Origin of the sequence: Comamonas brasiliensis (assembly GCF_018292285.1) — a bacterium.
In the GTDB taxonomy this organism is placed as follows: domain Bacteria; phylum Pseudomonadota; class Gammaproteobacteria; order Burkholderiales; family Burkholderiaceae_C; genus Comamonas; species Comamonas brasiliensis.
Genome location: NZ_JAANES010000005.1, coordinates 285,564 through 341,747, shown reverse-complemented (window position 1 = coordinate 341,747; position 56,184 = coordinate 285,564). Strand labels below are relative to the sequence as shown.

At 63.0% G+C, this 56,184-nt stretch carries 50 protein-coding genes, 1 tRNA gene and 2 riboswitches (2 of these 53 running past the window's edge); of the genes, 28 read left to right on the top strand and 23 right to left on the bottom strand.

Annotated elements, in window-relative coordinates; genetic code table 11:
• Both DJFAAGMI_RS20675 and DJFAAGMI_RS20670 read left to right on the top strand, forming a co-directional pair.
• On the top strand, positions 1–416 hold the 3' portion of the coding sequence (locus DJFAAGMI_RS20675) for a superoxide dismutase (protein ID WP_003053531.1). The gene continues 220 nt to the left of window position 1, outside the view; only the last 416 of its 636 coding nucleotides appear in the window; the start codon falls outside the window, past its left edge; the stop codon is at positions 414–416.
• A 3-nt stretch (positions 417–419) separates the two neighbouring features.
• Positions 420–1,337 carry a ZIP family metal transporter gene (locus tag DJFAAGMI_RS20670; protein WP_211458769.1) on the top strand — a complete coding sequence of 306 codons (918 nt, stop codon included), beginning with the start codon at positions 420–422 and terminating at the stop codon, positions 1,335–1,337.
• A gap of 37 nt (positions 1,338–1,374) precedes the next feature.
• On the opposite strand, the gene rlmD is transcribed toward DJFAAGMI_RS20670, so the two are convergent.
• Positions 1,375–2,874: a 23S rRNA (uracil(1939)-C(5))-methyltransferase RlmD gene (gene rlmD, locus DJFAAGMI_RS20665; RefSeq protein ID WP_211458768.1), complete on the bottom strand. Its 1,500-nt coding sequence runs from the start codon at positions 2,872–2,874 to the stop codon at positions 1,375–1,377.
• A gap of 163 nt (positions 2,875–3,037) precedes the next feature.
• On the bottom strand, positions 3,038–3,349 hold the full coding sequence (locus tag DJFAAGMI_RS20660) for a hypothetical protein (RefSeq protein ID WP_003053526.1): 312 nt from the start codon (positions 3,347–3,349) through the stop codon (positions 3,038–3,040).
• A 232-nt stretch (positions 3,350–3,581) separates the two neighbouring features.
• Between DJFAAGMI_RS20660 and DJFAAGMI_RS20655 the strand changes: the two genes are divergently transcribed.
• Genes DJFAAGMI_RS20655 through DJFAAGMI_RS20640 form a run of 4 tightly spaced genes read left to right on the top strand, consistent with a single transcriptional unit; the run spans position 3,582 to position 5,962 of the window.
• Positions 3,582–4,133 carry a GbsR/MarR family transcriptional regulator gene (locus DJFAAGMI_RS20655; RefSeq protein ID WP_003053524.1) on the top strand — a complete coding sequence of 184 codons (552 nt, stop codon included), beginning with the start codon at positions 3,582–3,584 and terminating at the stop codon, positions 4,131–4,133.
• Positions 4,134–4,180: 47 nt separating this feature from the next.
• Entirely contained in the window at positions 4,181–5,065 is an 885-nt protein-coding gene (locus DJFAAGMI_RS20650; RefSeq protein ID WP_211458766.1) for an NAD-dependent epimerase/dehydratase family protein, read from the top strand.
• Entirely contained in the window at positions 5,058–5,489 is a 432-nt protein-coding gene (locus DJFAAGMI_RS20645) for a DoxX-like family protein (RefSeq protein ID WP_211458764.1), read from the top strand. Before DJFAAGMI_RS20650 ends, DJFAAGMI_RS20645 begins: the two co-directional genes overlap by 8 nt.
• Positions 5,486–5,962, top strand: a complete 477-nt coding sequence (locus tag DJFAAGMI_RS20640) for a DUF2269 family protein (RefSeq protein WP_211458761.1) — start codon at positions 5,486–5,488, stop codon at positions 5,960–5,962. Before DJFAAGMI_RS20645 ends, DJFAAGMI_RS20640 begins: the two co-directional genes overlap by 4 nt.
• Before the next feature lie 90 nt (positions 5,963–6,052).
• On the opposite strand, the gene DJFAAGMI_RS20635 is transcribed toward DJFAAGMI_RS20640, so the two are convergent.
• Complete coding sequence (locus tag DJFAAGMI_RS20635) at positions 6,053–7,597, bottom strand: methyl-accepting chemotaxis protein (RefSeq protein ID WP_211458759.1); 1,545 nt, start codon at positions 7,595–7,597, stop codon at positions 6,053–6,055.
• Between the two features lie 198 nt (positions 7,598–7,795).
• Positions 7,796–8,272: an Lrp/AsnC ligand binding domain-containing protein gene (locus DJFAAGMI_RS20630; protein WP_211458757.1), complete on the bottom strand. Its 477-nt coding sequence runs from the start codon at positions 8,270–8,272 to the stop codon at positions 7,796–7,798.
• A 115-nt stretch (positions 8,273–8,387) separates the two neighbouring features.
• On the opposite strand from DJFAAGMI_RS20630, the gene putA reads away from it, so the two are divergent.
• Positions 8,388–12,221 (top strand): trifunctional transcriptional regulator/proline dehydrogenase/L-glutamate gamma-semialdehyde dehydrogenase, encoded by a 3,834-nt coding sequence (gene putA, locus DJFAAGMI_RS20625; protein WP_211458756.1) that lies wholly within the window; start codon positions 8,388–8,390, stop codon positions 12,219–12,221.
• 96 nt (positions 12,222–12,317) lie between these two features.
• Here putA and DJFAAGMI_RS20620 read toward each other — a convergent pair whose 3' ends face one another.
• Positions 12,318–12,533 (bottom strand): TOBE domain-containing protein, encoded by a 216-nt coding sequence (locus DJFAAGMI_RS20620; RefSeq protein ID WP_003053517.1) that lies wholly within the window; start codon positions 12,531–12,533, stop codon positions 12,318–12,320.
• 31 nt (positions 12,534–12,564) lie between these two features.
• On the opposite strand from DJFAAGMI_RS20620, the gene DJFAAGMI_RS20615 reads away from it, so the two are divergent.
• On the top strand, positions 12,565–12,828 hold the full coding sequence (locus DJFAAGMI_RS20615) for a hypothetical protein (protein ID WP_211458755.1): 264 nt from the start codon (positions 12,565–12,567) through the stop codon (positions 12,826–12,828).
• A 168-nt stretch (positions 12,829–12,996) separates the two neighbouring features.
• Here the strand turns inward: DJFAAGMI_RS20615 and DJFAAGMI_RS20610 are convergent, their stop codons facing one another.
• From DJFAAGMI_RS20610 to DJFAAGMI_RS20575, 8 genes are all read right to left on the bottom strand, one after another.
• Entirely contained in the window at positions 12,997–13,929 is a 933-nt protein-coding gene (locus tag DJFAAGMI_RS20610) for a CysB family HTH-type transcriptional regulator (protein ID WP_003053515.1), read from the bottom strand.
• Between the two features lie 69 nt (positions 13,930–13,998).
• On the bottom strand, positions 13,999–14,985 hold the full coding sequence (locus DJFAAGMI_RS20605) for an ATP-binding cassette domain-containing protein (RefSeq protein ID WP_211458754.1): 987 nt from the start codon (positions 14,983–14,985) through the stop codon (positions 13,999–14,001).
• 143 nt (positions 14,986–15,128) lie between these two features.
• The gene (gene ssuC, locus DJFAAGMI_RS20600; RefSeq protein WP_211458753.1) at positions 15,129–15,971 is read right to left on the bottom strand and encodes an aliphatic sulfonate ABC transporter permease SsuC; all 843 of its coding nucleotides are present in this window, start codon (positions 15,969–15,971) and stop codon (positions 15,129–15,131) included.
• A 10-nt stretch (positions 15,972–15,981) separates the two neighbouring features.
• Positions 15,982–17,193 (bottom strand): FMNH2-dependent alkanesulfonate monooxygenase, encoded by a 1,212-nt coding sequence (ssuD, locus tag DJFAAGMI_RS20595; protein ID WP_211458752.1) that lies wholly within the window; start codon positions 17,191–17,193, stop codon positions 15,982–15,984.
• A gap of 23 nt (positions 17,194–17,216) precedes the next feature.
• Positions 17,217–18,299 (bottom strand): aliphatic sulfonate ABC transporter substrate-binding protein, encoded by a 1,083-nt coding sequence (locus DJFAAGMI_RS20590; RefSeq protein ID WP_211458751.1) that lies wholly within the window; start codon positions 18,297–18,299, stop codon positions 17,217–17,219.
• Positions 18,300–18,316: 17 nt separating this feature from the next.
• Positions 18,317–19,339, bottom strand: a complete 1,023-nt coding sequence (locus DJFAAGMI_RS20585; RefSeq protein WP_052223843.1) for a sulfonate ABC transporter substrate-binding protein — start codon at positions 19,337–19,339, stop codon at positions 18,317–18,319.
• A gap of 220 nt (positions 19,340–19,559) precedes the next feature.
• Entirely contained in the window at positions 19,560–20,156 is a 597-nt protein-coding gene (gene ssuE, locus DJFAAGMI_RS20580) for an NADPH-dependent FMN reductase (RefSeq protein WP_211458750.1), read from the bottom strand.
• A gap of 68 nt (positions 20,157–20,224) precedes the next feature.
• Positions 20,225–21,256, bottom strand: a complete 1,032-nt coding sequence (locus tag DJFAAGMI_RS20575) for a sulfate ABC transporter substrate-binding protein (protein WP_003053504.1) — start codon at positions 21,254–21,256, stop codon at positions 20,225–20,227.
• Between the two features lie 143 nt (positions 21,257–21,399).
• On the opposite strand from DJFAAGMI_RS20575, the gene DJFAAGMI_RS20570 reads away from it, so the two are divergent.
• From DJFAAGMI_RS20570 to mnmC, 3 genes are all read left to right on the top strand, one after another.
• Positions 21,400–21,675 (top strand): oxidative damage protection protein, encoded by a 276-nt coding sequence (locus DJFAAGMI_RS20570; RefSeq protein ID WP_003053502.1) that lies wholly within the window; start codon positions 21,400–21,402, stop codon positions 21,673–21,675.
• A 191-nt stretch (positions 21,676–21,866) separates the two neighbouring features.
• Positions 21,867–21,959, top strand: a riboswitch (glycine riboswitch).
• 13 nt (positions 21,960–21,972) lie between these two features.
• A riboswitch (glycine riboswitch) is annotated at positions 21,973–22,092 on the top strand.
• A gap of 52 nt (positions 22,093–22,144) precedes the next feature.
• Positions 22,145–22,810 carry a trimeric intracellular cation channel family protein gene (locus DJFAAGMI_RS20565; protein ID WP_211458748.1) on the top strand — a complete coding sequence of 222 codons (666 nt, stop codon included), beginning with the start codon at positions 22,145–22,147 and terminating at the stop codon, positions 22,808–22,810.
• A 141-nt stretch (positions 22,811–22,951) separates the two neighbouring features.
• Positions 22,952–24,919, top strand: a complete 1,968-nt coding sequence (gene mnmC, locus DJFAAGMI_RS20560) for a bifunctional tRNA (5-methylaminomethyl-2-thiouridine)(34)-methyltransferase MnmC2/FAD-dependent 5-carboxymethylaminomethyl-2-thiouridine(34) oxidoreductase MnmC1 (protein WP_472924648.1) — start codon at positions 22,952–22,954, stop codon at positions 24,917–24,919.
• 80 nt (positions 24,920–24,999) lie between these two features.
• On the opposite strand, the gene DJFAAGMI_RS20555 is transcribed toward mnmC, so the two are convergent.
• Positions 25,000–26,319 (bottom strand): hemolysin family protein, encoded by a 1,320-nt coding sequence (locus DJFAAGMI_RS20555; RefSeq protein ID WP_211458746.1) that lies wholly within the window; start codon positions 26,317–26,319, stop codon positions 25,000–25,002.
• Between the two features lie 285 nt (positions 26,320–26,604).
• Between DJFAAGMI_RS20555 and DJFAAGMI_RS20550 the strand changes: the two genes are divergently transcribed.
• The 7 genes from DJFAAGMI_RS20550 (at position 26,605) to DJFAAGMI_RS20520 (ending at position 33,532) form a co-directional block, all read left to right on the top strand.
• Complete coding sequence (locus tag DJFAAGMI_RS20550) at positions 26,605–28,389, top strand: nitrite/sulfite reductase (protein ID WP_211458744.1); 1,785 nt, start codon at positions 26,605–26,607, stop codon at positions 28,387–28,389.
• A 24-nt stretch (positions 28,390–28,413) separates the two neighbouring features.
• A complete protein-coding gene (locus tag DJFAAGMI_RS20545) occupies positions 28,414–28,800 on the top strand; it encodes a DUF934 domain-containing protein (RefSeq protein ID WP_043004098.1) in 387 nt (128 codons plus the stop codon).
• Entirely contained in the window at positions 28,797–29,444 is a 648-nt protein-coding gene (locus DJFAAGMI_RS20540) for a phosphoadenosine phosphosulfate reductase domain-containing protein (protein WP_211458742.1), read from the top strand. Before DJFAAGMI_RS20545 ends, DJFAAGMI_RS20540 begins: the two co-directional genes overlap by 4 nt.
• A gap of 62 nt (positions 29,445–29,506) precedes the next feature.
• A complete protein-coding gene (gene cysD, locus DJFAAGMI_RS20535; protein WP_211458740.1) occupies positions 29,507–30,439 on the top strand; it encodes a sulfate adenylyltransferase subunit CysD in 933 nt (310 codons plus the stop codon).
• A gap of 138 nt (positions 30,440–30,577) precedes the next feature.
• Positions 30,578–31,951, top strand: a complete 1,374-nt coding sequence (locus tag DJFAAGMI_RS20530; RefSeq protein ID WP_211458739.1) for a sulfate adenylyltransferase subunit 1 — start codon at positions 30,578–30,580, stop codon at positions 31,949–31,951.
• A 144-nt stretch (positions 31,952–32,095) separates the two neighbouring features.
• Positions 32,096–32,425 (top strand): ferredoxin FdxA, encoded by a 330-nt coding sequence (fdxA, locus tag DJFAAGMI_RS20525; RefSeq protein ID WP_003053491.1) that lies wholly within the window; start codon positions 32,096–32,098, stop codon positions 32,423–32,425.
• Positions 32,426–32,461: 36 nt separating this feature from the next.
• On the top strand, positions 32,462–33,532 hold the full coding sequence (locus DJFAAGMI_RS20520; RefSeq protein ID WP_211458737.1) for an NAD(P)/FAD-dependent oxidoreductase: 1,071 nt from the start codon (positions 32,462–32,464) through the stop codon (positions 33,530–33,532).
• Between the two features lie 141 nt (positions 33,533–33,673).
• Here DJFAAGMI_RS20520 and DJFAAGMI_RS20515 read toward each other — a convergent pair whose 3' ends face one another.
• The gene (locus DJFAAGMI_RS20515; protein WP_019043982.1) at positions 33,674–35,164 is read right to left on the bottom strand and encodes a nucleobase:cation symporter-2 family protein; all 1,491 of its coding nucleotides are present in this window, start codon (positions 35,162–35,164) and stop codon (positions 33,674–33,676) included.
• A gap of 527 nt (positions 35,165–35,691) precedes the next feature.
• The gene (gene def / locus DJFAAGMI_RS20510) at positions 35,692–36,231 is read right to left on the bottom strand and encodes a peptide deformylase (RefSeq protein WP_003053486.1); all 540 of its coding nucleotides are present in this window, start codon (positions 36,229–36,231) and stop codon (positions 35,692–35,694) included.
• Between the two features lie 182 nt (positions 36,232–36,413).
• On the opposite strand from def, the gene DJFAAGMI_RS20505 reads away from it, so the two are divergent.
• Positions 36,414–36,489, top strand: a tRNA-Asn gene (locus tag DJFAAGMI_RS20505).
• A 44-nt stretch (positions 36,490–36,533) separates the two neighbouring features.
• Here DJFAAGMI_RS20505 and DJFAAGMI_RS20500 read toward each other — a convergent pair.
• Complete coding sequence (locus DJFAAGMI_RS20500) at positions 36,534–36,851, bottom strand: hypothetical protein (RefSeq protein ID WP_211458735.1); 318 nt, start codon at positions 36,849–36,851, stop codon at positions 36,534–36,536.
• A 477-nt stretch (positions 36,852–37,328) separates the two neighbouring features.
• Positions 37,329–38,621, bottom strand: a complete 1,293-nt coding sequence (locus DJFAAGMI_RS20495; protein ID WP_211458733.1) for a TIGR03862 family flavoprotein — start codon at positions 38,619–38,621, stop codon at positions 37,329–37,331.
• Positions 38,622–38,835: 214 nt separating this feature from the next.
• On the opposite strand from DJFAAGMI_RS20495, the gene trxA reads away from it, so the two are divergent.
• From trxA to DJFAAGMI_RS20460, 7 genes are all read left to right on the top strand, one after another.
• Positions 38,836–39,165 carry a thioredoxin TrxA gene (gene trxA / locus DJFAAGMI_RS20490; protein ID WP_003053480.1) on the top strand — a complete coding sequence of 110 codons (330 nt, stop codon included), beginning with the start codon at positions 38,836–38,838 and terminating at the stop codon, positions 39,163–39,165.
• 276 nt (positions 39,166–39,441) lie between these two features.
• The gene (gene rho, locus DJFAAGMI_RS20485; RefSeq protein WP_003053478.1) at positions 39,442–40,704 is read left to right on the top strand and encodes a transcription termination factor Rho; all 1,263 of its coding nucleotides are present in this window, start codon (positions 39,442–39,444) and stop codon (positions 40,702–40,704) included.
• 227 nt (positions 40,705–40,931) lie between these two features.
• Complete coding sequence (locus DJFAAGMI_RS20480; RefSeq protein WP_211458817.1) at positions 40,932–42,359, top strand: efflux transporter outer membrane subunit; 1,428 nt, start codon at positions 40,932–40,934, stop codon at positions 42,357–42,359.
• 11 nt (positions 42,360–42,370) lie between these two features.
• A complete protein-coding gene (locus DJFAAGMI_RS20475; protein ID WP_167003511.1) occupies positions 42,371–43,450 on the top strand; it encodes an HlyD family secretion protein in 1,080 nt (359 codons plus the stop codon).
• A 20-nt stretch (positions 43,451–43,470) separates the two neighbouring features.
• Positions 43,471–46,260 (top strand): ribosome-associated ATPase/putative transporter RbbA, encoded by a 2,790-nt coding sequence (gene rbbA / locus DJFAAGMI_RS20470; RefSeq protein ID WP_211458731.1) that lies wholly within the window; start codon positions 43,471–43,473, stop codon positions 46,258–46,260.
• 159 nt (positions 46,261–46,419) lie between these two features.
• Positions 46,420–47,547 (top strand): ABC transporter permease, encoded by a 1,128-nt coding sequence (locus tag DJFAAGMI_RS20465; RefSeq protein WP_043005440.1) that lies wholly within the window; start codon positions 46,420–46,422, stop codon positions 47,545–47,547.
• 110 nt (positions 47,548–47,657) lie between these two features.
• On the top strand, positions 47,658–47,906 hold the full coding sequence (locus DJFAAGMI_RS20460) for a helix-hairpin-helix domain-containing protein (protein ID WP_211458723.1): 249 nt from the start codon (positions 47,658–47,660) through the stop codon (positions 47,904–47,906).
• A gap of 86 nt (positions 47,907–47,992) precedes the next feature.
• Here DJFAAGMI_RS20460 and DJFAAGMI_RS20455 read toward each other — a convergent pair whose 3' ends face one another.
• From DJFAAGMI_RS20455 to DJFAAGMI_RS20435, 5 genes are all read right to left on the bottom strand, one after another.
• On the bottom strand, positions 47,993–49,198 hold the full coding sequence (locus DJFAAGMI_RS20455) for an acetate/propionate family kinase (protein WP_211458721.1): 1,206 nt from the start codon (positions 49,196–49,198) through the stop codon (positions 47,993–47,995).
• Between the two features lie 71 nt (positions 49,199–49,269).
• Positions 49,270–50,397, bottom strand: a complete 1,128-nt coding sequence (locus DJFAAGMI_RS20450) for a bifunctional enoyl-CoA hydratase/phosphate acetyltransferase (RefSeq protein WP_211458719.1) — start codon at positions 50,395–50,397, stop codon at positions 49,270–49,272.
• Positions 50,394–52,712 (bottom strand): DUF3141 domain-containing protein, encoded by a 2,319-nt coding sequence (locus DJFAAGMI_RS20445; RefSeq protein ID WP_211458717.1) that lies wholly within the window; start codon positions 52,710–52,712, stop codon positions 50,394–50,396. Before DJFAAGMI_RS20445 ends, DJFAAGMI_RS20450 begins: the two co-directional genes overlap by 4 nt.
• Before the next feature lie 170 nt (positions 52,713–52,882).
• The gene (locus DJFAAGMI_RS20440; protein WP_043005437.1) at positions 52,883–53,356 is read right to left on the bottom strand and encodes a phasin family protein; all 474 of its coding nucleotides are present in this window, start codon (positions 53,354–53,356) and stop codon (positions 52,883–52,885) included.
• Between the two features lie 174 nt (positions 53,357–53,530).
• Positions 53,531–55,234: a PHA/PHB synthase family protein gene (locus tag DJFAAGMI_RS20435; RefSeq protein WP_211458715.1), complete on the bottom strand. Its 1,704-nt coding sequence runs from the start codon at positions 55,232–55,234 to the stop codon at positions 53,531–53,533.
• A 342-nt stretch (positions 55,235–55,576) separates the two neighbouring features.
• Here DJFAAGMI_RS20435 and DJFAAGMI_RS20430 point away from each other — a divergent pair, with 342 nt between their 5' ends.
• Positions 55,577–55,822 carry a type B 50S ribosomal protein L31 gene (locus DJFAAGMI_RS20430; protein ID WP_003053459.1) on the top strand — a complete coding sequence of 82 codons (246 nt, stop codon included), beginning with the start codon at positions 55,577–55,579 and terminating at the stop codon, positions 55,820–55,822.
• Positions 55,823–55,995: 173 nt separating this feature from the next.
• Positions 55,996–56,184, top strand: the 5' portion of a protein-coding gene (locus tag DJFAAGMI_RS20425; RefSeq protein ID WP_211458713.1) for a hypothetical protein. Its footprint extends 1,539 nt past the window's final position; only the first 189 of its 1,728 coding nucleotides appear in the window; it begins with the start codon at positions 55,996–55,998; its stop codon lies off the right edge, out of view.

Below are 56,184 nucleotides of genomic sequence, written 5' to 3'. Positions count from 1 at the left end.
ACGGCGGCGGCCATGCCAATCACAGCCTGTTCTGGCAAGTCATGTCTCCGGGCGGAGGAGGTCTGCCGCAGAACGCTCTTGCAGCAGCCATTGACAAGGACCTTGGCGGCTTCGAGAACTTCAAGACCGAATTCACCAAGGCTGCCATCAGCCGCTTTGGCAGCGGCTGGGCCTGGCTCAGCGTGGACCGCAGCGGCAAGCTGCATGTGGAAAGCAGCGCCAACCAGGACAACCCTTTGATGCTTGGCATTGGCAGCGGCAACACGCCGATTCTGGGCCTGGACGTCTGGGAGCATGCCTATTACCTGAAGTACCAGAACCGCCGCCCCGAATACATCGCCGCCTTCTACAACGTGGTGGACTGGAATGAAGTGGCGCGCCGCTTCGCTGCCGCCACCCAGGCTGTCAGGAGCTGAACCATGGGCCCGGACGGACTGCAGACCGCCTCCTCCAGCCAGACGCCCCTGCCGCTCAGGACCAGGCTCGGGCTGCTGATCTCTGCGGCCGGTGCTCTGGTGCTGGCATCCATGGTCTGGAAGCAGCTGCAGACCAATCCCGCAGCACTGAATGCACTGCTGGGCGGCAGCGTGGCGGCGCTGGCGACTGCGCTGGGCGCTTTGCCGGTGCTGCTGACCCAACATCCGTCCGAGCGCACACAGGACACGCTGTTTGGCTTTGGCGCAGGCGTGATGCTGGCTGCCTGCGCCTTTTCACTAATCCTCCCAGGACTGGAAGCCGCCAAGGCAGCGACCTCGCCCGCCAGTAGCGAATGGCTGAGCGGTGGCTTGATCGGCGCAGCCATCTTGCTCGGAGGTGCAGCCCTGCTGGTCATGGATCGCCTGCTGCCGCACGAGCACTTCATCAAAGGCCGTGAAGGCGCCGATGCCAAGCAGTTGCGGCGCACCTGGCTGTTTGTCATTGCCATCACCCTGCACAATCTTCCGGAGGGTCTGGCCATAGGCGTGGGTTATGCCGCCAACGAGGGGCTGCGTGCCAGCTCGCTGACACTGGGCATTGCCATACAGGATGTGCCCGAGGGTTTTGTCGTCGCTGCCTCTTTGCTGGCGGCCGGCTATACCCGTGGTTTTGCAGTGGTGCTGGGGGCTCTGACAGGGTTGATCGAGCCCCTGGGCGCCGTGATAGGCGCCATCGTGGTCAGCAGCTCCACCATGCTGCTGCCCTGGGGTCTTGGCTTCGCCGCTGGTGCCATGCTGTTTGTCATCAGCCACGAAATCATTCCCGAATCGCATCGCAAAGGCCATGAAGCCTGGGCCACCACAGGGCTCATGCTGGGCTTTGTCTTGATGATGATTCTGGACACCACCCTGGGCGGCTGAACTGCGCCATGCCGGCGCAGTTCATGCGCTTGCGCTCTTATACGCGCTCGAAAACGGCCATGGACTCCACATGCGCCGTATGCGGGAACATATTCACCACACCCGCTGCCACGCAGCGATAGCCCGCCTGATACACCAGCAAGCCCGCATCGCGCGCCAGCGTGGCCGGGTTGCAGCTCACATAGACAATGCGCTTGGGGAACTGCCAGTTTTCCTGACCCTCGGGCAGCGGCGGTAGCAAATCAGGCTGCTCTTCGGAGGCCACACCGGTCTGCTTGGCGCCGATGCGAATCTGATGGATATCGGCCAGTGCCTTGGACAGGGCAAACGCACCTTCACGCGGGGGATCAACCAGCCATTTATCGGAGTTGCCGTCGGCAATCAGCATGGCAGGCGTCATCTCGAACAGATTTCGCGCCACGAAGCTGGTGGGAGCCAGCTTGTCGTCTTCGCTGCGCGTGGCATTGTTGCCAGCGTAGTTTTCGTGCGAACGCTTGACCAGGGTTTCCGAGCCTTCGATGCCCAGCACCTCGCGCGCCATGGTGGCGATCGGCAGCGTGAAATTGCCCAGGCCGCAGAACCAGTCGATGACGCGCTCATCCTTTTTCGCATCGAGCAGGCGCAGCGAGCGCGTGACCAGCACGCGGTTGATATGCGGATTGACCTGGGTGAAGTCGGTAGGCTTGAAAGGCATGGTGATGCCGAAGTCCGGCAGACCATAGGACAGCTGTGTGCCGCCTTCTTCCATCAGGTGCACGGTATCCGGACCCTTGGGCTGCAGCCACCATTGCACGTTCTGCGCGGCAGCGAAGTCGCGCAGGCGCTGCTTGTCGGCGTCCGACAGAGGTTCCAGATGGCGCAGCACCAGGGCGGTGACATGGTCACCGCAAGCCACTTCGATCTGCGGGCAGGTTTCGCGGGCATCCATGCTGGCGATCAGAGCGCGCATGGGCATGAGCATGGCATCCACATGGGGCGGCAAAATCTTGCAGACCTCCATGTCGGCGATGTAGCGGCTCTTGCGCTCGTGAAAGCCCACCAGCACCTTGCCCTTCTTGGCCACATAGCGCACCGACAGGCGCGAGCGGAAGCGATAGCCCCAGGCCGGCCCTTCGATGGGGCGCAGCAGCGTCTCGGGCTTGACCTTGGCCAGATGCCAGAGGTTGTCCTCCAGCACACGCTGCTTGATCGCTACCTGGGCCGCCACATGCAGATGCTGCATCTTGCAGCCGCCGCAGGCACCGGCGTGCAGGCCGAAATTAGGGCAGCCAGGCGTCACGCGCTGCGAGGATTCGCGATGGATTTCGGTCAGCGTGGCTGCTTCCCAGTTGTTCTTCTTGCGATGGGTGTTGGCGCTGACGATTTCACCGGTCAGGGCGCCGTCGATGAAGACGACCTTGCCATCGGGCTTGCGGGCTACACCCTGGGCATCCATGTCCATGGACAGCACTTCCAGCCAGCCCTCGGGCAACGCCGGGGCATCAGATGGGACTTCGGGCAGGTTCTCGGGAATTTTGTTGTCGCGGGATTCACTCATGGTGGCCGATTGTCTCAGGCCACCCCATACCCGAGGGCAGACCACGGCAAAAAACTGCACGGGCTGCGGGATGACGCCCTGGCCCCTGCATCTGCCGAGAGTCGAATAGAAAGCATCAAAAGTGCCTCAAACGCTTGTTGGTCAAGCGCTGAAAGCTATGCAATCAGAAGCGCTGCTCTTCGCGCAGGCGACGCTCGCGGTTGTTGCGCGCCGCGGCAATCTGGGCACGCTCGGCAATCAGATTGACCTCGGTGGCGCAGTTGTACTCGTCGAGCGAGAAAAACATGCGCGCTCCGGGGGAGAGCTGCGACACCGTCTGGTGCAGGGGCAGAGAGAGATCGACCGGCGCCACATTGGAGCGATAGATCAACTCGTTATTGGGCGCATAGACAAAATAGCAGGCAGCCGACGCGGCCTGGGCCAAGGCGCAGGCCGACAAAATCAAGGCGGCACGCAAGGCGGATGCAGCGGTCATGAACTCTCCCTTCCCTGACGGGGCTCCATGCCCCTGTAATGCGGCTATTTTACGAGTACGGACACAGCGAGCGAATCTGCTCGAATTTTCTTCAGCCAAAGAAAATTCGTTTTCAATCCTCCCCGCCGGAGTGGGCTGATCACATGGGCATTGCCAGAAGCAGAATAGCGGCTGCTCAAAAATACAAATTTCTGTATTGACAGAAATTTCAAGCAGGACCACACTGCATCTCATGCAACTGAGTCCTATCGCTGAACGCTTTGTGCACCACTGGGGAGACATGGGGAACGCCTGGGGCGTGAACCGCACGGTGGCGCAAATTCATGCACTGCTGTTCTTTCATGGCCGCCCCCTCAATGCCGATGAAATCTGCGAAACCCTGGGCGCGGCCCGCTCCAACGTCAGCAACAGCCTCAAGGAGCTGCTGAACTGGAACCTGATTCGCACCAGCCGCAGGAGCGGCGACCGGCGTGAGTATTTCGAGACTTCGGCCGATGTCTGGGAGTTGTTGCGCACCATTGTGCGAGAGCGCAAGCAGCGCGAGTTCGATCCCACCAGCGCGCTGCTGCGTGAGCTGATCGCCAGGCCCGAATTCGAGCAAGAGACAGCCGATACCCAGGACCGCGTGCACGAGACCTTGCGCCTCATGGATTCGCTGGGCATCTGGACCGACGAAATGCTGCGCCTGTCCCCTGCCACGCTGGACAAGATCCTGCGCCTGGGTGCCAGCGTCCAGCGCTTTGTCCGCGGCAGGGATGGCGGCCAGGGCAAGGACAACGACTGAAACCGAGCTGAATTCTGTCAAGGCAGAAAACTGAAAAGGAGTAGCGTATGCGAGTTCTGATCTGCGGCGGCACCGGTTTTCTGGGCCGACATATCGTGAATGCCCTGGCCCTGCTGGATCACGACCCCGTGGTGCGCAGCCGCCACAGCCAGCCGCCTCTGGATTTCGGCGTCTGCACGACGGCCGAGGCATGGCTTGAGCATTTGCATGGCATCGACGCCGTCATCAATGCCGTAGGCGCCCTGCGCGACAAGCCCGGCCAGGATCTGCAGACCCTGCACTCTCTGGCTCCCATGGCGCTGTTCGATGCCTGTGCCCAGGCTGGCGTGCGCCGCGTGGTTCAGGTCTCGGCACTGGGGGCCGGTCAGGGCGGCACCCAGTACGCGAGCACCAAGCGCGCGGCCGACGAACATCTGCTGGCGCTGGGCAGGCAGTGCCTGCTCAATCCCGTCGTCGTGCGCCCCAGCATCATCTTCGGTGCGGGGGGCGCCAGCAGCCAGCTGTTCATGAATCTGGCCAGGCTGCCCCTGTTGCTGCTGCCCGAGCTCATGCGAAGCAGCCAGATACAGCCCGTGGCCGTGCGTGATCTGGCCGATGTGCTCGCGCATATGGCGACATCCGACGCTCCCGAAGGCATGGTCGAAATCGGCGGCCCCGAGCCGCTTTCGACAGAGGCCTTCATCGCTAGCCTGCGCAGCCAGATGGGTTATGGCCCGGCATCGGTATATGCCCTGCCCGACTGGATGAGCAAGGGCAGCGCCAGAGTCGGCGACCAGATTCCCAACCTGCCCTGGTGCAGTGAAACCATGGCCTTGCTGGAAAACGACAACATCACCGATCCCCGGACCCTGGCCACGTTGCTGGGGCGTGCGCCTGTCGCGCCGGGTGCCATGCTGGGTACCGTGCCGAGAGAGGGCCGCCGTCATGCCTGATCTGCAGAACGGAAACCACGCAAGCGAACAGGCGGCCAGATACATGCACGCCAGCCTGGTCGTCGTCTGGCTGGGTACGGCCCTCGTCAGTGCACTGGACTATTTCGGACTCTCGGGACTCAAGCACGAAGGTGCACGCCTGCTGGCCGACGGTGGCATCCTCGATGCACGCTGGCAGGCACTGCTGATCTGGTCCGGCCTGCTGGCAGATTTGGCTCTGGGCCTGGCCTTGCTGCTGCGCCCGGGGCGAGCCAGCTATCTGACAGCCCTGTTGCTGATGGCTGCCATGACCGTGATCGGCACGGCTCTTCAACCCGCGCTGTGGCTGCATCCGCTCGGGCCGCTGCTCAAGAACCTGCCCATCGCTGCTATGTTGTGGTTTTTGCTGCAGGCACACAACTCTTCCCACAGGCTTGAATCATGAATACCTATCTGCTGCTCAAGACGCTGCACATCCTCTCCAGCGTGCTGCTGGTCGGCACCGGCCTGGGCTCGGCCTTCTATATGTTCTTTGCCAACCGCAGCGGTTCGGTCGCAGCCCAGGCCGTGGTCAGCCGCCTGGTGGTGCGGGCCGACTGGTGGTTCACCACCCCCTGCGTCTTTCTTCAACCGATCACGGGCATTGCCATGGCCTATCTCGCAGGCTGGCCACTCACCACGCCCTGGCTTGCGCTTTCGCTGGGCCTCTATGCGCTGGCCGGCATTTGCTGGCTGCCCGTGGTCTGGCTGCAGATCCGCATGGCAGCGATGGCAAATCAGGCGCATAGCCAGAGCCAGGCCCTGCCGCCGCTTTTCCGGCAGTATCAGCTGCGCTGGGAGGCCCTGGGCTACCCCGCCTTTGTGGCCATGGCCGGTACCTATTATTTGATGGTGAACAAGCCAGTGCTCTGGGGCTGAGGTACTTGTCGCGGGCAGATCGCCCGCATCTGTCCCAAGCAGGGCAGCCCACAGCCCATCGCGGCCATCGGACTGCCCTGAATTCGCCTGCTACCGGAACACGCCAATCGCTTCCACGAGATTTTTCACCTGCCATTGCATGCTGCTGGAGGCCTGCGCGCCCTGAGTCACCAGCTGTGCGTTCTGTTGCGTCAGATAGTCCATGTCCGCCACCGACTTGCCAACCTGGGTGATCTCCTCGCTCTGCTCGCGCGTGGCCTTGCTGATCTCGGCAATGAAGTCCGCCACGCTGCGGGCCTGGGAAACGATATCGCCGATGTTGCGCCCTGCATCGGTCACGACGAGAGAGCCAGCCTCGATATTGGCAGTGCTGGCCTGAATGAGCGCCTTGATCTCCTTGGCGGCATCGGCGCTGCGCTGAGCCAGTGCCCTTACCTCGCCAGCAACCACCGCAAAGCCCCTGCCGTGCTCGCCCGCACGGGCTGCCTCCACGGCCGCATTCAGGGCCAGCAAATTGGTTTGAAACGCAATGCTGTCAATCACTCCGACGATGTCGGCGATACGGCGAGAGTTGGCGGTAATGGAGTCCATGGTGGCGACGATCTGATCCATGGACTGCCCCCCGCGCAGGGCCGCTGCACTGGCTTCGCTGGCAAGCACACCGGCTTTTTGCGCCGTATCGGCGCTGGACTGAACCCGGGCCGTGATCTGCTCCATGGATGCCGAGGTCTGCGCCACATTCACCGCCAGCTGCTCCGTCTGCCCGTGCAGATAGCTGTTGCCTTGCTCGATTTCATTGCAGGCCTGCTGGACATTGAGTGCCTGCTGATTCACATCGTCCACCAGCCAGCGAAACATGAGACCGATCTGGTTGACCGTACGCAGCGTGGTGCCGATTTCATCCGTGCGCTGCAGATATTCCGTCTGCCGGTTGTTGCCGGTTGCCACGTTCAGAGACTGACGCTTGAGCAGCTCCAGCGGCGTGGCGAACTGGCTCTCCAGCAATAGCGTCATGACCATCAGGGCGACCGTCATGAAGGCCGCCATCGACAGAAACTGCATCTGGCTTTGGCCCAGCAGCCAGGCGCCGAGCACCAGGGCGCCCCACAAGGCCAGCAAGTTCAGCCGAATGCGCCGGCGCACCCCCATATGGCGCCAGATCGAAAGCACTTTTCCCAGCCCTTTCTGGGAGACGATGCCCTTGTGCAGCTCGGGGGCGGCAGCGCCCTTGTCGTGCATGGTTTCATACAGCTTTTGCGCCGCTTCCACCTCTTTGCGCTCGGGCTGTGTCCGCACGGACATATAGCCCTTGGCCCGGTCATTGCGGATGATGGGAATGGCATTCGCGCGAACCCAGTAGTGGTCCCCGTTCTTGCGCCGATTCTTGACCAGTGCACTCCAGGGCTCGCCGCTCTTGAGCGTGGCCCACATATCGGCAAAAGCGGCAGCAGGCATGTCCGGGTGGCGCACCAGATTGTGCGTCTGGCCAAGAACCTCTTGCGGCTCGAAACCACTGACCTCCATGAATGCCTGATTGGCATATTTGATGTAGCTCTCCGTGTCCGTGGTGGACATCAGAGTGGCATTCTCATCAAAGCTGTACTCACGCTGTGTCACTGGTGCATTGACTCGCATAGATGCCGCTTTTTGGTCATTGATCGAGAAAGACTGCACAGCCTTGTGCCGCAGCCTGCGCTGCAACAATCACCTCTGTGTGTATCAATTATTTACATGTTTTTTGCGCCCCATCCATTCCTGAAAAAAGCAGTTGTTGCTAGCCCGCGTCAACGCAGATACAGAGCCCTGACCCCCTCATTCAAACGCGCTTTTTTCCTACAAAGGCAGCCGCGCATCGTCCTTGATCTCCTCCATCACCGCGTAGGTTCTGGTCTCGCGCACGCCCGGAAGCTGCCACAGCACCCGGCCCGCAAAGTCGCGGTAGGCGGCCATATCGGCCATGCGGGTCTTGAGCAGATAGTCAAAGCCGCCGGCCACCATATGGCATTCCATGATGGCGGGATAGGCCAGCACGGCGGCCTTGAACTCCTCAAACACGTGGGGAGTGGTGCGATCCAGCAGCACCTCGACAAACACCGTCATGCCCACACCCAGTTTCTGCGGATTCAGACGCGCCTCGTAGCCCAGGATGTAGGCGTCGCGCGTGAGCCGGGCCACGCGAGCCTGTACGGCAGTGGGCGAAAGCGCCACCTGTTCGGCCAGGCGCAGATTTGAGATACGCCCATCAGTTTGCAAAATTGCCAGTATTTTTCGGTCAATCCTGTCTATATCCACTTCTGAAGCGTCATTCATTGGTGAATTCCTCTCTTTAATTCACTCAATATAGTGATTCATTCTTCAGCAAACCAGCAATGATTTTCCCTATGTAGACAGCCGCGTCCGCGCCGCTTGCAATGCAGCTGTGGACATGGTGAAGGCCGCGCACCCGCTCGCGTCCAGGCTCTTAGACACCTGCACCGACATGCCGACCTTCACTGCACTGCCAAGCAGCAAACGCCCTGCCGACACACTGCGCCAGGCCATTACCGCCGCCACCCGCATGGCCGAGACCGATGCCGTGGCACGGCTGCTGCCGGCCGCCACCCTGCCCCCAGGACAGGCTGCCCAGGTCGCAGCCCATGCGCAAAAGCTGGTCGAGCAGCTGCGCGCCCAACCCGCCAGCGCTGGGCGCCAGGGGCTGGTGCAAGGCTTGCTGCAGGAGTTCTCTCTGTCCTCGCAGGAAGGCGTGGCACTGATGTGCCTTGCCGAGGCCTTGCTGCGCATACCGGACGCCGCCACGCGCGACGCACTGATCCGCGACAAGCTGCGCGGCGGCGACTGGCAGGCGCATCTGGGCAAAAGCCCTTCACTCTTTGTCAATGCCGCTGCCTGGGGGCTGGTAGTCACCGGCAAGCTGGTCGATACGCATAGCGAGCCGGGCCTGCTCGCGGCGCTCAAGCGTGTCACGGCCAGAGGGGGTGAGCCGCTGGTGCGCAAGGCCGTGGATATGGCCATGCGCCTGATGGGCGAGCAGTTTGTGATGGGCGAGACCATTGCCCAGGCTCTGGAGCGCGCGCGAGAGTTGCAGGCCAGAGGCTTTCGCTATTCCTACGACATGCTGGGGGAGGCGGCTCTTACCGCCCAGGACGCGCAGCGCTATCTGCAATCCTATGTGGATGCGATTCATGCCATTGGCAAGGCCGCTGGCGGCATGGGTCTCTATGAAGGACCGGGTATTTCCATCAAGCTCAGCGCCCTGCATCCACGCTACAGCCGCGCCCAGTGGCAGCGTGTGATGAGCGAGTTGCTGCCGCGCGTGCTGCAGCTGTGCGAGCTGGCGCGCAGCTACGGCATAGGTCTCAATATCGACGCCGAAGAAGCCGATCGGCTGGAGCTGTCGCTGGACCTGCTGGAGCAGCTGGCCCATGCCCCCAGCCTGGCGGGCTGGAACGGCCTGGGCTTTGTGATTCAGGCCTATCAGAAACGCTGCCCCTATGTGATCGACTATCTGGTCGATCTGGCCCGGCGCAGCGAACGCCGCCTGATGGTGCGCCTGGTCAAGGGCGCTTACTGGGACAGCGAGATCAAGCGCGCCCAAATCGACGGCCTGCGCGACTATCCGGTCTACACCCGTAAACACCACACCGATGTGGCTTACATCGCCTGCGCGCGCAAGCTGCTGGCCGCGCCCGATGCCATTTACCCGCAGTTCGCCACCCACAATGCTCAGACGGTAGCAAGCATCGAATCACTCGCCAGCGCCCTTCCCTACAGCGTAGGCAGCTATGAATTTCAATGTCTGCATGGCATGGGCGAGCCTCTCTACCGCCATGTGGTCGAAGCCGAGGACAAGGCCGCGCGCCGCCCCTGCCGCATCTATGCACCTGTGGGCACGCACGAGACACTGCTGGCCTATCTGGTGCGCCGCTTGCTGGAAAACGGCGCCAACAGCTCGTTCGTGCACCGTATTGCCAACCCCGACTGGCCCATCTCCGACCTGATAGCAGCCCCCGCAGATCAGGTGCTGGCGGAAAGCCAGTTCGATGCTCAGGCTACGGTCGATATGCAGGATGCGGCGCAAGACTTAGGCTTGCCTCACCCTCGCATAGGGCTGCCCCGCGGCCTGCTGGGTGCACAGCGCATCAACTCGGCAAGCCTGGATCTGAGCGATGACGGTGTACTGGGCGCCTTGTCTCAAGCGCTTGTACAAACCCGGCCGGCACTCCGCCCCCAGGACGGCCATGCCGGCGACGCCATCGGTACCGCCATCACCAACCCGGCCAATCATCAGGAACTGCTGGGCCATGTCAGCGATGCCACGCCCGAGCAGATTCAACAGGCACTGCAGACAGCCGTGCAGGCCCAGCCCTCATGGGAGGCGAGCCCGGCCGAACAACGTGCCTGCCTGCTGGAGAGCGCCGCCGACAGCTTCGAGACCCGGATGCTGCCGCTGATGACCCTGCTGATGCGCGAAGCTGGCAAGACCGCCGCCAATGCCGTGGCCGAGGTGCGCGAGGCCGCCGACTTTCTGCGCTATTACGCGGCCCAGATTCGGCGACAGGCCGCTGCGGATCTGCTCGCCCCCGGCATTGGTCCGGTAGTCTGCATCAGCCCCTGGAATTTTCCGCTGGCGATCTTCACCGGACAGGTCGCCGCCGCTCTGGCAGCCGGCAACGCAGTACTTGCCAAGCCCGCCGAGCAGACCCCGCTGATCGCCCAGGAAGCCGTGCGCCTGCTGCATCAGGCCGGCATCGGGCCTGGTGTGCTGCAACTGCTGCCCGGCCGGGGCGAAACCGTGGGTGCAGCGCTGGTGGCCGATGCGCGTGTGGCAGGCGTGCTGTTCACGGGCTCCACCGAGGTTGCCCGCCTGCTGAATATGCAGACCGCCGCCAGGCTGCGGCCCGACGGCCAGCCCGTGGTGCTGGTGGCCGAAACCGGCGGCCAGAACGCCATGCTGGTGGACTCATCCGCACTGGTTGAGCAAGCCGTGCAGGACATTGCTGCATCCGCCTTTGACAGCGCCGGCCAGCGCTGCTCGGCTCTGCGCCTGCTGTGCGTGCAAAGCGACTGCGCTGACCGGCTGCTGCCCATGCTGCGCGGCGCCATGCAGGAGCTCCATTGCGGCGACCCGGCCGAGCTGGCCACCGATGTGGGCCCCGTGATCGATGCCGATGCCAAGGCTGCCATAGAGCGCCATATCGCCAGGCTGGGAGCTCTGGGCCTGCGCATCCATCAATCGCCCCTGAGCCCGGAAACTGCCGCACAAGGGCATTTTGTGGCGCCCACGCTGATCGAGCTACCCGATCTGCAGCCGCTCGAGCGCGAAGTCTTCGGCCCCGTACTCCACGTGCTGCGCTATCAAAGGCGTGAGCTGCCGCAGCTGCTGAAGCACATCAACGCCCTGGGCTATGGCCTGACCATGGGCTTGCACACACGCATTGACGAGACCGTGCAGCAGGTCGCCCAGGCGGCACATGTAGGCAATCTGTATGTGAATCGCAATATGGTGGGGGCCGTGGTCGGTGTTCAGCCCTTTGGCGGCGAAGGGCTGTCGGGCACCGGCCCCAAGGCCGGCGGTCCGCTGTATCTGCCGCGCCTGCAGCAGGCACCCGGCTCGCCGCTACGGCTGCTGAGCCTGCTGCTGCATCAGTGCGGCGAGGCTCAGCTCACTGCCGCACCCGTCATCTCCGCTGCCGCGGCCGCCTTGCAGCAGCTGGGTCATTGGGCCAGGCAGCATGGTGAGGCCATCATCAGCAGTCATTGCGAAGGCCTGCAATCGGCCCTGCCCGATCTACATGCCGCACGCCTGCTGCCAGGCCCCACCGGCGAGCGCAATCTCTACCAACTGCTTGGCAAGCCGCGCACCCTGTGCCTGGCGCAGGACAGAACCATGCTGCTGCTGCAACTGGCCGCCGCACTGGCCTGCGGCTCGCAAACCCTGTGGCCGGCCAGCCCGCTCGGCACTGCAGTGCACCACAAGCTGCCCGAGGCACTACGCCGTCATGTACGGCTATTGCCTGACAAGCTGAGCATCAAGGAAATTGCGCAGACCGAGACCATGGACGCTGCGCTGCTGGAATGCGACGACGCAGACTTTCTGCAATGGTCGCAGGCATTGGCAGGACGACCCGGCCCGCTGGTTCTGCCCACGCGCTGCCAAGCAGGCCAGCCCGTGCGGCTGGAGCGGCTCTGGCACGAGCGTGCGCTGTCACACAACACGGCAGCCGCCGGCGGCAACGCCGCCTTGATGACCCTGGAATGAGGCCTGGGCACTGCGCGACAGCGCATTGCCCGCCCAAAAGAGAACCCCCGGCGCAGACAGCTGCGCCGGGGGTTGTGCGAAAAAAAGGTTTGAGGATTACAGCTTGGCGATGGACACCTCGGTGGACTTGACCAGGGCCACGACCTCGGAGCCCACGGCCAGACCCAGATCGTTGACCGAGCGCGTGGTGATCACGGAAGTGACGATGCCCCAGGGCGTCTCCACATCCACTTCCGAAACCACGTCACCGCGGATGATTTCCTTGACCTTGCCCTTGAACTGATTGCGCACGTTGATGGCTTGAATGGACATGCAAAATTCTCCTGAGAACTCGTGAAAGGTTATGAAAACAGTGTTTGCTGCACTGCATGAAAACAATTCTGAAACCTTCTCCACAAAACTCAAAAGAATAAAAACAAAAATTTTTATACCGAAAACATCTTATGCAGATCAACTGCTCACGAGTCTGCTCAATCGCAGCGGGCAAGAAGACCTTCACCAGGATTTGACTGCAGCAAAGAGGCGGGGCCTGAAACAGCATCAGGCCCCGCTGGGGCCACTGGCATGGTCCGGTTCCACCGCAGTCCAGGACCACGCGCATGGCTGAGCCGCGCCAGGCACCCGCGACAGACCCGAGGATGTGCAAGCATGTTCAGCCCTTGCCAAGTCCCTCAGGGCCGGGAGCGGCAGGCTTGGGGGGCGATCCAGGCCGAGCAGCCCGCAGCGCTGTGACAGCCAGCGCTCGGGCCTTTGCCGATGGAATGCACCTCGGACTTCAGCCTTCGGCTGACTGCAGTGCAGCGCGCACAACCTCGGGCTTCAGCGTGGGCACAAAGCTCTCGATAAAAGCATAGGCATAGCCGCGCAGCCAGGCATCGCGGCGCAGGGCCAGCCGTGTGAGATTGACTTCGAACAGGTGGCGCGCATCGATGGCGCGCAAATGGCGGTCACGCTCGGCATCGAAAGCGATGGAGGCGATGATGCCCACGCCCATGCCTAGCTCCGCATAGGTCTTGATCACGTCAGCATCCATGGCAGTCAGCACCACTTCGGGCACCAGTGCAGCGGCAGCAAACGCCTTGTCGATATGGGCGCGTCCGGTGTAGCCCTGTTCGTAAGTGATGATGGGGTGGCGTGCCAGATCCTCCAGCGTCAGCGGTCCGGAGGCATCTAGCAGTGCATGGCCGGGCGGCACGACCACACTGTGGGACCAGCGATAGCAAGGCAGGGTCACCAGATTCTCGTAACTGCCCAGCGCCTCGGTGGCGACGCCGATATCGGCCTCGCCCGAAAGCAGCATCTCGGCCACTTGGCGCGGCGAGCCCTGATGCAGATGCAGCGAAACCTGGGGGTAGAGCCTGCGGAAATCACGCACCACCTGGGGCAAGGCATAGCGTGCCTGAGAGTGCGTGGCGGCAATCGACAGGCCTCCGCGCTCGCTGGCATGGAAGTCCTCGCCCGCGCGGCGCAGATTGTCGGCCTCGAGCAGCATGCGTTCGACAATGGGCAGCAAGGCCGTGCCGGGAGGCGTCAGCCCCGTCAGACGCTTTCCGGCGCGCACGAATATATCGATGCCCAACTCCTCCTCGAGCTCACGAATCTGCCGGCTCACACCAGGCTGCGAGGTGTGGAGCATGGCCGCCACTTCGGTCAGATTGAAGCCACGCCTTGCCGTTTCCCGGACCGAACGCAGTTGCTGAAAATTCATATCTTGATGGCAGGCGGCACAGCTTGCGGCTGCGCCCGCCGCCTGTTTCTCTGTGTTTTCGTTGGATGCTCAAATCGCCCAGCGCAGGCCCGTAGCCGGCACGCCAGGCCAGCCCTGCAATCCGGGGTCCTGCTCTGGTTCGGGCTTTTGCAGCACACGGTCCAGAATGCGTGTCTCCAGCGCGGCAAAGCGGGCATCTCCATGCACACGCGGACGTGGCAAGTCGATGCGCTCGTCAAGCGCAATGCGCCCGTCCTCGATCAGTACCACGCGATCGGCCAGAGCCACGGCCTCCTGTACATCGTGAGTGACCAGCAAGGCCGTGAAGCCATGGCTGCGCCACAGACCTTCGATGAGGCGGTGCATTTCAATGCGCGTGAGTGCATCGAGAGCACCCAGCGGCTCATCGAGCAACAGCAGCCGTGGCTGGTGCACCAGGGCCCGCGCCAGGGCCACACGCTGGCGCTGACCGCCCGACAGCCTTGCCGGCCATTCGTTTTCACGGTCGGCCAACCCCACCTGCGCCAGCACCTTGCGGCCCTGCTCGCGCGCTGAATCGGGCAGACCCAGAATCACGTTGTCCAGCACCCGCTTCCAGGGCAGCAGACGCGCATCCTGAAACATGATGCGCGTATCGCCGTTCTGCTGGCCCTCGCCCCCATCGATCAGCAACTGACCGGAACTGGCTTTCTCCAGCCCCGCGACAAGGCGCAGCAAGGTGGATTTTCCGCAGCCGCTGCGCCCCACGATGGCGATGAACTCGCCGGGCCGGACATCGAGTTGCACCTGCTTGAGCACTTCACGCTCACCATAGCGCTTGGTCAGCTGCAGCGTCTGCAAATGCACACCCTGGGCCGCTTTCTGCTGCACATCCGGCTGCTTGCTGCTGCCCTGCCGATCTTCTTCCTCATCCTTGGTCCGCTGCCACAGCTTTCCACTCGCCTGCAAGGCCTCGGCCTCGTCCCAGGAGGCCTCCCAGGCCACCAGCGGCTGACGCGCATTCAGCGCACCTGCACCCACCAGCGACTGGGCCAAACGACTCCACAAACTACTCATCGCAAGCTCCTCTCAATCTTTCCACCAAGCCCCAAAAAGCGCACTACACAGGCCAGAGACATCCAGCAAGAGCCGTCTCGCAGCGAGGATGTCGTCCCCCTCCCGAAGAGAGAGGGGGAAGCCGCGCAGCGGCTCAGGGGGAGTCACCCCTGATACCCCGGATGCCAGCGCAGCCACCAGCGCTCCAGCGAACGGGCAAACACATCGGCCAGCTTGCCCAGAATCGCGTAGAGCAGAATGCCCACCAGCACCACATCGGTCTGCAGAAATTCGCGTGCATTCATGGTCAGGTAGCCGATGCCGGCCTGCGCCGAAATCGTCTCGGCCACGATCAGAATCACCCACATCAGTCCCAGCGAAAAGCGCAGGCCCACGAGGATGGAGGACAGAGCCCCCGGCAACACGATGTCGCGGTACAGTTGCCAGCGCGTGAGGCCGTAGCTGCGCCCCATCTCGATCAGACCCGGGTCGACATTGCGGATGCCGTGGAAGGTGTTGAGGTAGATGGGGAAGAACACCGAAATGCTGATCAAGAACAGCTTGGCAGACTCATCGATGCCGAACCACAGAATGACCAGCGGAATCAGCGCCAGCGCAGGGATGTTGCGCACCATCTGGATCGTGGAATCAAGCAGCGTCTCGGCCCAGCGCAGCGAACCCGTGAGCAGGCCCAGCAGCAGGCCCAGGCTGCCGCCTATGGCCAGCCCTGCCAGCGCGCGCCCGGCGCTGACCTTGACATGCGTCCAGAGCTCGCCAGACTCGGCCAGTGTCCAGGCCGCACGCAGCACATCCAGCGGTGCGGGCAGCACCCGCGTGGACAGCCAGCCCCAGGCCGATGCAGCTTGCCAGACCGCGATCAGCGCGACCGGCAGCAGCCAGGGCAACAGCCGCAAGGCGAACTGACGTGCCAGCAGCTCCAGGCGCGGCACCGGCGGGCGTGCAGGCTGAACCGCAGCCTGCAACGTCAGCGTTTGAACATCACTCATGCTCTCTCCTTCAGCTTTGCGATACCCGGATCAGCTCGCGCTCCGCAGCGGCAGCTCCCGAAGCAGCAGCGGCTCGCGGCGAGTACAGATTGGCCACGGTCTCGCCAAACGGACCGCCGGGGTTGCCGCCGCCGAGCTTTTCCTGCACGTTGACGGGCAGCAGCGGGAAGACCAACTCGGCAAAGCGATAGGCTTCCTCGAGATGCGGGTAGCCCGAGAGCACAAAAGTGTCTATGCCCAGATCGGCATATTCCTTGATGCGGTCGGCCACGGTCTGGGCACTGCCCACCAGCGCCGTCCCTGCACCGCCACGCACCAGACCCACACCGGCCCAGAGATTGGGGCTGATTTCCAGATCCTTGCGGCTGCGCTTGGTACCGCCCGCGTGCAGCTGGGCCATGCGGCGCTGGCCTTCGGAGTCCATGCGCGCAAACGCAGCCTGGGCCTGGATCACGGTCTCGTCCTGCAGACGGCTGATCAGTCGCTCGGCATCGGCCCAGGCCTCTTCATCGGTCTCGCGCACGATCACATGCAGACGAATGCCGAACTTGACCTGGCGGCCATGGCGCTCGGCCTTCTGGCGCACATCGGCAATCTTTTTGGCGACTTCGGCTGGCGGCTCGCCCCAGGTCAGATAGGCATCGACCTGCTCTGCCGCCAGCTCATGGGCGGCGGGCGAAGAGCCACCGAAGTAAACGGGCGGATAAGGCTTTTGCAACGGCGGGAACAGCAGCTTGGCGCCTTTGACCTGCAGATGCCGGCCTTCGAAATCCAGCGACTGGCCCTCATGGCTGCGCGCCAGAATTTCGCGCCAGATCTCGATGAACTCGGCCGATTGCTCGTAGCGTGTCGCATGGTCGAGGAACACGCCATCGCCCTCCAGTTCGGCCTGATCGCCGCCTGTAACCAGATTGATCAGCAGACGTCCGCCCGAGAGGCGGTCAAAGCTGGCCGCCATGCGTGCAGCCAGGCTGGGCTGATGCAGTCCGGGACGCACGGCCACCAGGAACTTGAGGCGCTTGGTGACGGGCAGCAGGCTGGACGCCACTACCCAGGGGTCTTCGCAGGAGCGGCCCGTGGGAATCAGCACGCCCTCGTAACCCAGGCTGTCGGCTGCCACGGCCACCTGCTTGACATAGTCATGACTCAGCTGGCGTGCGCCTTCGCTGCTGCCCAGGTAGCGGGCATCACCATGGGTGGGAATGAACCAGAACACTTGCATGACGAAATCTCCTTGAACCTTATTTAGAACCTGGATGCCACGGCGGGCGTGATGGATGAAGTGGCCGGACTTGCCTGGCCATGGCTGGCGTATTCCGCCGCCGTGGGCTGCCAGACGATGTCAGCCACCTTCACCTGGCGCTGAATCACGCCCAGACGAAAAAAGGCGTCGGCCACGCGCTGCTGCTCGACCACCATGGCCGGATTGAGCAGCGTGGTCGGCGAGCTGGGCCTGCGGCCGATGAAGCGGCTGACCACATTCGCGTCCAGACCGCTGAAGGCGGCCAGCAGCTGCACGGCCTCCTTGCGCGAGGCCTGCACCAGTTGGTCGGCACGCGTGAGCTCGTCGAACAAGGCCTTGATGAGCTGTGGATGGTGCTCGACCAGGCCACGCGAGGCCAGATAGAAGGAGTTGTTGCCCGTCAGACCTTCGCCGCTGCTGAGCGCTCGTGTTCGGATGCTCAGCTCGGTGGCCGCGTAGAAGGGGTCCCAGATGGCCCAGGCATCGACGCTGCAGCGCTCGAACGCGGCGCGTGCATCGGCCGGAGCGAGATACACGGGCTGGACGTCGGCCCAGGCAATACCTGCCTTGTCCAGCGCGCGCACCAGCAGGTAGTGGGCGCTTGAGCCTTTTTGCAGTGCCACGCGCCGGCCTTTGAGGTCGGACAGTGACTTCAGCGGCGAGTCGGCCAGCACCAGAATGGCCGAGCTTTCCGGCTTGGGAGGCTCGGCACCGACATAGCGCAGGTCCTTGCCTGCAGCCTGGGCAAACACGGGCGGCGAATCGCCGGTCAGACCGAAGTCCAGGCTGCCGGCCGACAGCGCCTCCAGCAGCTGCGGCCCGGCCGGGAACTCCAGCCAGCTGATCCTGGTGCCCGGAAAGCGCTTTTCCAGCACGCCATGCTGCTTGAGCACGACCAGGTTGACGGCCGACTTCTGATAGCCGATGCGCAGCTGTGCCGGAGCAGCCACGGCCGGCGCAGGCTGGGCCAGCGCATCGTCGGCGTAATAGGCAGCCAGGGTCCAGCTGAAAGCCGTGGTGCCCAGCAGCTGCAGCGCCTGACGGCGACCGCGCCGGAAACGGGGTGAAGTGGATGCAGAACTCATGGCGGTGGCGGCCTGTCTCAGCGGCTGGCCAGCAGATCCACGGGAGCGGCATGCAGCAGATTTAGCTTCTTGGGGATCAGCTTGAGATCGAAGAAGGTGTCGGCAATCTTTTGCTGCTCGCCCAGGATTTCGGCATTCACGGCCTTGGTGCCGAATTCGGTACGGTTCAGATACAGCTCGGTCACGGCGGTGTCCAGGCCCAGGATCTGCGACAGCTCGGCAGCGGCAGCGCTCTTGTTCTTGCTGGCCCAGGCATCGATGGCGGCGATTTCCTCGATCGCGATGCGCAGTACATCGGCATTGCGGCTTGCATAGTCGCGCGAGGTGAAGTAGTAGGCACGGTTGTTGACCACGCCCCTGGCATCGGCCAGCAGGCGCGCATCCAGGGTCTTCTGCGCCGAGGCCAGGAACGGATCCCAGATCACCCAGGCGTCGACCGAGCCCTTCTCGAAGGCGGCCCGCGCATCGGGCGGCGCCAGAAAGACCGACTGCACATCGCCGTACTTGAGACCATGCTTTTCCAGCAGCTTGACCAGGAAGTAATGGACGTTGGAGCCCTTGTTGTAGGCAATGCGCTTGCCCTTGAGATCGGCCACGCTGCGGATCGCCGAGCCCTTGGGCACGATCACGGCTTCCAGGCCCGGACGTGCCACCGTGGCACCCGCATAGACCAGGGGCGCACCGGCGGCCTGGGCGAAGATCGGCGGAGCCTCGCCCACATCGCCGAAGTCGATGGAGCCCACATTGAGCGCCTCCAGCTGTACGGGGCCGGCGTTGAACTCGACCCAGCGCACGGCCACGCCCAGCGGGGTCAGGCGCTTTTCCAGGGTGCCGCGATTCTTGAGAATCGACAGCCAGCCTTTTTGATGGCCCACGCGCAGCACGCGCTGCCCGCCTGCCGTGCCATTGCCTTGCTGCGCATGCAGTCCGCCCGAGGCCAGCGCCAGCGCCGAAGCTGCCGTACCCGCCAGCCACTGACGGCGTGTGGTGTTCAGCAATTGCGACGAAATGACGACAGAAGTGTTGTTGCGATCGGTCATGAGAAATCAATCCTTGGAGCTTGCAGTCCACACACTTCAGGCGCACCTTTGGCCTGATTTCAGGCGCAACTCGGCCTTCGCAGTGCGGGGACTGCTATCAAAAACAGAGACATGGAGAAATGGGCGCCGCCCCATCAGTGAAGCAGCAAGCAAGGGGCGCCCCGCAGCGATGCTGCCGTCCCCTCGGGGGAAGCCGCGTGCGGCTCAGGGGGGCGCTAGTTCAAACGCTACATCGCACGTCGGCAAACGCGATGCTTTCAAAGTCATTGGCGGCAGCCCACTGGGCACTGCGGCGCAGATCGGTGGCCAGCAACTGGGCGGCATCCTCGACGCGTTCGGCAATCTCGGGGGCCAGGCCATAACCGCCTTCGGGCAGCAGGGGTACACCCTGGTCGGTGGCATAGATGCCCGGCAGTATGTGGCGTGCGCCAAGCGACTGCAGCACTGGGCGCAGTGCGTAGTCCAGCGCCAGCATATGGTGGGGGCTGCCGCCCGTGGCCAGGGGCAGGACCAGCTTGCCCTTGAGCGCCGTCTGCGGCAGCACATCGAGAAACACCTTGAGCAGACCGCTGTAGGCTGCCTTGTAGACGGGGGTGGCCACCACCACCGCATCGGCCCGGGCCACGCGCTCGGTCACGGCACGAATCTCGGCATGATCGAAGCGGGCATGCAGCAGGGCCGCGGGGTCCAGCTGGTTGAGCTGCAGCACGGGCTCGGTGTTCAGACCCTGGGCCTGGAGACGCGCGGCCACGGCATTGAGCAGGGCACTGGAGCGCGAGGGCTGCGAGGGACTACCGGCAATCAGCAAAATCGACATGGCTTGGCTCTATCTTTTTGTTATTGCAAAGACAGGAGCACTCATCGCGCTCCCGTCCTGCGTTTCGCTTATTTCTTGGTGTAGATCTGGTCGAAGCTGCCGCCATCGGCGAAGTGAGCCTTGTCTGCCGCGGCCCAGCCGCCAAAAGCCTTGTCGATGGTGAACAGCTCCAGCTTGGGGAACTGGCTCGCGAACTCGGCGGCCACCTTGGCATCGGTCGGACGGTAGAAGTTCTTGCCAGCGATGCGCTGGGCCTCTTCAGAGTACAGATACTTCAGATAGGCCTCGGCCACGGTGCGCGTGCCCTTTTTATCGACCACCTTGTCGACCACGGCCACCGAAGGCTCGGCCAGGATGGACAGCGAAGGCGCGACGATCTGGAACTTTTCTGGGCCGAACTCCTTGAGCGCCAGATAGGCCTCGTTCTCCCAGGCCAGCAGCACATCGCCCAGACCGCGCTGCACAAAGGTCACGGTGGAGCCACGCGCGCCAGTGTCCAGCACGGGCACGTTCTTGTAGAGCTTGGTGATGAAATCCTTGGCCTGTGCATCGCCGCCGTATTTGCGCTTGGCAAATTCCCAGGCCGCCAGATAGTTCCAGCGTGCACCACCCGAGGTCTTGGGGTTGGGCGTGATCACCTGGATGCCGGGCTTGACCAGATCGTCCCAGTCCTTGATGCCCTTGGGATTGCCCTTTTTGACCAGGAAGACGATGGTGGAACTGTAGGGCGCGCTGTTGTGCGGCAGGCGCTTTTGCCAGTCGGCCTTGACATTGCCGTTCTTGACCAGGGCGTCGATATCGCCGGCCAGTGCCAGCGTGGCCACATCGGCCTCGATACCGTCGATGATGGAGCGTGCCTGCTTGCCCGAGCCTCCATGCGACTGCTTGATGGTCACATCCTGGTTCTGCGTGGCCTTCCAGTGCTTGGCGAACGCCTGGTTGTAGTTCACATAGAGCTCACGTGTCGGGTCGTAGGAGACGTTGAGCAGTTGCACGCCAGTCTGCGCAAAAGCGGGCAATGTGGGCAGAGCCGAGAGGGTCAAGCCAGCAATCAGACCGGCAGCCAGAGGAAACTTGATAAAGTTGCGACGATTTTTCATTGGACTGTGTTCTTGGAGTGAATGGATAACGGGCTTCTGCCCCGTTGCTGCGCATTCTTGAGCCGCATTCTTAAAACTCAAACTACTAAGATTTCAGTTTGTTATTACCCAAACATCTGAGATCAACCAAGAGGACCCTACACATGGCACGTACCGTTCACTGCATCAAGCTTGGTCAAGACGCTGAAGGCCTGGATTTCCCTCCTGCTCCCGGCGAACTGGGCAAGCGCATCTATGAAAGCGTGAGCAAGCAGGCCTGGGCCGACTGGCTCAAGCACCAGACCATGCTGATCAATGAAAACCGCCTGAACCTGGCCGATGCCCGTGCCCGCCAATACCTGGCCCGCCAGATGGAAAACCATTTCTTTGGCGGCGGCGCAGATGCCGCAGCAGGCTACGTGCCTCCCAGCGCCGAGTAATTTCGGTCGATCTGGACACCAAGCCCCCTGGCCCAGGCCTCGGGGCTTTTTTCTTGCGGGCTGTCGAACAGCCAACCGGTGAGACCGAGGGCACGCCCAGGGGTGCCCGAGGCCGGCAGTCGCAAAACTGCTCAAACCCAATTGATACAGGTATTAACCCGAATACGGTCGCTGGAACTGGCTAGAATCGCGCCCATCCCGCGGGAGAGCGGAACCTGTCAACGGTTCCCGCCGAAGGCGCAAACTCCCATAATCGCTCAGGCAATAAGTACCGCAGGTGGGTCTGACAGGACCCGGATATCGCCAACTGGAGAGCAGCCCGCGACCACAAGTCTGCAGGGCTCACCGAAGGGGCAAGCATGCGCACCGCGAAGGTGCCCATGTGCAACTCTCAGGTAAAAGGACAGCGGGAGAGGCAAGCCGGACACTCCCGCTGATGCGAGTGGCTGGTCTATTTTCAAATGCCTTCATGCTTCCCTCCATCTCTTTGCTGGACTCGTTCCAGGCCTCCAACTTCACCGTCATGCTGGTCATCTATCTGGTGGCCATTACCGCCGAAGCCATGTCCGGCGCCCTTGCTGCAGGCCGGCGCAATATGGACATCTTTGGCGTCGTGGTCATCGCCTTCGTCACCGCGCTGGGCGGTGGCACCATCCGCGACATGGTGCTGGGCCATTACCCCATAGGCTGGACCCAGCACCCCGAATATGTGTATCTGGTCATCAGCTTCGGCCTGCTGACCACGGTGATCGCGCGCCATATGCACCGCCTCAAGCAGGTGTTTCTGCTGCTGGATGCCATGGGCCTGATCGCCTTTTCACTGATCGGCTGCAACACGGCACTGGAGCTTGGCTACCCGACCATCGTCATCATCATGGCCGGCATGATTACCGGCATCAGCGGCGGCATTTTGCGTGACGTGCTCTGCAACCAGGTCCCCGTGGTGTTCCGCCGTGAGCTGTATGCCAGCGTGTCGCTGTCCGTATGCCTGATGTTCCTGGGCCTGCGCTATCTGGAGGTAAGCTCCAATATCAGCACCCTTGTCTGTTTTGGAGGCGGTCTGGCCTTCCGTCTGGCCGCCATTCGTTTCAAGTGGCGCCTGCCGGTTTTCTCTTACCAGCAGCGCTGGGAGTGATCCAGACTCCCCCTGTGGCGCTGCGCGCCTTCCCCCTCTCTTGCTACGCAGGAGGGGGACGCAGCCATCGCTGCGGGGCGGCCCTTGCTTGGCTGCTCTGAACTAGACTGCGCCTGCATTACCCATGTAGTTTCACTTTCCATGTCTGAACCGATCACATGGATGCCGGATGGCACCCCCTACAACACCCGATTTGGCGACCGCTATCACAGCGAGCTAGGCGGCCTTGACCAAGCCCGACAGGTCTTTCTCGGCGGCTGCGGTCTGCCTGCTGCCTGGGCTGCTGCGGCTCAGTGGCGCATTCTGGAAACCGGCTTCGGCTTGGGCCTGAACTTTCTCGTCACCTGGGCGGCGTGGAAAGCCGACCCGAGACGCCCGCGCATGCTGCATTTTGTCTCGGTGGAAGCCCACCCGGTCTCGCGCGAGGATCTGCTCAAGTCCTTGCCCACCGACGAGACACTGCGTCCGCTTGGCGAGCAACTGGCCGCGCAATGGTGGGGGCTGCTGCCCGGCGTGCACCGCCTCTCCTTCGACGACGGCCAATTGCTGCTGACGCTCTATATAGGCGACGCCAAGACCATGTTGCGCAAGCAGCAGCTGACGGCAGACAGTGTGTACCTGGATGGCTTTTCTCCCCAGCTCAACCCCGAAATGTGGGACGAAGAAGCCATGAAGAACATTGCCCGCCATTGCCGCCGGGGTACCCAACTGGCCACCTGGTGCGTGGCCGGCCATGTACGCCAGGCGCTCAAGGCTCAGGGTTTTGAAGTCAAGAAGCGCGCCGGCGTGCCACCCAAACGCCATAACCTGCATGCCACCTACAACCCGGCCTGGGAACCGCGCCATCGCAGCGACGGCCTGCCTGCGCCGGTGAGCCAGGCCGGTCGCTGTCTGGTGCTGGGTGCGGGTCTGGCCGGTGCCGCCGCCGCCGCCAGCCTGGCCAGGCGCGGCTGGGAAGTGACCGTGCTGGATGCGGCGGCCGCGCCTGCTGCAGGGGCCTCGGGCCTGCCCGCCGGCCTGTTCTGCCCGCATATTTCGCCCGACGACAGCGTCCTGTCGCGCCTGTCCAGAAGCGGCGTGCGCACAACGCTACAGAATCTGCTGCAACTGAGCCAGGCAAACAAACTGCAACCGTCCCGGGACTGGGCTCATGACGGGGTGCTTGAACACGACCTGAACGAGCCTTCCCATCTGCCCAGGTCATGGTTGCAGCCCGCAAGCGATACCTACCCCTGGGGTCTGCACTGGAGCGCACCCGTGCAGCCGGCTCAGCTGGCTGCGGCCCATCTGCCCGCAGACAGTCAGGCCGTCTGGCATGAGCAGGCCGGCTGGGTGCGCCCTGCTCAACTGGTGCATGCGCTGCTGCAATCGCCCGGAATTCATTGGCAAGGTCATGCCTCGGCCTCAAGGCTGCTGCGCGATCCCCTGCGCCAGCTCTGGCAAGTGCAGGATGCCCAGGGCCAGACCCTGGCCGAAGCACCGATGCTGGTGCTGGCCCTGGGCCCGGACTCCAAGCCCTTGCTGCAGGCCAGCGGCCTGGCTGCAGGCGAATGGGAGCTGCAAGCCATACGCGGTCAGGTCAGCGTGGCCGAGCATGATGCAGGGACGCTGGCAGCCATGCCGCCCTTCCCCGTCAACGGGCACGGCAATCTGGTGCCGGACTTTCCCTCGGCCAGCCATGCCGGTGCGCACCAATGGGTCATGGGATCGACCTTCGAGCGCGATGTGACGGAGCTGCCCCCCACCGCTGCCGATCAACAGGCCGCCCATGCCAGCAATGGCGAAAAGCTGGCGGCCCTGCTGCCCGGGTGCAGACAAGCACTGCACGCGTTCTTTGAGGCGGCGCAGCCGCCCGCCACCTGGGCGCGCGTTCGCTGCGCTGCCTATGACCGCCTGCCGCTGGCCGGCCCTGCCGGACAGACGGCCGACGAGCTGCCGGGCCTGTGGGTGCTGACGGGGCTGGGCTCGCGCGGGCTGACGCTGTCGCTGCTGTGCGGCGAGCTGCTGGCGGCACGCCTGCATGGCGAGCCGCTGCCGCTGGATGCCAGGCTGGCGCAGGCCCTGGGCACGCAGCGCCTGTGGAGCCGTGCCCTGCAGCAACCCAAGTAAGAAACTCGCAAAAAAACAGCACGCAACGCTTTGCAGACAAGCGCTGCGTGCTGTTTTTAGTTGGACTTTGCAGCCCGAGCTTATTCGCTGCCCAACGAGGCCACGGTGACCAGTGGCTCCAGCCGGGTCGCCAGCACCTTGTCCAGCGTCTTGCCGTCCATGTCCACGACTTCAAAACGCCAATCTTCCCACTCCACCACATCGGCCTCGGCGGGCACGCGGCCCAGCAGCAGCATGATCATGCCGCTCAGGGTGTGATAGCGACCGCGCTCTTCCTCGGGCACGGCATGCAGGCTCAGCCGGTCCTTGAGTTCGGGTACGGGAATATGGCCGTCCAGCAACCAGCTGCCGTCTTCGCGCTGCACGGCCCAGCTGGTCTCGGGGTCGCGCGGCTGGAATTCACCGGTAATCGCCTCGATCAGGTCCTGCAGCGTGACGATGCCCTGCACTTCGCCGTACTCGTCGATCACAAAGGCCATATGCAGATCGGAGGTGCGGAAGTTGTCCAGCAGCTCCATGCCGGTAATGGTCTCGGGCACATAGAGGGCCGCCTGCAGAGGCTGGTCCTTGAGCGCTTGCTGGCTCTTGTTGCGCAGGGCCTGCGCCAGCCACTGGCGCGCATTGAGCACGCCCACGATGTTGTTCATATCGCCGCGCACGACCGGGAAACGCGCGTGATCGGCCTGCTCGACGCGGGCCAGAGTCTCGTCCAGGCTCTCGTCGATATCCAGGCAGATGACATCGCTGCGCGGCACCATCAGCGAGCCGATCTGGCGATCGTCCAGACGGAACACATTGCGCACCATGGTGTGTTCCTGAGACTCGATCACGCCCGCCGTATGGCCTTCGACCAGAATGGCCTGGATTTCCTCTTCGGTCACCACGCTGCCGTTGCTCTCCTTGACGCCCAGGATCTTGAGCAGGCCGCGCGTCGATGCCGACAGCAGCCAGACAAAGGGCTTGGTGGCCAGGGCCAGGAAGTTGATGGGGCGCGAGATCAGACGCGCCAGGGCCTCGGGATGGGTCTGGCCCAGGCGCTTGGGAACCAGCTCGCCGACCACGATGGAGAAATAGGTGATCAGCACCACCACCAGGCCGGTGGAGACATAGCCTGCGGTCTTGGCCTGCATGCCGGACTCGGTCATCCAGACGGCCAGAGGGCCAGCCAGGGCGGCTTCGCCCACGATGCCGTTGAGCACGCCGATGGAGGTGATACCGATCTGGATGGTGGAGAGGAAGCGCGTCGGGTCCTCTCCCAGTTTGATAGCAGCTGCAGCGCCGCTGTCGCCCTCATCCACCAGTCTCTGCATGCGGCTCTTGCGGGCGGTGACCAGCGCGATTTCCGACATGGCGAACACGCCGTTCAGACAGATGAGAGCGAAAAGTATGGCTATTTCCATAGTCAGGCACCCGCTTTCAATCCAGGCGCCTCAATCATTGAACAAGCCCCGATTCTAGAGAATGCGCGGCGCAGGGCCGCTCACAAAATGCAAGCGCGCAGAAAGGAAATTCGCCGAGGCACCCTGTTCGACCTGTGAAGCAGCCCTCTCACATATTCAATCAGATATATATGAAGCACTAAATAATCGTTTGTTTTTATATAAAGCCTCTCTACAGTTCAGTCCAACGATCCAAGTGCAATGCCACGCGTGGCAGGGCATACGCTCCACGGAAGAACTGAAGACATGTATCAATACACCGATTTCGACAAAGCGTTCGTCAAGCAACGCGCCGACCAGTTCCGTGACCAGCTCCAGCGCTGGCAGGCAGGCAAGCTCACGGAAGACGACTTCCGCCCGCTGCGTCTGCAAAACGGCTGGTATGTGCAGCGCTATGCGCCCATGCTGCGTGTGGCCGTGCCCTACGGTGAAATCAATTCCGCCCAGATCCGCGTACTGGCCAGGGTGGCGCGCGAGTATGACGAGCCCGAGGCCGAAGTCTTCAAACAGGCTCTGGAAGGCCAGGGCAAACTGGGCACCACCTATCTGCCCAAGAACTGCGCCCACTTCACCACGCGCACCAATGTGCAGTTCAACTGGATTCCGCTGAGCAAGTCTGCCGATGTCATGGACCTGCTGGCTTCCGTGAACCTGCACGGCATCCAGACCAGCGGCAACTGCATTCGCAACACCACCACCGATGCACTGGCCGGTATCGCACCTGACGAGATCATCGACCCCCGCCCCTACGCGGAAATCCTGCGCCAGTGGACCACGCTGCACCCCGAGTTCGCGTTTCTGCCACGCAAGTTCAAGATCGCCATCACCGGCGCCAGCGAGGACCGCGCCGCCACGGGCTGGCATGACGTGGGCCTGCACATGGTCAAGAACGAAGCCGGCGAAATCGGCTTCAAGGTCTTCGTGGGTGGCGGCATGGGCCGCACACCCGTGATCGGCACCGTGATCCGTGAGTTCCTGCCCTGGAACCAGATCATGAATTACATCGAGGCCATCGTCCGCGTCTACAACGAGCTGGGCCGCCGCGACAACAAGTACAAGGCGCGCATCAAGATTCTGGTCAAGGCCGAAGGCCAGGCCTATATCGACGCCGTCGAAGAGGAATTCCGCCAGATCGTCGACGTGGATGGAGGCCCTCACACCGTGCCTCAGGCCGAGTTCGATCGCGTGTCTGCGATGTTCACCACGCCCGCTCTGCCCGCGGTGGCCGATGCTGCAGGCGATGAGCAGGCCCTGGTCGAGCAGACTGCCAAGGAACCCGCCTTTGCACGCTGGATTGGCCGTAACGTCCACGCCCACCGCGTGGCCGGTCTGCGCGCCGTGACCCTGTCCTTCAAGCGTGTGGGTCAGGCCCCCGGCGATGCACAAAGCGAACAGCTCGACGCACTGGCCCATCTGGTGGACAAGTTCTCCGCCGGCGAAGCCCGCGTGACGCACGACCAGAACGTGATGCTGCCCTGGGTACAGGTTGGCCAGCTGCATGCGCTGTGGACCGAGGCCAAGGCCCTGGGTCTCGCCAGCACCAATGTGGCCCTGCTCACCGACATGATCGCCTGCCCCGGCGGCGACTTCTGCGCCCTGGCCAATGCCCGCAGCCTGCCGATTGCCGACGCCATCACGGCCCGCTACCAGGATTTGGATGAACTCGATGACATCGGCGAGATCGACCTGCATATCAGCGGCTGCATCAACAGCTGCGGCCACCACCACAGCGGCCACATCGGCATTCTGGGCGTGGATAAGGACGGCAAGGAGTGGTACCAGGTCACGCTGGGCGGCTCCGACGGCTCGACCCTGTCCGGCCAGGCCGTGGCCGGCAAGGTCATCGGCCCCTCGTTCAGCGCAGCCGAAGTGCCCGATGTGATCGAAGCCGTGCTCAGCACCTACCGCGACCTGCGCCAGCCCGGCGAGCACTTCATCGACGCCGTGCGCCGCATCGGCCTGGATCCCTTCAAGGAGGCCGGCAAGGCCGCCCGCCACCCTGTGGAAGCCGAAGAAGAAGCGCTGGCCTGAAGCCATAAGAACAAGGATAGAGTCATGAAAATTCTGGCAAGCAACGAATACCAGGCCCCCAGCGAAAGCACCGGCAATGTGCTGGTGCTGGCCAACGATGTGAACGCCCTCGAAGCGAATCTCGACGGCATCACGCAGGTGGATCTGCATTTCCCCAACTTCACCGACGGCCGCGCCTTCAGCCAGGCCTATCTGCTGCGTCGCCGCCTGAAGTTTGCGGGCGACATCCGCGCCACCGGCGATGTGCTGATCGACCAACTGGTTCAGATGGAGCGCACAGGCTTCAGCAGCGCCGTGCTGCGCGAAGGCGTGGACGCTGCCGATGCCCAGCGCCAGTTCGAGCGCTTTGGCGGTTTCTACCAGGCCGATGCCGTGCACACCCAGCCTCATTTCGCCGAGGTGCAAGCATGAGTCAGCTCGCCCCCGTAAGCACCCTCGACCTGGATCTGGCACCAATCAATGCCGAGCTGGGCCGCGACGCCCAGGCGCTGGTGGACTGGGCCGTGGGCCTGGGTCAATCCACCATAGTCACCACCAACTTCCGTCCCTTCGAGGCGGTGATCCTGCACATGGTGACGCGTGCCAACCCCGACGTGCCGGTGGTCTGGATGGACAACGGCTACAACACCGAAGCCACCTATCGGTTTGCCGATGCGGTGACCAAGCAGCTTGGGCTCAAGCTCAAGATCTACCTGCCGCTGCGCTCACGCGCCCACCGCGAGGCCGTGGAAGGCGCCACGCCAGCGCTGGACGATCCGCGCCATGCGGCCTTCACCGAAGAGGTGAAGCTGGAGCCCTTTGCCCGCGCCCTGCGCGAAACCGCACCCAAGGTCTGGTTCACCGCCCTGCGCGCCACCGACACTGCCGTGCGGGCGCAGATGGATCCCGTGAGCATCAACCCGGACGGTCTGGTCAAGGTTGCACCGCTGCTGCACTGGTCGTCCAAGGAGCTGTACGAATACTGCGAAAAGCACGGCCTGCCCAACAACTTTGACTATGTGGACCCCACAAAGGGCGAAGACAACCGCGAGTGCGGCCTCCATATCGCTCACTAAAAAATAGCAACCAGCGCTTGCTACATATGCGCTAGAGAACTGTTTCGCTTGAAAGTGTATTTATGAACGCCCGTGTGGATACTTCTGTGTTGAGCCATCTCAGCAATCGCCACCTGGATGCGCTGGAAGAAGAAACCATCTTCATCCTGCGCGAAGTGGCCGCCGCTTTTGAACGCCCCACCCTGCTGTTTTCGGGCGGCAAGGATTCGCTGGTCATGCTGCGCTGCGCCGAAAAAGCCTTTGGCGCAGGCCGCATCCCCTACCCTCTGCTGATGATCGACACCGGCCACAACTTCCCCGAAGTGACCGATTTCCGCGACCAGCGAGCCAAGGAGCTGGGCGCCGAGCTCATCGTGCGCAGCGTGGAAGACTCGATGGCACGCGGTACCGTGCGCCTGGCCCACCCCGGCGAATCGCGCAATGTGCACCAGTCCGTGACGCTGCTGGAGGCGATTGACGAGTTCCGCTTCGACGCCCTGATCGGCGGCGCGCGCCGCGACGAGGAAAAGGCCCGCGCCAAGGAACGCATCTTCAGCCACCGAGACAGCTTCGGCCAGTGGCAGCCCAAGGCCCAGCGCCCCGAGCTGTGGACGCTGTTCAACACCCGCATTGCGCAGGGCGAGCATTTCCGCGTCTTCCCGATCAGCAACTGGACCGAGCTGGACGTGTGGCAGTACATCGCCCGTGAAAACATCGCCCTGCCATCGATCTACTACACCCACAAGCGCGATGTTGTGGAGCGCAAGGGCCTGCTGGTGCCCGTGACCGAGCTGACGCCTCCCAAGGACGGCGAAGCAGTGGTGGTGCGCGATGTGCGTTTTCGCACCGTGGGCGACATCACCTGTACCTGCCCCGTGGAAAGCACGGCAGCAACGGCCGAGGACATCGTGATCGAAACCCTGGCCGCCGAAGTCAGCGAACGTGGCGCGACGCGCATGGATGACAAGACCAGCGAAGCGTCCATGGAAAAGCGCAAGAAAGACGGTTACTTCTAAGGCTCCCCGTGAGCGGCTACGCCGCTTCCTCCTCTCTCGCTTCGCTGCGCTTGCGGGAGGGGGACGACGCCACTGCCGCGAGGCGGCTCTTGCTTGGCGTCTTTGAGTTGGGACATGCCTGTTTGAGGAAAGAATGCGATGACTGAAACTATTAATTCCATAGCTGCTAGCGCAAGCCCATCAAGCGTTACAGGCCAATTTGACGCACATACCAGCAGCGCGCTGCGCTTTATCACCTGCGGCTCGGTCGATGACGGCAAGAGCACGCTGATCGGCCGCCTGCTGGTGGACACCCGCGCCGTGCTGCAGGATCAGCTGGCCGGCGTCACCAAGTCCGGCGAAACCGATCTGGCTCTGCTGACCGACGGCCTGGCCGCCGAGCGCGAGCAAGGCATCACCATCGACGTGGCCTACCGCTACTTCGCCACCGAGTCGCGCAAGTTCATCATTGGCGATGCGCCCGGTCACGAGCAGTACACCCGCAATATGGTGACGGCCGCGTCGAGCGCCGATGCTGCAGTGGTGCTGGTCGATGCCACCAAGCTGGACTGGAAGAATGCCGATCTGGAGCTGCTGCCCCAGACCCGCCGCCACAGCCTGCTGGCCCACCTGCTGCGCGTGAACTCGCTGGTGTTTGCCGTCAACAAGCTCGATGCCGTGCAGGACCCGGCCCTGGCCTTTGCCCATATCAGCGCCGCACTGCAGAAGTTCACTGCCTCCGCAGACATCAAGATCACGGCCACCGTGCCCGTGTCCGCGCTCAAGGGCTACAACGTGGTCAACAGCGCCGATGGCTGGGCCGGCTACCAAGGCCCCAGTCTGCTGCAGCTGCTGGAGCAACTGCCCAACACACCCACCGACAGCGATCTGGCATTGGCCTTCCCCGTGCAGTGGGTGGAGAAGTTCTCCTCCTCGTCCGACACCAGCCAGGGCCGTCGCGTGTTCTGGGGCCGCGTCGCCACGGGCCTGGCCCAGGTCGGTGCCCAGGTGCAGATTCTGCCCAGCGGCCAGCTCGCCACCGTGGCCCAGGTCTTAGACCATGCCCGCGCACCCAAGGAAGTGGCTGCCGGCCTGTCCGCCGGCATCACCCTGGACCGTGAGGTCGATGTCTCGCGCGGCGACTGGATCATTGCCGCGCCCGTGCAAGCCGAGGTCGCAGACGATGACTTTGACGCCCCTGCTGCCGCAAGCCCATGGCCCAGCAGCCGCGAGATCACCGCCACCGTGGCCTGGATGGACAACGAACCCCTGGTGCCTGGCCGTGTCTACTGGGCGCTGCATGGCCACCGCTGGGTCAAGGCCAAGGCCCGCCGCCTGGTGCACCGCCTCAACATCAACACGCTGGACAAGGAAGATGCCCAGCAACTGGAGGCCAACGCCATAGGCCAGGTGGAACTGGTGCTGCAGGAACCGATTCCGGCGGCTCCATTCACGCAGGCTCGCCAGCTGGGCTCGCTGATTCTGGTGGACACCGCCAGCAACGCCACAGCCGGCGCCGCGCTGGTGAACTGAGGCAACCGAAGGCAGGGCCGTACCCCGATCTGGCCGTCAAATCGGATCTCCATACGGCCTTATCCGGCCAGGCACTGGCGCTGCGCGGGAAAAAACCTAAAATCAAGGGGTTTTACCAATCCCCACCCAAGAAGAAGATTCTCAATGACTCACGTCGTTACCGAAAACTGCATCAAGTGCAAGTACACCGATTGCGTGGACGTATGCCCCGTGGACTGCTTCCGTGAAGGCCCCAACTTTCTGGTGATCGATCCCGATGAATGCATTGACTGCGCTGTCTGCATTCCCGAATGCCCGGCCAATGCCATCTTTGCCGAAGAAGATGTGCCGGCCGATCAACTGGCCTTCATCAAGCTGAACGTGGACCTGTCCCAACTCAAGAGCTGGAAGAGCATCACCAAGCGCAAGGCTTCGCTGCCCGACGCCGACGAGTGGAATGGCAAGCCGAACAAAGTGGATTTGCTGGAGCGCTAAGCCAGTCAGGGCGTGGACTGCGCTACGCTTGCCCGCATGAGCCTGTCCAACGCAACGACCAACGCTTTTCTCACTCAACAACAACCCGCCGTGGAAACCGACGCCATCATCATTGGCGCAGGTCCGGCGGGTTTGTTTCAGGCCTTCCAGCTCGGCCTTCAGGGCATTCAAGCCCATCTGATAGACGCCCTGCCTCATGTCGGCGGCCAGTGCAGCCAGCTTTACGCGCACAAGCCCATCTACGACATTCCCGGTATTCCTGTCTGCACGGGCCTGGAGCTGGTGCAACTGCTGGAAAAGCAGATCGCGCCCATGCAGGTGACGCGCCACCTGTCACAGCAAGTACAGACCCTGCAGTCCCTTGAGGACGGGCGCTGGCAGCTCGGCACCACGGCTGGAGCCGTCTTTCACACACGCACCGTTTTCATCGCCGCAGGCGTCGGCGCCTTTGTTCCCAAGGCCCTCAAGGCGCCGGGCGTGGATGGACTCGAACCAGGCCAGCTGCACTATCACCCGCAGCAACCGGACATGGCTGCAGGCCGCCAGGCGCTGGTCTATGGCGGCGACGAGGAAGCCGTGGCCGCAGCCATTGCCTGCACTGCCAATGCAGCCAGAACCGTTCTCATGCACCGCCGTGACAGCTTCAATGCCGAGCCCGCGCAACTGGCTCAGCTGCAGCAGCTGCGCGAATCTGGCGCCGTCGAAGTGCTGATTGGCCAGATCACCGAAGTGCAGCACGACAATGGCCGGCTGCAGGCCGTGCAATGGATGGATGGCGAGGGCGAGGAACATGCGCTGCCCGTCGAGCAGTTGCTGGTCTATCAGGGCATCTCGCCCAAGCTGGGCACTTTGACGGACTGGGGCCTGGCGCTGGAGCGCAAGCAGCTGGCGGTGGATCCTGCAACACTTGCCACCAGTACCCCGGGAATCTATGCCATCGGCGACATCGTCAGCTACAGCGGCAAGAAGCGGCTGATCCTCTGCGCCTTTCATGAGGCCACCATGGCCGCGTTCGCGGCCGCAGAATATCTGCAAGGCAGCAAGCCGTTGCTGGAATACACGACAACCAGTGCTCGCCTGCATGCCATCCTGGGCGTGTCGCACTGAAGCGCTTGCGGCGCATTTCTCCCACTCTCGAGGCAGCGCCGCTTCTCAGACAGGCATAAAAAAACCGCTATCCCTCCTATGCGGGATAGCGGTGTAAATCACGACGGGGTCAAACCCCACCGCGCGCACTTTGATCTCGAGTCAATGGCCATGAGCGGGCTTGACCGGAATGATGGGCACTTCCTTGCCTTCCTTGTCGTAGATCTTGCCACCTTCAACGCGGTCGCCATCGGCCAGCGCTTCCAGCACATGCTGGCTCAGGGCACGGCCATAGCCGGCTTCAAAGACGGAAGGCTGATCGGAATTGCCTTGCTTGAAGTGGTTGTAGAGCAGGTTCAGGGTCACGGCAACCAGAGCGGTTGCGCTGATGCCCGAGTGGAAAATCGTGGCAAACCATGCGGGGAACTGGTCATAGAACTTGGGAGCCACCACCGGCAGCAGACCCGCGCTCACCGAGGTGGCAACAATGATCAGATTCATATTGTTGTTGTATTCCACCTTGGCCAGGGTACGGATGCCGCTGGCAGCCACGGTACCGAACAGCACCAGGCCGGCGCCGCCCAGCACGGAGGGAGGCACGCAGGCCACGATACGCCCCATCACCGGCAGCACGCCGAAGACGATCAGGATCAGGCCGGAGAAAGCCACCACAAAGCGGCTCTTGATTCCGGTCACGGCCACCAGACCCACGTTCTGCGCAAAAGCGCTTTGCGTGAAGCCGCCGAAGATGGGAGCCACGATGCTGGACAGCATGTCGGCGCGCAGACCGTCACCGAGTCGACGACCGTCCACGGGGCTGTCCACGATTTCGCCCACGGCCAGCACGTCCGCCGAGGTTTCCACCAGGATCACGAGAATCACGATGAACATCGAGATGGTGGCCGCCATGTCAAAAGTGGGCCAGCCGAAATGCAAAGGCGTGGGCACCGCAAAGATGGGGCCGTTGAACACCTGGGAGAAATCGGCCTTGCCGATGAACACCGCCGTGATGGTGCCCACCACGATCGCCACCAGAATCGACAGGCGCGACAGCATGGCATTGCCCAGCTTGCTGAACAGCAGCACCATGAACAGCGACAGCCCGGCCAGACCGATATTGCCCATGCTGCCGTAATCAGCCGACTTGGCATTGCCGCCCATGGCCCAATGTGCAGCCACTGGCATCAGCGACATGCCGATCACCGTGATCACGCAGCCATTGACCAGCGGCGGGAAGAATTTGGTGATGCGCGAAAAAACCGGTGCAATGATCAGGCCCAGTACCGAGGCGTACATGACAGCCCCCAGCACGCCCTGCATGCCGCCGCCGGTATGCAGAATGCTGACCATCGTGGCAACACCTGCGAATGAAACGCCTTGAACCAGAGGCAGGCGGCAGCCGAAGAAAGGGATACCCAGGGTCTGCAACAAGGTTGCCACACCACCCATGAACAGGCAGGCGGTCACCAACAGGCCGGCGTCGGCAGCGGACATGCCAGCCGCTTCGGCCACGATCAGAGGCACTGCCACGATGCCGCCGTACATGGTCAGCACATGTTGCAAGCCATACATGAGGTTGGCGGTGACGCCAAGATTCTCATCTTCGGGGCGCTTGACGGTCGCATCCCTGGATGCTCCGGTCTGATCGTTCATCTTTGTCTCCTAAATTACCAACTCACCAAGGCTCTTGAGGCCTTTTGCTCTGTCCAGTCGACTTGCAGCGACAGCCCTTGCAGCGATCTGTTTTCCGATCGCCCCAGCGAGGCCTTGTGCTGCAGCCAGTCGCTCTTCTGCGAGAGCGATCCGACCTATAGAAAAGAGCAAACCACTCTTTCATTCACCCAAGTCAGTCGTTCGATCTCCTTTGATTGCATGACATCCGCCGGACGGACTATTCCATTGCGCAATCAAAGCCATACCCAGCAGGGCATGAGTCGAGACTGTACGTCGCCAGGACACCAAAATTGTCTACAGTTTTGTATACAAAGTGCTGACCAGAACCTTTCCAAAGCACAAAAGCAGGCCAATTGCCTGCTTTTGTGCGCGAAAAAATTGACTTAAGTCACAGATACCCGGGCCTCAAAACCCTGCAAGAAACAAAAGATGCAAGCTCCACTCTCATGGAGGCTTGCACCTGATGTAAGTCACAGAAGGAATCGAGAGCGCCTGTCCGTTCAGGCTCAGTCGTCTTCGGCCTGCGCGATGCCGGGAAACAGCACATCGGTAAAGCCGAACTGGCTGAAATCGCGTACACGCATCGGATAGAGCTTGCCCCAGAGGTGATCACACTCATGCTGAACCACGCGCGCGTGGAAACCATCGACCGTACGGTCGATCGGATCGCCATAGAGGTCAAAGCCGGTATAGCGCACCTTGCTCCAGCGCGGCACCATGGCGCGCAGACCGGGAACGGACAGACAACCTTCCCAATCCAGTTGCTCCTCTTCACCGATTGGGGTGATGACCGGATTGATCAGCACGGTGCGAGGCACTATGGGGGCATCGGGGTAGCGAGGATTGGGCTCGCCCGAGCCGAACACCACCATCTGCAGATCCTCACCGATCTGCGGCGCCGCCAGACCTGCGCCGTTGGCGGCATGCATGGTGTCCAGCAAATCCTTGAGCAATAGATGCAGCGCATCGGTATCAAATTCAGTCACCGGCTTGGCAAGCCGCAACAGACGGGGATCACCCATCTTCAAAATGGCACGTACGGTCATAGATCAATATAGCGCGCAGCAACCACCGGGCCACCGCACTGTTTCATTCTTCAAAAGCATAGCGTCAGCCCCAATCCACCTGAACCCTGCGACCTGTTTGGGGCATCAGGCACAGAGAATTTGATGAAATTGTGATGAACTTCCTGCGAGCCTATTTTTACACCCTATAATCTAGGTCTTCTTCCTCAATAGCTCAGTCGGTAGAGCGCCGGACTGTTAATCCGTAGGTCCCTGGTTCGAGCCCAGGTTGAGGAGCCATCAAAAAGCCTGTATGCACGCATACAGGCTTTTCTTTTATCCGCTTAGGCAGCTCTCACCACGCCCACGGACGCACCCACGGGGGGCGCATCTACGGCGACGGCCTTGTGTGCCGTGTGAGGAACATAGGGATAGTGGTGCGGCACGGCCGGAATATGGTGCTGCTCGCCCTCCTCCCAGGCCCGCAACTCCTCTTCCAGTCGCGCAGCGCGTTCGGCATACATCTGCGCAGAGGACTGGTAGTACTCCGCCGCGATGGAGTGCTCAAGAATGGCCATGCGAGCTTCCTGCAGATAGGCACGCGTGCGGCGGATATAGCGTGGTTCGGAACGTCCAAACCCGAAGATCTTGCCGAAAAACATGTCCAACCTCCTTTTCCGGTAACAACGCAAATCCGTCATACCCATCATGCGATGAGGCGCTGCTGTCAGCGTACTGTCTCTGGCACATGGCATCTGTCCCACAGCAAGAGTTCGCCTCGTAGGATGGAGACCCGCTCCCCACGGCAAGCCGCCCCAAGCCGGCTCGCCGCCGCGCGTCGAAGGCCTTTCTGCATCACAAAGACACTACCCAGGAATCAAAGAGACTCATTGCCGACGACTTTTACAGTGTCTTAGGGTGAGTCCTAAGCTTCCAGCCAGCGTCTCACGCCTCCTGTGAAACACTAAAGCGCAATGGCGTTTCCGCCTATACCCATCTCAAGGGCTTGTCCGGCACCTGGAACGGGCCTTTGCAGCTTGAGACACCCTCCACTCGCAAGCCTTACGACCCAGGGGCCGCCGCCACGCCGCAAAACTCCTTAGAAATCAATGCAGCGCGCCTGCTGCCCAGACCATCTATCAGGCCTCGCCGGCCTGCAGAAAGTCCAGAATACCTTGAGCCACATGAACGCCTGATGACAGGCAGGCCGTAAGCAGGTAGCCGCCCGTCGGAGCTTCCCAGTCCAGCATCTCCCCGGCACAGAAGACGCCGGGAAGTGCCGCACACATGCCGCGCGCGTCCAGAGCCTCCAGACGGACCCCGCCGGCCGTGCTGATGGCCTCATCAATGGGGCGTGGCGCGATGGCAGTCAGGGGCACGGCCTTGATCGTGGATGCCAGACGCTTCATGTCCGCCATGCCGTCCTTGCCGAGCACCTCATACAGCAAGCCCGTCTTGATGCCATCCAGCCCCAGACGTCCCTTGAGATGACTGCTGAGACTGCGCGAGCCACGCGGCCGCATCACTTCCTGCTGCACACGCTCCGCACTCCACTGCGGCAGCAGATCCAGCTCGAAGCAAGCTTCGCCCTGGCGGGAAATGCTGTCTCGCAGCAGGGATGAGACTGCATAGACAAGACTGCCTTCCACCCCGCTTTGCGTCGCAACAAACTCCCCCTGGCGCTCAAAGCGGACACCTTGATCATCCACAAACCTCAAAACCACCGACTTGAACGGCTGGCCCGCAAAACGCTGGGCAAACACCTCGCTCCAGCCTGCTTCACGCCCCTGCGACCAACCCACATCAAAGCCGCAATTGGCGGCCTGCAAGGGAGCAATGCCCACCCCTTTGTCCTGCAACAGCGCAACCCAGGCGCCATCCGAGCCCAGACGCGCCCAGCTGCCTCCGCCGGTCGCCAGCACCAGAGCCCTGCAGCCGATCTTGACCCTGGCTCCCTCTGTCTGGAAAACCGGCTGACCATCCTCCGACCAGCCTGTCCAGCGGTGCCGCATATGGAAATGCACACCCTGAGACTTCATGCGCACAAGCCAGGCCCGCAGCAGCGGCGCAGCCTTCATATCCGCCGGAAACACGCGCCCGGATGTACCCACAAAGGTATCAAAGCCCAGCTCCTTGACCCAGGCCCGAAGCTCGTTCGCACCCCATTTTTCAAGCCAAGGGGCCAGATCACCAGAGCGGGAGCCATAACGGGTCACAAAACTGGAGAACTCTTCGGAATGCGTGAGATTGAGGCCGCCCTTGCCGGCCATGAGGAACTTTCGGGCCGCCGAGGCCTTCGCCTCGAAGACCCTGACCGACAGGCCAGCCTTTGCCAGTTGCTCGGCCACCATCAGGCCCGCAGGCCCGGCGCCGACCACAGCCACATCACAGGCCGATTCAACATCGGTCATCAACGGTTCCGGGACACTCATAGTTCTACTACCTCAATCAGCTCGCGGCCAGAGGCCGCCAAAGGGTGCGCAGAATACCATCGACGGCATTTCTGCAATACCGCGGGCACTATTAGCGCGATAGCAGCAAACAACCACCCACACACCATGGCGGGAGATGAGTTTCTGTCACAATCAACTCACTAGGCGAATAGACCGCCTACATTTTTTGATTCAAGAAAATCCAGGACTACAAATGGCCAGCGAATTGATCAAGCACATCACGGATGCCAGCTTTGAATCTGACGTACTGCAACCCGGCACGACCGTGCTGGTGGATTACTGGGCTGAGTGGTGCGGCCCTTGCAAGATGATCGCCCCCATCTTGGACGATGTGGCCGAAGGCTACAAAGGCAAGGTGCAGATCGCCAAGATGAATGTGGATGAAAACCGTGAAATCCCCGCCAAGTTCGGCATTCGCGGCATCCCCACGCTGATGCTGTTCAAGGACGGTCAGCTGGCCGCCACCAAGGTTGGCGCGCTGAACAAGACTCAGCTGTCCGCCTTCCTCGATCAGCACATCTGATGTGTTTGACAAACAGGGCTCCAGATGGAGCTCTGTTTGCTTTCGGGGCTCCCTCTTTCACATCTGCCACAGACCTTGCGCAGGTCGCAGATGACAAGTCCTCGATAAATAGCTTGCAAGCTGCGCCAGTTTTCCTGTCATAATGTACGAACCGCCGGCCACCGCATGGGACCGCGCTGGATTTTCTTCAGGCAAGCCTGCCCACTACTACAGTGTTTCGTTAGGCTCTACGCCTCTCCCCCCTGGTTATTCTCACTCCACGCTTGGAGTCATTTCATGCACCTTAATGAACTCAAGGCACTGCACGTGTCTGAAGTCTTGAAGCAGGCCGAAGCGCTTGAGATCGAAAACGTCGGTCGCATGCGCAAGCAGGAACTGATGTTCGCCATCATCAAAAAGCGCGCGAAAGCCGGTGAACAGGTTTTCGCCGACGGCGTGCTGGAAATCCTGCCCGATGGCTTCGGCTTCCTGCGTAGCCCCGATACCAGCTACACCGCCAGCACCGACGACATCTATATCTCGCCCAGCCAGGTGCGCCGCTTCAACCTGCACACCGGCGACATGATCGAAGGCGAAGTGCGCATCCCCAAGGATGGCGAGCGCTACTTTGCCCTGACCAAGCTCGACAAGGTCAACGGCGGCCCACCCGAGCAAAACAAGCACAAGGTGCTGTTTGAAAATCTGACCCCTCTGTTCCCCAAGGAGCAGATGCGCCTTGAGCGCGACATCAAGGGCGAAGAAAACATCACCGGCCGCATCATCGACATCATCGCCCCCATCGGCCGCGGCCAGCGCGCGTTGATCGTGGCACCGCCCAAGAGCGGCAAGACCATGATGATGCAAAGCATTGCACACGCCATCACCGCCAACCACCCCGATGTGCATCTGATGGTGCTGCTGGTGGACGAGCGCCCTGAAGAAGTGACGGAAATGCAGCGCTCGGTGAAGGGCGAAATCATTGCCTCCACCTTTGACGAGCCAGCCACCCGTCACGTGCACGTGGCCGAAATGGTGATCGAGCGCGCCAAGCGCCTGGTGGAACTGGGCAAGGATGTGGTCATCCTGCTGGACTCCATCACCCGCCTGGCCCGCGCCTACAACAACGTCGTGCCCTCGTCGGGCAAGGTGCTGTCGGGCGGTGTGGACTCCAACGCACTGCAGCGCCCCAAGCGCTTCTTCGGCGCGGCCCGCAACGTGGAAGAAGGCGGCTCGCTGACCATCATCGCCACGGCACTGGTCGACACCGGCAGCCGCATGGACGAAGTGATCTTTGAAGAATTCAAGGGCACCGGCAACAGCGAACTGCACCTGAACCGTCGCCTGTATGAAAAGCGCGTGTTCCCAGCCATCGAACTCACCAAGAGCGGTACACGCCGCGAAGAGCTGCTGCTGGCTCCCGAGATTCTGCAAAAGACTCGTATCCTGCGCCAGTTCATGTACAACATGGACGAGATCGAGTCCATGGAGCTCATGATCAAGAACATGAAGGCCACCAAGAACAATGTGGAGTTCTTCGACATGATGCGCCGCGGCGGCTAAGCTGCTGCGCCATGCAAAACAAAGCCTCGCTTCGCGGGGCTTTGTTGTTTCTGGAGCTTGACTGTCTTACTTGACATAGCTCAAACTGGTTTGCGAGCCGCCCCCCAATACTGGGGTTCACATCTATACAAATCTTGCGCCAAGCGAAAGCCAAAAGCTTTCAAGTCGCAGGTTCTGCATTCATGCCCCCATCAGCGAATCGCCAATCACCCCCTATCCCCACATCGATGCGCCTGCTGGCATCGGCCGCCTTGCTGGCCGCCCTGGCTGCCTGCAGCACCAGCGTGCCGATGCTGCAGCCACAGGCGCAGGCCAGGCTGCCGGGCCAGTGGCCCCAGGCCTGGACGCAGCAGAACAGCACCGCAGCGCCACTTGCCTGGCAGGACTTCTATGCGGACCCGGTATTGCAGCAGCTGATAGAAGCGGCTCTTGCCCACAATCAGGACCAGCGCCTCGCGCTGCTGCGCGTGCAGGAGGCCCAGGCGGCCTACGGCATCCAGAGCGCGGCCAGGCTGCCGACGATCGGGCTTGGCAGCAGCCATGCCAGAGCACGCGTGCCCGCCGACCTCAATGCCAGCGGCCGCTCCGTGGTTGCCGGCGATCAGGAGGTCTTTGTGGGCCTCAACAGCTGGGAGCTCGACCTCTGGGGCCGTGTCAAGAGCCTCAGCGATGCAGCCCTGGGCAACTATCTGGCGCTGGATGCCACACAGCATGCCGTCCAATCCAGTCTCATCAAGCAGGTGGCGCTGAACTATCTGGCCCTGCGCAGCCTCGATGAGCGCCTGGCCCTGACCGAGCGCACGATTGCCAGCCGCGAGGAATCGCTGCGCATCTTCAAGCGGCGCACCGAGGTGGGTTCCACCTCGCGCTATGCGCTCACGCAGGTACAGACGCTCGTCCACCAGGCCAAGCTCATAGGCACTCAACTTGCACAGCAGCGCGCGCTGCAGGCCAATGCGCTGCAGCAGCTCACAGGTCTGGATGCAGAGCGCTTGCCGCAGCAGCTGTCCACACCGGTCAACCTCAAACCCGTGGCCGAAGGCCTGCCCTCGGCTCTGCTCACGCAGCGTCCCGACATCATTGCCGCCGAGTACGGCTTGCAGGCCGCCAAGGCCAATGTGGCCGCCGCGCGCGCCGCATTCCTGCCCCGTATCGCCCTGACCGGCAGCTGGGGCACGGCCAGCGCCGAACTCGACGGCCTGTTCAAAGGCGGCAGTCGTGCCTGGCAGTTCGTTCCCTCGATCTCGCTGCCGATCTTTGACGGCGGCCAGCGCCAGGCCAACCTGGATCTGCAGGCCGTGCGACAGAACATCGCGGTGGTCCAGTACGAGAAAACCATAGAGACGGCGATGCGCGAGGTGCTGGACGCACTGTCCAGCCGCAGCACGCTGGAGCAGCAGCAGTTGGTGCTGACCGAGCAGCGCGCGGCCCTCAAGGAGCGTGCCCGGCTGGCGCGGCTGCGCTATGACCAGGGAGCCTCGCCCTATCTCGATGTGCTGGATGCCGAACGCGACCTGCTGAGCGCAGAGCAGCAACTGGTCCAGGGCCGCGAAGCCCTGCTATCCACCCAGGTCGCGCTCTATGCGGCCCTGGGCGGAGGCTACACCACCCCAAGCCAGAACAGCGCCCCCGCCCCTGCCGCCCTCCAACCCTGATCCGCAAATCCATGCCCATGAACAAGAAACTGACCATCGCCGCGCTCATCGTTGCCGCGGCCGCCCTGGGTGCCTATGGCTGGCAGCAATGGCGCAGCGCCCAGGCTTCCGAAGGCCTGGTCAGCGGCAACGGCCGCATCGAGGCCACCGAGATCGACGTCGCCACCAAGTACGCCGGCCGCATTGCCGAAGTCCTGGTGCAGGAAGGCGAGTTCGTCAAAGCCGGCCAGCCCCTGGCCCGCATGCAGATCGAGAGCCTGCAGGCCCAGCAGCGCGAAGCCATCGCCGGCCGCGAGCGCGCCTCTCATGCAGTGACCTCGGCACGTGCCGAAATCGCGCTGCGCGAAAGCCAGTATGCGGCCACCATCGCCACGGTTGCGCAACGCGAGGCCGAGCTGGATGCAGCGCTGCGCCGCGTCAATCGCTCCGAAACACTGGCGCGCGAAGGTGCATCCTCGGAGCAGGAACTGGACGACGACCGGGCGCGCGTGCGTGGCGCCCGGGCCGCGCTCAAGGCCGCCGAGGCCCAGGCCACCGCCGCCAAGGCAGCCATCGACGCAGCCAAGGCCCAGACCATCGGTGCGGAATCGGCGGTGACGGCCGCCGCCGCCACCGTCCAGCGCATCGATGCCGACGTCAAGGACAGCGAACTCACCGCCCCACGCGATGGTCGCGTGCAATACCGGCTGGCCCAGCCCGGCGAGGTGATCGGCGCTGGCGGCAAGGTGCTCAATATGGTTGATGTCTCGGATGTCTACATCAGCTTCTTCCTGCCCGAGACCGTGGCTGGCCGCGTGGCCCTGGGTACCGAGGTGCGTATCGTGCTGGATGCGGCGCCGCAATATGTGATCCCGGCCCAGGTGTCCTTTGTCGCCAGCACCGCCCAGTTCACGCCCAAGACCGTGGAAACCGCCAGCGAAAGACAGAAGCTGATGTTCCGCGTCAAGGCCCGCATCGCCCCGGATCTGCTGCAAAAGCATCTGACACAGGTCAAGACAGGCCTGCCTGGCGTGGCCTGGATCAAGCTCGATAAGGAGCGCGAATGGCCGGCCCGACTGGAGCTGCGCACCGGCGACGCTTCGGCCTCGTGAATACCGGGACCCGGTTTGCCATGAACCAGCATGTAGCCACCTTGCGTGAAGTGACGCTCGCCTACGGCAAGACGCAGGCGCTGCGCGGCCTGAGCCTAGAAATTCCGGCCGGCCTCATGGTCGGCCTGATCGGCCCCGACGGCGTGGGCAAGTCCAGCCTGCTGTCGCTGATTGCGGGAGCGCGCGCGCTGCAAGGCGGCGAGATACAGGCGCTGGGCGGCGATATGCGCAGCAAAAAGCACCGCGATGCAGTCTGCCCGCGCATTGCCTACATGCCTCAGGGCCTGGGCAAGAACCTCTACCCCACGCTGTCGGTGGAAGAGAATCTGCAGTTCTTCGGGCGCCTTTTCGGGCATGACGCGGCCGAGCGCCGGGCGCGCATCGACGATCTGACCCAGAGCACCGGACTGCAGAAATTCCTCTCCCGCCCAGCCGGCAAGCTCTCGGGCGGCATGAAGCAGAAGCTGGCGCTGTGCTGCGCCCTGATCCACGACCCGGACCTGCTGATTCTCGACGAGCCCACGACCGGCGTGGACCCGCTGGCGCGCGCGCAGTTCTGGGATCTGATCAACCGCATCCGTGGCCAGCGCCCGCAGATGAGCGTGATCGTGGCCACGGCCTATATGGACGAGGCCCAGCGCTTCGACTGGCTGGCCGCCATGGATGACGGCCGGATTCTGGCCACCGGCACGCCCGCCGAATTGCTGGCACGCACCGGCATGCCGGCGCTGGAGGCCGCCTTCATCGCCCTGCTGCCCGAAGAGAAAAAACGCGGCCATGCCGCCGTGGTGATCCCGCCGCTGCAGACCCGCGATGACGACATCGCCATCGAGGCGCGCGATCTCACCATGCGCTTTGGCGATTTCGTGGCCGTGGACCATGTGAACTTCCGCATCCGGCGCGGCGAGATCTTCGGCTTTCTGGGCTCCAACGGCTGCGGCAAGTCGACCACCATGAAGATGCTGACCGGGCTGCTGCCCGCCAGCGAGGGCGATGCCTGGCTGTTCGGCAAGAAGATCGATCCGCATGATGTGGCCACGCGCCAGCGCGTGGGCTATATGTCCCAGGCCTTCTCGCTCTATGGCGAGCTGACCGTGCTGCAGAACCTGGTGCTGCATGCCGAACTCTTCCACGTGGACCCGGCCGAGATCCCCGCGCGGGTCGAGGAGATGATCACGCGCTTCGGCCTTGCCGAGGTGCGCGAGACCCTGCCCGGCAATATGCCGCTGGGCATGCGCCAGCGCCTGTCGCTGGCCGTGGCGATGGTGCACAAGCCGGAGCTGCTGATTCTCGACGAGCCCACCTCGGGCGTGGACCCCGTGGCGCGCGACCAGTTCTGGCGCCTGCTGATCGAGCTCTCGCGCCGCGACCGCGTGACCATCTTCATCTCCACGCACTTCATGAACGAGGCCGAGCGCTGCGACCGCATGTCCATGATGCATGCGGGCAAGGTGCTGGACAGCGACCGGCCGGCAGCCCTGACCACCAAGCGCGGCGCGGCCACGCTGGAAGAGGCCTTCATCGGCTATCTGGTGGAGGCCTCGGGCGAAGCCGCACCCGTGCTCGATATCAAAAAAGAAGCTTCTACCGCTCGCTCTGCTTCATTTTCAGGCTTAAATCATGCTGATATCCAAGCTGGTGATGCGCAACAAGCTCCTGTTTCAGAAGCACATTCCCGCGGCCCGGGCTTCAGCCTGCAACGCCTGTGGAGCTATCTGTGGCGCGAGTCGCTGGAGCTGCAGCGCGATCCCGTGCGCGCCACGCTGGCCCTGGTGGGATCGCTGGTGCTGATGGTGGTGATCGGCTTCGGCATCAGCATGGACGTCGAAGACCTGCGTTTTGCGGTGCTGGACCGCGACCAGAGCACCATCAGCCAGAACTATGTGAACAATCTCGCGGGCTCGCGCTATTTCATTGAAATGCCGCCCATCCAGGACTACGCCGACCTGGACCGGCGCATGAAAAGCGGCGAGCTGGCACTGGCCATCGAGATCCCACCCGGTTTTGGCCGTGATGTGCTGCGCGGCTCCAAGGTAGCCGTGGGCGCCTGGTTCGACGGCGCCATGCCCCAGCGTGGCGAGACCGTCAAAGGCTATGTCCAGGCCATGCACCAGCTCTGGCTGGCACAGCAGGCACGCGAGCGCCTGGGCGTGCAGCCAGCCAGCCAGGTCAGCCTGGAGACCCGCTTTCGTTACAACCCCGATGTGAAAAGCCTGCCCGCCATGGTGCCGGCCGTGATTCCGCTGCTGCTGATGATGCTGCCGGCCATGCTCACGGCCCTGGCCGTGGTGCGCGAAAAAGAACTGGGCTCCATCGTGAACCTGTACGTCACTCCCGTGACCCGCACCGAGTTTCTGCTGGGCAAGCAGTTGCCCTATGTGGTGCTGGCCATGCTGAACTTCCTTCTGATGTGCGCCATGGCGGTCTTCGTCTTCGGCGTGCCCATGACCGGCAGCTTCCCGCTGCTCGTCTTGGCCGCCCTGATCTTCAGCGTCATTGCCACGGGCATGGGCCTGCTGGCCTCGGCCGTCACCAGCAGCCAGATTGCCGCCATGTTCTTTGCCATGCTGGGCACGCTGATCCCTGCCACGCAGTTCTCGGGGCTGACCGACCCGGTGTCCTCGCTGGAAGGTGCCGGCCGCTGGATCGGCGAGATCTACCCGGCCACCTATATGTTCGCCATCAGCCGCGGCGTCTTCAACAAGGCGCTGGGTCTGCATGATCTGGCGCCGACCTTGCTGCCGCTGCTGATCGCCGTTCCCGTGATCATGGGCATCGCCATCTGGGCCCTGCCCAAGCAGGAGAAGTGATGAAGCTCCCCCTGAGTCGCTGCGCGCCTTCCCCCTCTCTCGCTGCGCGGGAGGGGGACGACACCTTCGCTGCGGGACGGCCCTTGCTCGGTGTCCCTGCGTTGGGCCTGCGCTTGTTCAGAGCGTCTTCTGCTTCACGGCACACCTTGGACTTTTACGATGTTGCATAGCCTGAAGAATATCTGGCGCCTGGGCGTCAAGGAACTGTGGAGCCTGTGGCGCGACCCCGTGATGCTGGTGCTCATCGTCTACACCTTCACGGCCTCGGTGTACACGGCGGCCACGGCCATGCCCGATACGCTGCACAAGGCGCCGATCGCCATCGTTGACGAAGACCAGTCGCCGCTGTCGGCACGCATCGCCTCGGCTTTCTACCCACCTCAGTTCATGCCGCCGCAGATGGTGGACTTCAGCCATGTGGACCCCGGGCTGGATGCAGGCGACTTCACCTTCTCGCTGACCATCCCGCCCAACTTCCAGCGCGACGTGCTGGCCGGCAAAAAGGCCGAGTTGCAGCTGAACGTGGATGCCACCCGCATGAGCCAGGCCTTCTCGGGCAGCGGCTATGTGCAGCAGATCGTGCTGGCCGAGATCAACGAGTTCGTCCAGCGTTACCGGGGCGCGAGCGCCCTGCCCGTGGATCTGGAGCTGCGCGCGCGCTTCAATCCCGGGCTGGACAAGATCTGGTTCGGCGGACTGATGCAGATCATCAACAACGTCACCATGCTCTCCATCATCCTCACGGGGGCGGCGCTGATCCGCGAGCGCGAGCACGGCACCATCGAGCACCTGCTGGTCATGCCGGTGACGCCCACCGAGATCATGCTGGCCAAGGTCTGGTCCATGGGCGCAGTGGTGCTGCTGGCGGCCGCCGTCTCGCTCAATCTGGTCGTGCGCGGTGCACTCAAGGTGCCCATAGAAGGCAGTCTGCTGCTGTTCATGGCGGGCTCGGCCCTGTGCCTGTTCGCCACCACGGCCATGGGTATCTTTCTGGCCACCGTGGCGCGCAGCATGCCGCAGTTCGGTCTGCTGATGGTGTTGACGCTGCTGCCGCTGCAACTGCTGTCGGGCGGCATGACGCCACGCGAATCCATGCCCCAGCTGGTGCAGGATGTGATGCTGTTCGCCCCCACCACGCATTTTGTGGAGCTTGGTCAGGCCATCCTGTATCGCGGCGCCGGCATAGAAACCGTGTGGAAGCCCTTTCTGTGGCTGGCGGGCATAGGTGCCGTGCTGTTCTGGCTGTCGCTGATGCGATTCAGAAAAACCTTGTCCAGCATGGCCTGAATCGTCCTCATGCCGCCATCCAGCGGCCTGCCACGCCAGCAACAAGGCGCAAGCCGCCTGCTTGTGCCAAAGACCTCTCCAGTTCCAGCTCTAGCCCCAGGATTTCGCCCATGCCATTCACCACCGAAGAACGACAATCACTGCTCGCACTCAAGGGCGTGGGCCCCACGGTGCTGAGCCGGCTCGAATCCCTGGGCTATGGCTCGTTCGCGCATTTGCGTGAGGCCAATGCCCTGGACATCGTCGCCAAGGCCTCTGCGCTCACGGGCTCCATCTGCTGGAAGAACAGCCCTCAGGCACGCGCCGCCATTCAGGCCACCATCGACGCAGCCAGGCAGCAGGCAGTGCAGGAGAGCTAAGCGCTCGCTGGACCCCCCGCTGCCCCGGCCTGCGCCTCATGCATATCTTTGCAGCAGCGCAGGCCTGAGCGACAGGCGGCCTTTTCTCAAGAAGACGGTTGCGCACCAAGAATGCGAAGCGTATCGCGGGCAGCCACCCACTCCTCGTTCGTGGGCTCCACGCCCACCAGCACCCGGCTGCCGGTCGCTGAGATCACGGGCGCATGCGCCGCATTGGCCCGGACATCGAGTTCCAGGCCCAGCCAGGCCAGATCGGCGCAGACGCGGGCACGAATCTCCTCGCTGTGCTCGCCTATGCCTGCCGTGAAGACCAGCATGTCCAGGCCGCCCAGTGCCGCAGCCAGAGAACCGATTTCGCGCACGATGCGGCGCACAAAGAGCTCCAGCGCAATGCGTGCGCGCTCGCCGGCCTCGCCCGGATCCTCGACATGGCGCAGGATCACGCGAGGCTCGGACGAGATGCCCGATACGCCCAGCAGCCCTGAGTCGTGGTAGAGCAAACGCCCCACCTCTTGAAGCGTCAGCTTCTCGATCTCCATCAGATAGAGCACGGCCCCCGGGTCCAGCGCACCGGTACGGGTGCCCATCATCAATCCGTCCAGGGCCGAGAAGCCCATGGTGGTCGCCATGCTCTGCAACTGATGCATGCCGCACAGGCTGGCGCCGCTGCCCAGATGGGCGACGATGGTTCGTCCCCTGGCCCTGTCGCCATGACGCTCGGCCAGCGCGGTCGCCATATAGGCATACGAAAGCCCGTGAAAGCCATAGCGGCGCACGCCGCGCTGCCACCATTCGTAGGGTAGCGGCAATATCTGCTCCAGCTTGGGCAGGCTGTGATGAAAGCCGGTATCGAAGCAGGCGATCTGCGCGATATCGGGCCGCTCGCGCAGCAGGATCTCCATGGCCTCCAGCGCAAACGGCTGGTGCAGCGGTGCCAGCGGCACATAGCTGCGCAGGTCCTTCAGCACCTGCGCATCAATGCGAGTGGACTCGAAATACTTGCTGCCGCCATGCACCACCCGGTGAGCGATCGCGGCCACGGGCCGGTCCTCGAGCCGCGCCGTGATGCGCTCGCGAATGATGCGCAGCGCATCGCGATAGGGGTGCTCGGCGCCCAGCTCGATGGCAAAGGGCGGGACGTCGGTTTCGCCGAAATCGGGGCCGGGCCCGCCAATGCCCTGCACCTTGCCGTTCCACAGGGGTTTGCGCGGCAGCGGCGTGGCGGCCTCGAATACGGCGAACTTGATGCTCGACGAGCCGCAGTTCAGGACGATGATGACGGAATTGCTCATGGCAGTACCTTTGTCTGCCGACAGGGCACAGACTGCAGCAACAGCCAGCCTGGCGCCATCGGCCATGCTTTTCAGGGCGGCGTCTGCCGGTAGTGATGTGCGAGCAGCAGCGCAATCGCGCAGGATGCAATGCGGGATTCGCGCGAATCGGCGCGGCTGGTCAGCACGATGGGCACTTTGGCGCCGAGCACGATGCCTGCGCTGGCGGCGCCGCCCAGGTACATCAGTTGCTTGGCCAGCATATTGCCGCTTTCCAGATCGGGCACCAGCAGGATGTCGGCCTGGCCGGCCACGGGCGAAGTGATGCCCTTGGTGCGCGCGGCCTCGATGGAGACCGCATTGTCGAAAGCCAGCGGGCCGTCCAGCACCCCCCCGGTGATCTGGCCCCGGTCGGCCATCTTGCACAGTGCGGCCGCATCCAGTGTCGCGGGCATGCTGGGGTTGACCGTCTCGACGGCAGCGAGAATGGCCAGCTTGGGTCTGGCCACGCCCAGGACCTGCGCGAGCTCGATGGCATTGCGTGCGATATCGGCCTTCTGCAAGAGATCGGGGGCCAGGTTGATGGCCGCGTCGGTGACGATGAAGGGCCGTGGATAGCTGGCCGTCTGCAGCACAAAGCAATGGCTGACACGCCTCTTGGTACGCAGCCCGGCACTGCCGGCAACGACAGCGGCCATCAACTCGTCGGTGTGCAGACTGCCTTTCATCAAGCCCTCCAACTCGCCGCTGGCGGCAAGCCTGGCGCCATGCTCGGCGGCGGCGTGGCTGTGCGGCACGTCCTCGATGCGCAAGCCCTGCAGCTCGAACCCCTGCGCCAGCGCAATCGCCTCAAGCTTGGCGCGCGGAGCGATCAGGACCGGCTCGATCAGCCCCAGCCGATGCGCGTCAAGCGCGGCCGACAGACTGATCGCATCGCAGGGATGAACCACGCCCATGCGCACCGGCGGCAGCTCCTTGACGGCCGCCAGCAGCCGGATCAGGCCATGATGGGTGGCCACGTCCAGCGGCTGCTCCGCCCCGCCCGAAGACAGGTCAGCCACCTGCGGTGACGCTGTGGTGCAAGCCTGGGCCTGTGCCTCGCGGGCGCAGCGCAGGGTCAACGTGCTCGCATCACGGGCGGCAACGGTGACATGCAGGCTGTCGCCGACAGCCAGGCCCTCGAACGGCTCCCGCATCCCCTCTGGACTCGATTGACTCATCGCACTCCTTTCTTGCCGCGGCTTGCGGCCGGTTGACGTCGCGCGGCAGGCTTGGGCCGCGTGGCGGCGGCGGAAGCCCGGGCCGGCGCCAGCTGCGGTACCTGAGCCTCGTCCATCGGGGCCTGCTGCGCCAGCGCGGCCTGCTCGAACAAGGCCTGCACCTGCTGCAGAGCGCTTTTCACGGCCTGCTGCTCGGCCTTCGCTCCCGTATCGATGGCCGCCATGCTGGCAATCGCCTGGCTGGCCTTGCGTATGGTGTCGGCAGGCGTGTTCTTGAGCAGGCCGGGAATGGCATCGATGGCGGCACTACCGCATTGCCTCATCACCAGGGTCTGCTCGCGGATGGCGGCACGCAGCTCGGCCAGGCTCCAGCGCCCCGGCGCCTCCTGCTCCAGCAATTGCGCGGCCAGATGGTAGTAGCGCTCGTCCACGGCGCGGCGCAGCGACAGCACGCTCAGCAAGCCGCGCAACGTGGCTTCGAGCACGCCGCCCTGATCCACACTGTCCTCGATCTGGCGCTGCCTGCCCGCCATCAGGGCCAGATGCTCGGGCGTGGTGCCAGGATGCTGGCGCACCGGCCCGCTTTCGCCATAGGCATGTCCGGCCAGTGCCTGCATCAGGGGCGAGCCGTAGAGCATGTCGAACCACAGGGCATAGATATGGTCGCGCCGGTCGCGAAAGTCATCGAGGGAGCGCTCCAGCGCGACCGAGCCCTGCTGCTGCATCTGCAGCCAGGGATTGGCCTCGTCCACGGGCTGGCGATGTTCGCGTATGTATTCGGCACTGCCGCGTATCAGGGCGGCCAGCGGGTGCTGGCTGCTCCAGGCCTCGAACTGCAGGCGCATGGGGTGCAGGGTCTGCAGCCAGCGCGCCGACTCGGAGGTGCTGAATGCGCGCACCCAGGGTTGCCAGAGGCTGCGGTACAGCGCCAGGTTGATGTCGGACACCCGGGCCGCCGCGTCGAAGCGGCGTTCGGCCTGGGCATCGGGCTTGACGATATCGCGCACTTCATCAAGGCCGCTGGCACGGATGCTCAGCAGATAAGGATCGTGGAGCAGCTTCTGCTCCTGTGCCGTGGCGTCGTCCACGCTGGCGCGGTAGATGCCTGCGGGCAGCAGATTGATCTGCTCTATGGCGCTGGCGAACTTGCGGTGCTGCTTGCTGCCGACCGCCCCCGACACAAAGATGCCCAGGTGGCCGATGCTGTCATGCGTGCTGAAGATGATGGTCTGGTCATGCGCGCGCACGTCGTCGTCGCTGGCGTAAAGATCGGTGATCCAGCCCAGGGCCTGGGCCGGCGGAGTGATGTTGTCGCCATAGGAACAGAACACCAGGATCGGCGAGCGGATATTGCGCAGATCGATGCGCACCCCGTCCGAGGTCAGCAGCCGGGCCGTCGAAAGCTTGTTGCCGATGAACAGGTTGTCGACGATGTACTGCATCTCCACATCGTTGAGAAAGACATAGCCGCCCCAGTATTTCTCGAAGCCGATATAACGCTCGGCCTCCGTGTCGGCATTGGCATAGACCTTGTACTGCTTGCTCCACAGCGTGTTGGCCGGGTCGAGCTGCTCGAAGTTCTGCACCAGATGGGCGCCGTCGAAGCGGCCGTTGCCCAGATCGCTGCTCAGCGCCGTCATCCAACTGCCTCCCAGGAGGCCACCCGAGTAGCGCATGGGATTGTCTCCGGCCCAGTACGACAGGGGCGCTCCGGCGACGATGATGGGCCCGAACAGCTCGGGCCAGACCGCTGCCGTCATCAGGATCTGCCAGCCTGCCTGACAGTTGCCGATGACCGCGGGCTTGCCCTCGCTGTCGGGGTGCAGCTCGGCCACGCGACGCATGAAGGCCGCCTCGGCACGCATCACGTCCTCCACCGTCTGACCCGGCACCGGGTCGGGCAGAAAGCCGACGAAGTAGCAAGGGTGGCCGGCCTCCAGCGCTGCGCCGATCTCGCTGTGCGGCTTGAAGCCGCCTATGCCGGGCCCATGGCCAGCGCGTGGATCGATCACGACGAAGGGTCGCTTGCCCGGATCGGCCGGCTGATTCTCAGGCGCCTGGATGCGCACCAGGCCATAGTTGACGGGCCTGGGAAGTTCCAGCCCCGACATCACCAGCTCGGCAGGGAAATGCAGCACATTCGGCATCCTGGCCTCGCGCTGCATACGGTACTGATCGCCGACCTGGCGCTCGATATCGGCATACAGCACGCTGCGCTGGGCAGCATCCAGCGCATAGGCTGCGGCGGCTCGCCACCATGCCAAAGGATCGACAGATCCCTGAGTCGATGGGCCGGCCTCGCTGGGTTTGCTCATATCGTGCTCCCGAAGTCACAAGCTTCTCTCAAGAAGACTCAAAAACAATAGCTGTCGGCGCTTTATGGATCTGCCAGAACGCCGAAAAGCCGGAATTCCTGCCATGACAAGACCGCAGATCATCCGGCGACGAAGCGGTAGCCATGCTGCGGCCCCGCCCCTCTTTCTCCTTACTTCTGTGCCGTCTTGCCGCCCTTGGCCTGAGCCGCGTCCAGACCCGGCGGCGTCCAGACGGACAGCCACTGCTTGAAGATGTCTTGCAGCGGCAAAGCAGGCAGATTGGACGAGCCGTCTGCACGCATGGCGTCGGCCACCGCCTTCTGCCAGGCCTCCAGGGCTTGCTGCAGACCGCTGGCAAAAGCCTGCTGGTTCCGGATCGCGATATCGCTGGCGCTCCTGGCATCGCTCATGCGGTCTTCAATCCTGCGCATGAAAGCCTCGGCGGGCAGGCTGGCCAGTGACTGCCAGTCCTCGGCCTTCAGCAGGCTTTGCAGCTCCGACGTGGTTTCGCTGATGCCGGTAGCACTGCTGTGCTGCGCCGCTTCCAGCCAGCGATGGCCACTCTCACGCATCAGCTGAGCGATGCGCAGTTGCAGCTCGGCATTGGCCTTGAACAGACTCAGGGGGGTCGCTTGGATGCTCATATCGGTCTCCCTATGGTGATGGTGGTGCCTATCGAGAGGCTGGCGGACCGTCCGGCCTATCACCGTGACCAGACGGCCTATGAAAACTCCGTGACCTGCGCAAACTCGGATGGCGCGTGGCGTTTCGTGCAGAGAAATGCCCGTCATGCATCCTGGTCGGCGCAGGTCTTCAACTCAATGCTCGAGCACGTACCGGCCCGGAGCGTCATACAAAGGCTTGCCGCTCTTGCCGCCCATGCGCGGCGCAGCCAGCGGCGTACCGGATCTGCTTTGGAGCCAGGCACTCCATGCCGGCCACCAGGAGCCCTCGTGCCGCTCGGCTTCTTGCTGCCACTGCGCGGCAGGCATGTCCTGTGCACCGGCGGGACGCATGCGCAGCTGGTAACTGCGGCGCGGATGGCCGGGCTCGCTGACAATGCCGGCGTTATGGCCGCCGCTCGTCAGCACAAAGGTGATCTCGGCCGCAGTGCGATGGTGCAGCTTGTATACCGATGGCCAGGGTGCCACATGATCGGTAAGCGTTCCCACGCAGAAGATGGGCACTCTGAGATCGAGCAACGAGACCGGCCTGCCGTCGACCGGATAACGGTTTTCGCTGAGATCGTTGTTCAGAAACAGACGGCGCAGGTATTGCGAGTGCATCCTCGCAGGCATGCGCGTGGCATCGGCATTCCAGGCCATGAGATCGCTCATCGGCGCACGCTCGCCCAGCAGGTAGTGATCCACCATGCGCGACCACAGCAGATCCTGGGAGCGCAGCATCAGGAATGCGCCGGCCATCTGCTCGGCGCGCAGATAGCCTTGCCGGGCCATCTGGGCCTCAAGCAGGCTGATCTGCGCTTCGTCGATGAACAGCCCCAGCTCGCCAGGCTCGGTGAAATCGGTCTGCGCGGCCAGCAGGCTCATCGATGCCAGACGGTCGTCGCCGTCGCGCGCCATCGCTGCTGCAGCAATGGCCAGCAGGGTTCCGCCCAGACAATAGCCGGCCGCATGCACTTTCTTGCCCGGGACGATGCCGGTAACGGCATCCAGCGCAGCACGCCAGCCCAGCTCGACATAGTCGTCCATGCCCAGCTCCCGGTCATCGGCATCGGGGTTCTTCCAGGAAACGCAGAACACCGTATGCCCCTGGTCGACCAGATACTTGATCAGCGAATTGCCTGGGGATAGATCCAGGACGTAGTACTTCATGATCCAGGCAGGCATGATCAATACCGGCTCGGGGTGGACCTTGTCGGTGGTAGGCGTGTACTGGATCAGCTCCATCAGTCGGTTGCGCAGCACCACCTTGCCAGCCGTGACGGCCACATCGCGCCCTGGCTGGAATGCTTCGGAACCTGCAGGCGGCTGGTTTGCAATCTGGGCCTGGAGGTCTTCCATCAGGTACTGCAAGCCGCGCACCAGATTCGCCCCGCCCTCTTTGAGGGTACGTTCCTGAACAATCGGGTTGGTGGCAAAGAAGTTCGCAGGCGAGCACATATCCAGCCACTGCTTGCCCCAGAACCCGACCAGGCGCGCGTGATGCGGTTCAACACCGGCAACGCCCTGGCTGGCAGCCTGCCACCAGCGTTGCTGAGCGGCAAAGCCCGCACTGATGGCATTGAACGGCCATTGCTGCCATTGAGCCGCTTTGAAGAGCTGATCGGGCTCTGCGGTCCTGGGCCCGCCATAGCAAAGACTTGCCCATTCCTCCAGCGCCAGCCGCGCGAGATCCAGGCGCTTTCCCGGACTGATGGCAAGATTGCCTGCCCAGTTCAGCCAGGCCTGCCATTGGGACTCGGGGGAAACCGACAGCCACTGCTGCGCCCACATCGCACGCACAGCCTGATCAAGCTGCTGGCTGGAACTGAACTGCGTCTCGGCCTCGCGGTCAACCATAGCGGCCCCTTTTTGCTGCATGGCAATAACGCAACATCTTATGTGCTCAAGAAGTTGTTGCATAGTCACCTCCCAAGGAGGCTTGAGCTTCATCAAATCCAGGTTGGCAAGCACTGCGGCGCCAGATGCCGAATGGCGCGGACTGCAGCGCGGCAGGCAGAAGAACTCGGCGCCCAGACCTGCAGGCAATATCGGCAATGGCCTGCAAACGGCGGGCTCCGGCCACCGCCGGCCGGCTCGTCAGGCACCGATTCCCCATTGTGTGCAATAATGGAGAGCTTTTATGCGGAAAGTACACCGGACAGGCTGGTGCGGCTCCCGCACTTGACCAAAGGAAAGATCATGAAAGAAGGCATTCACCCCAATTACCGCGAAGTTCTGTTCGTTGACATGTCCAACGGCTTCAAGTTCGTGACACGTTCTTGCGTTTCCACCAAGGAAACCGAAAACTTCGAAGGTAAAGAGTACCCTCTGTTCAAGCTGGATACCACTTCTGAATCGCACCCCTTCTACACTGGCACACAAAAGTCGGTGGACAACATGGGTGGCCGCGTGGAGAAGTTCCGCAACCGCTTCGGCAAGAAGTAAATCTTACTTTTTTGCTGAAAAGGCAGCTCGGGCAACCGTGCTGCCTTTTCTTTTTGGGAGCTGCCCTGTGGCATCCCAATGCTCCTATCATCGGAGCACCAAGCGCTCCGAACCCGGGCGCTCTCGCCTGATCAGGCCGTGCAGACTCGCACCGCCGCTACCGGATTGATTGCGTGAACCAGCCCACACCTGCCATTGTTGCCCAAAGCGCCGTGCGCCGACTGCCGCGCTGGGCCCTGCTTTTGCTGTGCCTGGCCTATGTGATTCCCGGCTTTGTCATGCGTGGCCCCTGGCGCTCCAACGATATGGAGGCCTTTGGCTATATGCGCGAGCTGGCACTAGGTCATACCGACTGGCTGTCT

Coding starts and splice junctions, on each gene's coding strand:
- DJFAAGMI_RS20445 (WP_211458717.1), bottom strand. CDS start 52,712: ATGAGCAAACCCAGCGAGGCCGGCCCATCGACTCAGGGATCTGTCGAT.
- ssuE (WP_211458750.1), bottom strand. CDS start 20,156: ATGTCGATTTTGCTGATTGCCGGTAGTCCCTCGCAGCCCTCGCGCTCC.
- DJFAAGMI_RS20555 (WP_211458746.1), bottom strand. CDS start 26,319: ATGGAAATAGCCATACTTTTCGCTCTCATCTGTCTGAACGGCGTGTTC.
- DJFAAGMI_RS20520 (WP_211458737.1), top strand. CDS start 32,462: ATGAGCCTGTCCAACGCAACGACCAACGCTTTTCTCACTCAACAACAA.
- DJFAAGMI_RS20480 (WP_211458817.1), top strand. CDS start 40,932: ATGCGCCTGCTGGCATCGGCCGCCTTGCTGGCCGCCCTGGCTGCCTGC.
- rlmD (WP_211458768.1), bottom strand. CDS start 2,874: ATGAGTGAATCCCGCGACAACAAAATTCCCGAGAACCTGCCCGAAGTC.
- DJFAAGMI_RS20570 (WP_003053502.1), top strand. CDS start 21,400: ATGGCACGTACCGTTCACTGCATCAAGCTTGGTCAAGACGCTGAAGGC.
- DJFAAGMI_RS20500 (WP_211458735.1), bottom strand. CDS start 36,851: ATGTTTTTCGGCAAGATCTTCGGGTTTGGACGTTCCGAACCACGCTAT.
- DJFAAGMI_RS20450 (WP_211458719.1), bottom strand. CDS start 50,397: ATGAGTCAATCGAGTCCAGAGGGGATGCGGGAGCCGTTCGAGGGCCTG.
- rho (WP_003053478.1), top strand. CDS start 39,442: ATGCACCTTAATGAACTCAAGGCACTGCACGTGTCTGAAGTCTTGAAG.
- def (WP_003053486.1), bottom strand. CDS start 36,231: ATGACCGTACGTGCCATTTTGAAGATGGGTGATCCCCGTCTGTTGCGG.
- DJFAAGMI_RS20670 (WP_211458769.1), top strand. CDS start 420: ATGGGCCCGGACGGACTGCAGACCGCCTCCTCCAGCCAGACGCCCCTG.
- DJFAAGMI_RS20455 (WP_211458721.1), bottom strand. CDS start 49,198: ATGAGCAATTCCGTCATCATCGTCCTGAACTGCGGCTCGTCGAGCATC.
- DJFAAGMI_RS20530 (WP_211458739.1), top strand. CDS start 30,578: ATGACTGAAACTATTAATTCCATAGCTGCTAGCGCAAGCCCATCAAGC.
- DJFAAGMI_RS20430 (WP_003053459.1), top strand. CDS start 55,577: ATGAAAGAAGGCATTCACCCCAATTACCGCGAAGTTCTGTTCGTTGAC.
- DJFAAGMI_RS20610 (WP_003053515.1), bottom strand. CDS start 13,929: ATGAATTTTCAGCAACTGCGTTCGGTCCGGGAAACGGCAAGGCGTGGC.
- DJFAAGMI_RS20460 (WP_211458723.1), top strand. CDS start 47,658: ATGCCATTCACCACCGAAGAACGACAATCACTGCTCGCACTCAAGGGC.
- DJFAAGMI_RS20545 (WP_043004098.1), top strand. CDS start 28,414: ATGAAAATTCTGGCAAGCAACGAATACCAGGCCCCCAGCGAAAGCACC.
- DJFAAGMI_RS20615 (WP_211458755.1), top strand. CDS start 12,565: ATGAAAACAGTGTTTGCTGCACTGCATGAAAACAATTCTGAAACCTTC.
- DJFAAGMI_RS20495 (WP_211458733.1), bottom strand. CDS start 38,621: ATGAGTGTCCCGGAACCGTTGATGACCGATGTTGAATCGGCCTGTGAT.
- DJFAAGMI_RS20515 (WP_019043982.1), bottom strand. CDS start 35,164: ATGAACGATCAGACCGGAGCATCCAGGGATGCGACCGTCAAGCGCCCC.
- DJFAAGMI_RS20660 (WP_003053526.1), bottom strand. CDS start 3,349: ATGACCGCTGCATCCGCCTTGCGTGCCGCCTTGATTTTGTCGGCCTGC.
- DJFAAGMI_RS20475 (WP_167003511.1), top strand. CDS start 42,371: ATGCCCATGAACAAGAAACTGACCATCGCCGCGCTCATCGTTGCCGCG.
- DJFAAGMI_RS20590 (WP_211458751.1), bottom strand. CDS start 18,299: ATGAGTTCTGCATCCACTTCACCCCGTTTCCGGCGCGGTCGCCGTCAG.
- DJFAAGMI_RS20435 (WP_211458715.1), bottom strand. CDS start 55,234: ATGGTTGACCGCGAGGCCGAGACGCAGTTCAGTTCCAGCCAGCAGCTT.
- putA (WP_211458756.1), top strand. CDS start 8,388: ATGGTGAAGGCCGCGCACCCGCTCGCGTCCAGGCTCTTAGACACCTGC.
- DJFAAGMI_RS20640 (WP_211458761.1), top strand. CDS start 5,486: ATGAATACCTATCTGCTGCTCAAGACGCTGCACATCCTCTCCAGCGTG.
- DJFAAGMI_RS20575 (WP_003053504.1), bottom strand. CDS start 21,256: ATGAAAAATCGTCGCAACTTTATCAAGTTTCCTCTGGCTGCCGGTCTG.
- ssuC (WP_211458753.1), bottom strand. CDS start 15,971: ATGAGTGATGTTCAAACGCTGACGTTGCAGGCTGCGGTTCAGCCTGCA.
- rbbA (WP_211458731.1), top strand. CDS start 43,471: ATGAACCAGCATGTAGCCACCTTGCGTGAAGTGACGCTCGCCTACGGC.
- DJFAAGMI_RS20605 (WP_211458754.1), bottom strand. CDS start 14,985: ATGAGTAGTTTGTGGAGTCGTTTGGCCCAGTCGCTGGTGGGTGCAGGT.
- DJFAAGMI_RS20565 (WP_211458748.1), top strand. CDS start 22,145: ATGCTTCCCTCCATCTCTTTGCTGGACTCGTTCCAGGCCTCCAACTTC.
- DJFAAGMI_RS20465 (WP_043005440.1), top strand. CDS start 46,420: ATGTTGCATAGCCTGAAGAATATCTGGCGCCTGGGCGTCAAGGAACTG.
- DJFAAGMI_RS20635 (WP_211458759.1), bottom strand. CDS start 7,597: ATGCGAGTCAATGCACCAGTGACACAGCGTGAGTACAGCTTTGATGAG.
- fdxA (WP_003053491.1), top strand. CDS start 32,096: ATGACTCACGTCGTTACCGAAAACTGCATCAAGTGCAAGTACACCGAT.
- DJFAAGMI_RS20540 (WP_211458742.1), top strand. CDS start 28,797: ATGAGTCAGCTCGCCCCCGTAAGCACCCTCGACCTGGATCTGGCACCA.
- DJFAAGMI_RS20620 (WP_003053517.1), bottom strand. CDS start 12,533: ATGTCCATTCAAGCCATCAACGTGCGCAATCAGTTCAAGGGCAAGGTC.
- ssuD (WP_211458752.1), bottom strand. CDS start 17,193: ATGCAAGTGTTCTGGTTCATTCCCACCCATGGTGATGCCCGCTACCTG.
- cysD (WP_211458740.1), top strand. CDS start 29,507: ATGAACGCCCGTGTGGATACTTCTGTGTTGAGCCATCTCAGCAATCGC.
- mnmC (WP_472924648.1), top strand. CDS start 22,952: ATGTCTGAACCGATCACATGGATGCCGGATGGCACCCCCTACAACACC.
- DJFAAGMI_RS20645 (WP_211458764.1), top strand. CDS start 5,058: ATGCCTGATCTGCAGAACGGAAACCACGCAAGCGAACAGGCGGCCAGA.
- DJFAAGMI_RS20585 (WP_052223843.1), bottom strand. CDS start 19,339: ATGACCGATCGCAACAACACTTCTGTCGTCATTTCGTCGCAATTGCTG.
- DJFAAGMI_RS20550 (WP_211458744.1), top strand. CDS start 26,605: ATGTATCAATACACCGATTTCGACAAAGCGTTCGTCAAGCAACGCGCC.
- DJFAAGMI_RS20630 (WP_211458757.1), bottom strand. CDS start 8,272: ATGAATGACGCTTCAGAAGTGGATATAGACAGGATTGACCGAAAAATA.
- DJFAAGMI_RS20655 (WP_003053524.1), top strand. CDS start 3,582: ATGCAACTGAGTCCTATCGCTGAACGCTTTGTGCACCACTGGGGAGAC.
- DJFAAGMI_RS20440 (WP_043005437.1), bottom strand. CDS start 53,356: ATGAGCATCCAAGCGACCCCCCTGAGTCTGTTCAAGGCCAATGCCGAG.
- DJFAAGMI_RS20650 (WP_211458766.1), top strand. CDS start 4,181: ATGCGAGTTCTGATCTGCGGCGGCACCGGTTTTCTGGGCCGACATATC.
- trxA (WP_003053480.1), top strand. CDS start 38,836: ATGGCCAGCGAATTGATCAAGCACATCACGGATGCCAGCTTTGAATCT.